The sequence below is a fragment of the Rhizobium sp. Root708 genome, from assembly GCF_001429725.1.
In the GTDB taxonomy this organism is placed as follows: domain Bacteria; phylum Pseudomonadota; class Alphaproteobacteria; order Rhizobiales; family Rhizobiaceae; genus Rhizobium.
In genome coordinates this window covers 1-55,600 of record NZ_LMHV01000003.1, presented here as the reverse complement: position 1 = coordinate 55,600, position 55,600 = coordinate 1, and the positions used below count along the sequence as shown (strand labels likewise).

The 55,600-nt window shown below is 61.7% G+C and carries 58 protein-coding genes (1 of these 58 cut by a window edge); 29 read left to right on the top strand and 29 right to left on the bottom strand.

Going from position 1 to position 55,600, the window contains the following annotated elements; all coding sequences use genetic code 11:
* Positions 1-3,100, bottom strand: partial view of a hybrid sensor histidine kinase/response regulator gene (locus ASE04_RS03440; RefSeq protein WP_056812045.1) — the 5' portion only. 287 nt of this gene lie to the left of the window's left edge; the window shows 3,100 of its 3,387 coding nt (coding positions 1-3,100); its start codon is at positions 3,098-3,100; its stop codon lies beyond the left edge, outside the window.
* A 217-nt stretch (positions 3,101-3,317) separates the two neighbouring features.
* On the opposite strand from ASE04_RS03440, the gene urtA reads away from it, so the two are divergent.
* The 16 genes from urtA (at position 3,318) to ureG (ending at position 16,835) form a co-directional block, all read left to right on the top strand.
* Entirely contained in the window at positions 3,318-4,610 is a 1,293-nt protein-coding gene (gene urtA / locus ASE04_RS03435) for an urea ABC transporter substrate-binding protein (RefSeq protein ID WP_018897094.1), read from the top strand.
* Positions 4,611-4,792: 182 nt separating this feature from the next.
* Entirely contained in the window at positions 4,793-6,412 is a 1,620-nt protein-coding gene (gene urtB, locus ASE04_RS03430; RefSeq protein ID WP_056812042.1) for an urea ABC transporter permease subunit UrtB, read from the top strand.
* Positions 6,409-7,572: an urea ABC transporter permease subunit UrtC gene (gene urtC / locus ASE04_RS03425; protein ID WP_056812039.1), complete on the top strand. Its 1,164-nt coding sequence runs from the start codon at positions 6,409-6,411 to the stop codon at positions 7,570-7,572. Before urtB ends, urtC begins: the two co-directional genes overlap by 4 nt.
* A 5-nt stretch (positions 7,573-7,577) precedes the next feature.
* Positions 7,578-8,333 carry an urea ABC transporter ATP-binding protein UrtD gene (gene urtD, locus ASE04_RS03420; RefSeq protein ID WP_056812036.1) on the top strand — a complete coding sequence of 252 codons (756 nt, stop codon included), beginning with the start codon at positions 7,578-7,580 and terminating at the stop codon, positions 8,331-8,333.
* Between the two features lies 1 nt (position 8,334).
* Positions 8,335-9,030, top strand: a complete 696-nt coding sequence (gene urtE / locus ASE04_RS03415; RefSeq protein WP_056812032.1) for an urea ABC transporter ATP-binding subunit UrtE — start codon at positions 8,335-8,337, stop codon at positions 9,028-9,030.
* Positions 9,031-9,208: 178 nt separating this feature from the next.
* On the top strand, positions 9,209-10,030 hold the full coding sequence (locus ASE04_RS03410; protein WP_056812028.1) for an urease accessory protein UreD: 822 nt from the start codon (positions 9,209-9,211) through the stop codon (positions 10,028-10,030).
* Between the two features lie 20 nt (positions 10,031-10,050).
* The gene (locus ASE04_RS03405; RefSeq protein WP_003561955.1) at positions 10,051-10,353 is read left to right on the top strand and encodes an urease subunit gamma; all 303 of its coding nucleotides are present in this window, start codon (positions 10,051-10,053) and stop codon (positions 10,351-10,353) included.
* A 7-nt stretch (positions 10,354-10,360) separates the two neighbouring features.
* Positions 10,361-10,615 carry a DUF1272 domain-containing protein gene (locus tag ASE04_RS03400; protein ID WP_056812024.1) on the top strand — a complete coding sequence of 85 codons (255 nt, stop codon included), beginning with the start codon at positions 10,361-10,363 and terminating at the stop codon, positions 10,613-10,615.
* Between the two features lie 10 nt (positions 10,616-10,625).
* Positions 10,626-10,931 (top strand): urease subunit beta, encoded by a 306-nt coding sequence (locus tag ASE04_RS03395; protein ID WP_056812021.1) that lies wholly within the window; start codon positions 10,626-10,628, stop codon positions 10,929-10,931.
* A 21-nt stretch (positions 10,932-10,952) separates the two neighbouring features.
* Entirely contained in the window at positions 10,953-11,363 is a 411-nt protein-coding gene (locus tag ASE04_RS03390) for a lysozyme inhibitor LprI family protein (RefSeq protein WP_056812018.1), read from the top strand.
* 16 nt (positions 11,364-11,379) lie between these two features.
* Positions 11,380-12,003, top strand: coding sequence for a hypothetical protein (locus tag ASE04_RS03385; RefSeq protein WP_056812376.1), 624 nt, complete (start codon positions 11,380-11,382; stop codon positions 12,001-12,003).
* Positions 12,004-12,006: 3 nt separating this feature from the next.
* Entirely contained in the window at positions 12,007-13,719 is a 1,713-nt protein-coding gene (gene ureC / locus ASE04_RS03380; protein WP_056812015.1) for an urease subunit alpha, read from the top strand.
* Between the two features lie 340 nt (positions 13,720-14,059).
* Positions 14,060-14,899, top strand: coding sequence for a GGDEF domain-containing protein (locus ASE04_RS03375; protein WP_056812012.1), 840 nt, complete (start codon positions 14,060-14,062; stop codon positions 14,897-14,899).
* An 80-nt stretch (positions 14,900-14,979) separates the two neighbouring features.
* Entirely contained in the window at positions 14,980-15,468 is a 489-nt protein-coding gene (gene ureE / locus ASE04_RS03370) for an urease accessory protein UreE (RefSeq protein WP_056812009.1), read from the top strand.
* A gap of 1 nt (position 15,469) precedes the next feature.
* Positions 15,470-16,141, top strand: coding sequence for an urease accessory protein UreF (locus tag ASE04_RS03365; protein WP_056812006.1), 672 nt, complete (start codon positions 15,470-15,472; stop codon positions 16,139-16,141).
* An 82-nt stretch (positions 16,142-16,223) separates the two neighbouring features.
* Positions 16,224-16,835, top strand: coding sequence for an urease accessory protein UreG (gene ureG, locus ASE04_RS03360; RefSeq protein ID WP_056812004.1), 612 nt, complete (start codon positions 16,224-16,226; stop codon positions 16,833-16,835).
* Positions 16,836-16,843: 8 nt separating this feature from the next.
* On the opposite strand, the gene ASE04_RS03355 is transcribed toward ureG, so the two are convergent.
* The 7 genes from ASE04_RS03355 to ASE04_RS03325 all read right to left on the bottom strand — a co-directional run bounded on the left by ASE04_RS03355 (position 16,844) and on the right by ASE04_RS03325 (position 26,419).
* Positions 16,844-17,527, bottom strand: coding sequence for a Crp/Fnr family transcriptional regulator (locus ASE04_RS03355; RefSeq protein WP_056812001.1), 684 nt, complete (start codon positions 17,525-17,527; stop codon positions 16,844-16,846).
* Positions 17,528-17,664: 137 nt separating this feature from the next.
* Entirely contained in the window at positions 17,665-20,958 is a 3,294-nt protein-coding gene (locus tag ASE04_RS03350) for an efflux RND transporter permease subunit (protein WP_056811998.1), read from the bottom strand.
* 11 nt (positions 20,959-20,969) lie between these two features.
* The gene (locus ASE04_RS03345; protein ID WP_056811994.1) at positions 20,970-22,160 is read right to left on the bottom strand and encodes an efflux RND transporter periplasmic adaptor subunit; all 1,191 of its coding nucleotides are present in this window, start codon (positions 22,158-22,160) and stop codon (positions 20,970-20,972) included.
* Positions 22,161-22,560: 400 nt separating this feature from the next.
* Positions 22,561-23,532 carry an ABC transporter substrate-binding protein gene (locus ASE04_RS03340; RefSeq protein ID WP_056811991.1) on the bottom strand — a complete coding sequence of 324 codons (972 nt, stop codon included), beginning with the start codon at positions 23,530-23,532 and terminating at the stop codon, positions 22,561-22,563.
* Between the two features lie 56 nt (positions 23,533-23,588).
* The gene (locus ASE04_RS03335; RefSeq protein ID WP_056811988.1) at positions 23,589-24,716 is read right to left on the bottom strand and encodes an ABC transporter permease; all 1,128 of its coding nucleotides are present in this window, start codon (positions 24,714-24,716) and stop codon (positions 23,589-23,591) included.
* Positions 24,713-25,597: an ABC transporter permease gene (locus ASE04_RS03330; protein ID WP_056811985.1), complete on the bottom strand. Its 885-nt coding sequence runs from the start codon at positions 25,595-25,597 to the stop codon at positions 24,713-24,715. The genes ASE04_RS03335 and ASE04_RS03330 overlap by 4 nt, the downstream gene beginning before the upstream one ends.
* A gap of 33 nt (positions 25,598-25,630) precedes the next feature.
* On the bottom strand, positions 25,631-26,419 hold the full coding sequence (locus ASE04_RS03325) for an ABC transporter ATP-binding protein (RefSeq protein WP_056811982.1): 789 nt from the start codon (positions 26,417-26,419) through the stop codon (positions 25,631-25,633).
* Positions 26,420-26,514: 95 nt separating this feature from the next.
* Here ASE04_RS03325 and ASE04_RS03320 point away from each other — a divergent pair, with 95 nt between their 5' ends.
* On the top strand, positions 26,515-26,928 hold the full coding sequence (locus tag ASE04_RS03320; protein ID WP_056811979.1) for a cupin domain-containing protein: 414 nt from the start codon (positions 26,515-26,517) through the stop codon (positions 26,926-26,928).
* A gap of 9 nt (positions 26,929-26,937) precedes the next feature.
* Here ASE04_RS03320 and hydA read toward each other — a convergent pair whose 3' ends face one another.
* On the bottom strand, positions 26,938-28,392 hold the full coding sequence (hydA, locus tag ASE04_RS03315; protein ID WP_056811973.1) for a dihydropyrimidinase: 1,455 nt from the start codon (positions 28,390-28,392) through the stop codon (positions 26,938-26,940).
* A 78-nt stretch (positions 28,393-28,470) separates the two neighbouring features.
* Positions 28,471-29,724, bottom strand: coding sequence for a Zn-dependent hydrolase (locus ASE04_RS03310; protein WP_056811971.1), 1,254 nt, complete (start codon positions 29,722-29,724; stop codon positions 28,471-28,473).
* A gap of 302 nt (positions 29,725-30,026) precedes the next feature.
* Here ASE04_RS03310 and ASE04_RS03305 point away from each other — a divergent pair, with 302 nt between their 5' ends.
* Positions 30,027-30,683, top strand: a complete 657-nt coding sequence (locus ASE04_RS03305; RefSeq protein ID WP_056811968.1) for a TetR family transcriptional regulator C-terminal domain-containing protein — start codon at positions 30,027-30,029, stop codon at positions 30,681-30,683.
* Here the strand turns inward: ASE04_RS03305 and ASE04_RS03300 are convergent.
* The 4 genes from ASE04_RS03300 to ASE04_RS03285 form a co-directional block, all read right to left on the bottom strand.
* Positions 30,678-33,251: an HWE histidine kinase domain-containing protein gene (locus tag ASE04_RS03300; protein ID WP_056811960.1), complete on the bottom strand. Its 2,574-nt coding sequence runs from the start codon at positions 33,249-33,251 to the stop codon at positions 30,678-30,680. The two genes, ASE04_RS03305 and ASE04_RS03300, sit on opposite strands and share 6 nt — an antisense overlap.
* Positions 33,248-33,787, bottom strand: coding sequence for a biliverdin-producing heme oxygenase (locus ASE04_RS03295; protein WP_056811957.1), 540 nt, complete (start codon positions 33,785-33,787; stop codon positions 33,248-33,250). The genes ASE04_RS03300 and ASE04_RS03295 overlap by 4 nt, the downstream gene beginning before the upstream one ends.
* A 108-nt stretch (positions 33,788-33,895) precedes the next feature.
* Positions 33,896-34,957: a glycosyltransferase family 4 protein gene (locus ASE04_RS03290; protein WP_056811953.1), complete on the bottom strand. Its 1,062-nt coding sequence runs from the start codon at positions 34,955-34,957 to the stop codon at positions 33,896-33,898.
* A gap of 92 nt (positions 34,958-35,049) precedes the next feature.
* Positions 35,050-35,463, bottom strand: a complete 414-nt coding sequence (locus ASE04_RS03285) for a rhodanese-like domain-containing protein (protein ID WP_056811948.1) — start codon at positions 35,461-35,463, stop codon at positions 35,050-35,052.
* A gap of 62 nt (positions 35,464-35,525) precedes the next feature.
* On the opposite strand from ASE04_RS03285, the gene ftrA reads away from it, so the two are divergent.
* Entirely contained in the window at positions 35,526-36,539 is a 1,014-nt protein-coding gene (gene ftrA / locus ASE04_RS03280; RefSeq protein WP_056811946.1) for a transcriptional regulator FtrA, read from the top strand.
* Between the two features lie 405 nt (positions 36,540-36,944).
* On the opposite strand, the gene preA is transcribed toward ftrA, so the two are convergent.
* The 4 genes from preA to ASE04_RS03260 all read right to left on the bottom strand — a co-directional run bounded on the left by preA (position 36,945) and on the right by ASE04_RS03260 (position 42,047).
* Entirely contained in the window at positions 36,945-38,258 is a 1,314-nt protein-coding gene (preA, locus tag ASE04_RS03275) for an NAD-dependent dihydropyrimidine dehydrogenase subunit PreA (protein WP_056811943.1), read from the bottom strand.
* 15 nt (positions 38,259-38,273) lie between these two features.
* Entirely contained in the window at positions 38,274-39,635 is a 1,362-nt protein-coding gene (locus tag ASE04_RS03270) for an NAD(P)-dependent oxidoreductase (protein WP_056811940.1), read from the bottom strand.
* A gap of 414 nt (positions 39,636-40,049) precedes the next feature.
* Positions 40,050-41,018 carry a PAS domain-containing sensor histidine kinase gene (locus ASE04_RS03265; RefSeq protein ID WP_082597245.1) on the bottom strand — a complete coding sequence of 323 codons (969 nt, stop codon included), beginning with the start codon at positions 41,016-41,018 and terminating at the stop codon, positions 40,050-40,052.
* A 234-nt stretch (positions 41,019-41,252) separates the two neighbouring features.
* On the bottom strand, positions 41,253-42,047 hold the full coding sequence (locus ASE04_RS03260) for a response regulator (RefSeq protein ID WP_056811934.1): 795 nt from the start codon (positions 42,045-42,047) through the stop codon (positions 41,253-41,255).
* 237 nt (positions 42,048-42,284) lie between these two features.
* On the opposite strand from ASE04_RS03260, the gene ASE04_RS03255 reads away from it, so the two are divergent.
* Together ASE04_RS03255 and ASE04_RS03250 are read left to right on the top strand one after the other, a co-directional pair.
* Entirely contained in the window at positions 42,285-42,491 is a 207-nt protein-coding gene (locus ASE04_RS03255; RefSeq protein WP_056811931.1) for a NepR family anti-sigma factor, read from the top strand.
* 9 nt (positions 42,492-42,500) lie between these two features.
* A complete protein-coding gene (locus tag ASE04_RS03250; RefSeq protein ID WP_056811928.1) occupies positions 42,501-43,055 on the top strand; it encodes an RNA polymerase sigma factor in 555 nt (184 codons plus the stop codon).
* Positions 43,056-43,133: 78 nt separating this feature from the next.
* On the opposite strand, the gene ASE04_RS03245 is transcribed toward ASE04_RS03250, so the two are convergent.
* The 7 genes from ASE04_RS03245 to hemP form a co-directional block, all read right to left on the bottom strand.
* Complete coding sequence (locus ASE04_RS03245; protein WP_056811925.1) at positions 43,134-43,535, bottom strand: hypothetical protein; 402 nt, start codon at positions 43,533-43,535, stop codon at positions 43,134-43,136.
* 8 nt (positions 43,536-43,543) lie between these two features.
* Positions 43,544-43,921, bottom strand: coding sequence for a DUF883 family protein (locus ASE04_RS03240; RefSeq protein ID WP_156408703.1), 378 nt, complete (start codon positions 43,919-43,921; stop codon positions 43,544-43,546).
* 121 nt (positions 43,922-44,042) lie between these two features.
* Positions 44,043-44,834, bottom strand: a complete 792-nt coding sequence (locus tag ASE04_RS03235; RefSeq protein WP_056811919.1) for a heme ABC transporter ATP-binding protein — start codon at positions 44,832-44,834, stop codon at positions 44,043-44,045.
* A 9-nt stretch (positions 44,835-44,843) separates the two neighbouring features.
* Positions 44,844-45,935, bottom strand: a complete 1,092-nt coding sequence (locus tag ASE04_RS03230; protein WP_156408699.1) for an iron ABC transporter permease — start codon at positions 45,933-45,935, stop codon at positions 44,844-44,846.
* Positions 45,936-45,955: 20 nt separating this feature from the next.
* Positions 45,956-46,855: a heme/hemin ABC transporter substrate-binding protein gene (locus ASE04_RS03225; RefSeq protein WP_056811914.1), complete on the bottom strand. Its 900-nt coding sequence runs from the start codon at positions 46,853-46,855 to the stop codon at positions 45,956-45,958.
* 14 nt (positions 46,856-46,869) lie between these two features.
* Positions 46,870-47,919, bottom strand: coding sequence for a hemin-degrading factor (locus tag ASE04_RS03220; protein WP_056811910.1), 1,050 nt, complete (start codon positions 47,917-47,919; stop codon positions 46,870-46,872).
* A 9-nt stretch (positions 47,920-47,928) separates the two neighbouring features.
* On the bottom strand, positions 47,929-48,111 hold the full coding sequence (gene hemP / locus ASE04_RS03215; protein ID WP_056811907.1) for a hemin uptake protein HemP: 183 nt from the start codon (positions 48,109-48,111) through the stop codon (positions 47,929-47,931).
* Between the two features lie 143 nt (positions 48,112-48,254).
* Between hemP and ASE04_RS03210 the strand changes: the two genes are divergently transcribed.
* From ASE04_RS03210 to ASE04_RS03190, 5 genes are all read left to right on the top strand, one after another.
* Positions 48,255-48,686: a hypothetical protein gene (locus ASE04_RS03210; RefSeq protein WP_156408702.1), complete on the top strand. Its 432-nt coding sequence runs from the start codon at positions 48,255-48,257 to the stop codon at positions 48,684-48,686.
* Positions 48,687-48,745: 59 nt separating this feature from the next.
* On the top strand, positions 48,746-50,038 hold the full coding sequence (locus ASE04_RS03205) for an energy transducer TonB family protein (protein ID WP_056811900.1): 1,293 nt from the start codon (positions 48,746-48,748) through the stop codon (positions 50,036-50,038).
* A 111-nt stretch (positions 50,039-50,149) separates the two neighbouring features.
* Positions 50,150-50,557 (top strand): DUF2325 domain-containing protein, encoded by a 408-nt coding sequence (locus ASE04_RS03200; protein ID WP_056811897.1) that lies wholly within the window; start codon positions 50,150-50,152, stop codon positions 50,555-50,557.
* Positions 50,554-50,817, top strand: coding sequence for a hypothetical protein (locus tag ASE04_RS03195; RefSeq protein ID WP_056811893.1), 264 nt, complete (start codon positions 50,554-50,556; stop codon positions 50,815-50,817). Before ASE04_RS03200 ends, ASE04_RS03195 begins: the two co-directional genes overlap by 4 nt.
* Before the next feature lie 15 nt (positions 50,818-50,832).
* On the top strand, positions 50,833-51,147 hold the full coding sequence (locus ASE04_RS03190) for an antibiotic biosynthesis monooxygenase family protein (protein WP_056811892.1): 315 nt from the start codon (positions 50,833-50,835) through the stop codon (positions 51,145-51,147).
* A gap of 375 nt (positions 51,148-51,522) precedes the next feature.
* Here ASE04_RS03190 and ASE04_RS03180 read toward each other — a convergent pair whose 3' ends face one another.
* Positions 51,523-51,894 carry a DUF423 domain-containing protein gene (locus tag ASE04_RS03180; protein WP_056811886.1) on the bottom strand — a complete coding sequence of 124 codons (372 nt, stop codon included), beginning with the start codon at positions 51,892-51,894 and terminating at the stop codon, positions 51,523-51,525.
* A 6-nt stretch (positions 51,895-51,900) separates the two neighbouring features.
* Complete coding sequence (locus ASE04_RS03175; RefSeq protein WP_056811884.1) at positions 51,901-52,290, bottom strand: group II truncated hemoglobin; 390 nt, start codon at positions 52,288-52,290, stop codon at positions 51,901-51,903.
* Positions 52,291-52,435: 145 nt separating this feature from the next.
* On the opposite strand from ASE04_RS03175, the gene ASE04_RS03170 reads away from it, so the two are divergent.
* The 3 genes from ASE04_RS03170 to ASE04_RS03160 all read left to right on the top strand — a co-directional run bounded on the left by ASE04_RS03170 (position 52,436) and on the right by ASE04_RS03160 (position 54,386).
* Positions 52,436-52,999, top strand: a complete 564-nt coding sequence (locus tag ASE04_RS03170) for a TetR/AcrR family transcriptional regulator (protein WP_056811881.1) — start codon at positions 52,436-52,438, stop codon at positions 52,997-52,999.
* Positions 53,000-53,029: 30 nt separating this feature from the next.
* Positions 53,030-53,371, top strand: a complete 342-nt coding sequence (locus ASE04_RS03165; RefSeq protein ID WP_056812373.1) for an SMR family transporter — start codon at positions 53,030-53,032, stop codon at positions 53,369-53,371.
* 169 nt (positions 53,372-53,540) lie between these two features.
* The gene (locus tag ASE04_RS03160) at positions 53,541-54,386 is read left to right on the top strand and encodes an aspartyl/asparaginyl beta-hydroxylase domain-containing protein (RefSeq protein WP_082597239.1); all 846 of its coding nucleotides are present in this window, start codon (positions 53,541-53,543) and stop codon (positions 54,384-54,386) included.
* Positions 54,387-54,429: 43 nt separating this feature from the next.
* On the opposite strand, the gene ASE04_RS03155 is transcribed toward ASE04_RS03160, so the two are convergent.
* Both ASE04_RS03155 and ASE04_RS03150 read right to left on the bottom strand, forming a co-directional pair.
* Entirely contained in the window at positions 54,430-54,825 is a 396-nt protein-coding gene (locus ASE04_RS03155; RefSeq protein ID WP_056811879.1) for a DUF1236 domain-containing protein, read from the bottom strand.
* A gap of 218 nt (positions 54,826-55,043) precedes the next feature.
* Positions 55,044-55,268: a hypothetical protein gene (locus tag ASE04_RS03150; RefSeq protein ID WP_056811876.1), complete on the bottom strand. Its 225-nt coding sequence runs from the start codon at positions 55,266-55,268 to the stop codon at positions 55,044-55,046.
* Between the last annotated feature and the right edge of the window lie 332 nt (positions 55,269-55,600).

The window sequence follows — 55,600 nt, the reverse complement described above, 5'->3', positions numbered from 1 at the left end:
CGAGCTTGTCGCGCAGGCGGCGGATGTCGACGGGCTTGCCGATGGCGTCGGTGTGGCTGTCGTCACTGTCGCTGTGGGCGACGGCGTCGCCGATGTTGGCTGAAAGCATGACCATGGGTGCCGTCTGGCCCGCTTCGCGCAGCCGCGAGACCAGTTGCCAGCCGTTCATTCCCGGCATCAGGATGTCGACGAGGAAGAGATCGGGCTGGATGCCTTCGATCAGCGTCAGGCAATCCGTGCCGCTGGCCGCCGTCAGTACGATGAAATCGAGCGGCACGAGGATTTCGCGCATCATCTCGCGGTGGTCCTCATTGTCGTCGACGACGACGATGGTGCGGCGCGGGCCGTCATAGCTGACGATCTTTTTCTCCTGTGGCGGTGCTGCGATCTCGCGCAGCACGGCCGAGAGCATCAGGCGCACCTTGAAGGTCGAGCCCTTGTCCTTCTCGCTGGTCACCGAAATTTCGCCGCCGAGCGTGTTGGTCAGAAGCTGGGTGATGGTGAGGCCAAGGCCGAGGCCGGGCATGGGGCGGATACTGTCGGCCTCGCCGCGCTGGAAGGGTTCGTAGATGCGGCTCAGGTCCTTCTCGGCGATACCGCGGCCGGTGTCCGTCACGGTGAAGGTTGCGACCTGGCTGCGATAGGCGACGTCGAAGGTGACGGTTCCCTCGTCGGTGAACTTTATGGCGTTGGACAATAGGTTGACGAGGATCTGGCGCAGGCGCTTCTCGTCGGTGCGCACGAACTGGGGCAGGGCGGGCGCGCGCTGGTGGTTGAAGGTCAGGCCCTTGGCGAGCGCCTGCGGCCGGAACATGTCGATGATCTGGTCGAGGAAATCCTGGATGTTGATCTCGTTGGAATAGACCTGCAGGCGGCCGGCCTCGATCTTGGAGATATCGAGCAGGCCGTCGATCAGGCCGGAGAGATGTTCGGCCGAGCGGCGGATGACCTTGATCGAGGATTGGCGCGGCGTCGGGATGGTCTCATCGCGCTCGAGGATCTGGGCGTAGCCGAGCACGGCGTTGAGCGGCGTGCGCAGCTCGTGGCTAAGGCCGACGACGTAGCGGCTCTTGGCGCGGTTGGCGGCCTCGGCGGTCTCCTTGGCGGCCTGCAGTGCGGCGTCGGTCTTCTTGTGGGCGGCGATTTCCTTGAGAAGCAGGGTGTTCTGGCGCGAGGATTCTTCCTCGGCGACGACGCGGCTGTCATGCGCCAGCACATAGAACCAGCAGACGACGCCGGCGATGACGGCGAAGACGAAGAAGACGATCAGGATCGTGCCGTTGACGACTTCTGCAGTCTCCGGCGAGGCCGCGGACACTTGATGCGCGATCATCGCCAGGATGGCGCCGACAGCGGTCAGCGCCAGGATGACGGCGATGCCGTAGCGGCCGAGGCGGGTGGTGAGCTTCTGGACGATGGTTTCGGGCAGGACAGCCTTGGCGACATAGCCGACCTGCGCGTTCAGATGCGCATTGGGCTTGCACATGTCGTGGCAGCGGCTGTCGAGCGAACAGCAGAGCGAGCAGATCGGCGCGGCATAGGCGGGACACCAGGCCATGTCTTCCGGCTCGAACGGGTGTTCGCAGACCGAGCAGGTGATGTTGGTCAGGTTCTTCCAGCTCTGGCGCGGCTTGCGGGCAAGGTAGAACTTGCCCTTGGTGGCCCAGGCAATCGTGGGCGAGGCGACGAGGGCGACGATGAGGGTGATGTAGGGTGCCAGCGACGCAGCGATCGTGCCGAAGACGCCGAAATGGGCGATGAGTGCGATGGTCGCCGAAAGCGTCATGGCGCCGAGGCCGACGGGGTTGATGTCGTAGAGATGGGCGCGCTTGAACTCGATGCCGGGAGGGGCGAGGCCGAGCGGCTTGTTGATGAAGAGATCGGCCGAGATCGTGCAGAGCCATGCCATCGCGATGATCGAGAAGATGCCGAGCGTTTCCTCGAGCAGCTTGTAGATGCCGAGCTCCATCAGCAGCAGCGCGATTGCCACGTTGAAGACCAGCCAGATGACGCGGCCGGGGTGGCTGTGGGTGAGGCGGGAGAAGAAGTTCGACCAGGCCAGCGAGCCGGCATAGGCGTTCATGACGTTGATCTTCAACTGCGAGACCATGACGAAGGCGGCCATCAGCAGGAGGGCGGCGTTGTGCCAGGGGATCATGTAGCCGAAGGCAGTGAGGTACATCTGCGCCGGATCGGCGGCGCGGTCGGCGGGGACGCCGGAGGCGAAGGTCAGGACGACGAGGAAGGAGCCGGCCAGCAGCTTCGGTGCGCCGATGATCACCCAGCCGGGACCGGCGAGGAAGACGGCGAGGCGGTGGCGCCACTTGGTCTGCTTTTCCGGAGGCAGGAAGCGCAGGAAGTCGGCCTGTTCGCCGATCTGCGACATCAGCGCCAGGATGACGGCTGACGCCGCGCCGAACTCGACGAGATCGAAGGGGGCGATGGTGCCGGGTGGGCCTGAGGCATGGCGGATGCCCGAGAAGGCGCGCCAGAGGTCGAACTTCTCCCAGTCCATCACCGCGATGAAGAGGAAGGGCAGGATGTTGAGGACGATCCAGAAGGGCTGCGTCAGAAGCTGGAAGCGACTGATCAGCCGGACGCCGTGGGTGACGAGCGGGATGACCATAACGGCGCTGATGATGTAGCCGATCCAGAGCGGTATGCCGAGCGTCAGCTCCAGCGCGCCGGACATGATCGAGGCCTCGATCGCAAACAGCATGAAGGTGAAGCTGGCATAGATCAGCGAGGTGATGGTCGAGCCGATATAGCCGAAGCTCGCGCCGCGGGTCAGAAGGTCGATGTCGACGCCGTGGCGGATGGCGTAGCGGCTGATCGGCAGGCCGATGGCGAGCATGGCGATCGAGGCGACGATGATGGCGTAGAAGGCGTTGGTGGTGCCGTAGGAGAGCGTGATCGCGCCGCCGATCGCCTCCAGCGCCAGGAAGGAAATGGCGCCGATCGCCGTCTGCGAGATGCGCTGCGAGGAGAACTGCCGGGCGCTCTTGGCGGTGAAGCGCAGCGCATAGTCTTCCAGCGTCTGGTTGGCGACCCAGCGATTATATTCGCGCCTGACCGGAATAATGCGTTGCCGCGCTGCCATGCCCGTGATCGGCCCCTTCGTTCCCTTTGTCATCCGTTGGTAACATGGAACAGTGCGGGGCTTAAGAGTGCGGTGCAACGCAAAACTGCACATTTCGCCCCGTCACCTACGTCATTTCGCGTATACGCTTTCGCAGTGCAGCACCGGATAGTCCCTTAAGCAACAGTTAATCGCCGTTTCAGGCCTGTTGTCGGAACAAGAAGAGGGGATCAACCAGATGAATCTGCGATCATATGTTTCCGGTGCCGTGCTCGGCGCCGTCATGTCGGCCACGGCCGCATTCCATGGAGCCGTTGCGGCTGACGACACCATCAAGGTCGGCGTTCTGCATTCGCTGTCCGGCACGATGGCGATCTCCGAAACGACGCTGAAAGACGCCATGCTGATGCTCATCGACGAGCAGAACAAGAAGGGCGGCCTTCTCGGCAAGAAGCTCGAAGCCGTCGTCGTCGATCCGGCTTCCGACTGGCCGCTGTTTGCCGAAAAGGCACGCGAGCTGATCGAAAAGGACAAGGTCGCGGCCGTCTTCGGTTGCTGGACGTCCTCGTCGCGCAAGTCGGTCCTGCCGGTTTTCGAAGAGCTCAACTCCATCCTGTTCTACCCGGTTCAGTATGAAGGCGAAGAGTCCTCGCGCAACATCTTCTACACGGGTGCTGCTCCGAACCAGCAGGCGATCCCGGCTGTCGACTACCTGATGGAAAAGGAAGGCGTTAAGCGCTTCGTTCTCGAAGGCACCGACTACGTTTATCCGCGCACGACCAACAAGATCCTGGAAGCCTACCTGATCTCGAAGGGCATTCCGAAGGAAGACATCATCGTCAACTACACGCCGTTCGGCTTCTCCGACTGGCAGACGGAAGTCTCCAAGATCAAGGAATTCGGCGCCTCCGGCAAGAAGACCGCCGTCGTCTCCACCATCAACGGTGACGCCAACGTTCCGTTCTACAAGGAACTCGGCAACCAGGGCGTCAAGGCAACCGACATTCCTGTTGTCGCCTTCTCGGTCGGCGAAGAAGAGCTTGCCGGTCTCGACACCAAGCCGCTCGTCGGCCACCTCGCTGCCTGGAACTACTTCGAGTCGGTCGAAAGCCCGGCCAACAAGAAGTTCATCAAGGAATGGCATGCCTACACCAAGAACGACAAGCGCGTGACCAACGACCCGATGGAAGCCGCCTATATCGGCTTCAACGCATGGGTTAAGGCGGTCCAGGCTGCCGGCACGACCGACACGGACAAGGTTCTCGACACGATCATCGGCACCACGGTTCCGAACCTCTCGGGCGGCTACGCAACCGTCATGCCGAACCACCACATCACCAAGCCGGTGCTGATCGGTGAAATCCAGGCGAACGGCCAGTTCGAAATCGTCCAGCAGACCCCTGCTGTCGTCGGCGACGAATGGTCGGACTTCCTGCCTGACTCCAAGGACCTGATCTCCGATTGGCGCAAGCCCATGAACTGCGGCAACTTCAACGTTGCCACTGGCAAGTGCGGCGGCAAGGGCTCCTGAGTGCTGACCACCCCGTCACTCTGACGCCTGAAGACTTCCGCCCGGTCTCTCCTGTCCGGGCGGAAGGTCCATCTCCGAAGCGCGGCCTTTAGGCTTCGGACGGCAACGGATTGCTGAATTAAGGCCCTGATTTTTCTTCCCGATTGCGCCGGAAGGCCAACGATAACCGAGGCAGAAAGCCGATGTATCGCGCCATCAAGATTTTGCTTTTGACCTTGTGCCTGGCCCTGCCGGCATTCGCCACGGCGCTGAAGGCGCAGGAAGATATCCACGCGCTTGTCGACGCGCTCGGCGTCGGCGATTTCCCGGAACGCGAGGTCGCCATCAAGGCGCTGGTCGCATCCGGCGATGCCCATGTCAGCCAGATCCTGCAGCAGCTCAGCGACGGCCAGCTTTACGTGAATTCGGAAAGCGGTGGCCCGGTTCTGCTTCAGGGCGGAACGGAGGACGAGCCGACCTTTTCAGATCCGATCAGCGGCGAAGCCGTCGCCGATATCGATGCGGACTACATGTCCAAGGTAAGGATCAACAATTCGCTGCGCGGCGTCATCGCCTCGGCCATGAGCCAGCTGACGCTGCTCTCTCCCGATCGCGGCGCCCGGCTTGCGGCTGCCCAGGGGCTGCTGCGCGATGCCGATCTCGCCAATCTCGAACTTCTGAACTCTGCGCTTGCCGCTGAGAAGGACGGCGAGGTCAAGGAGACGATGGAAGCCGCCCGCGCTGTGATGGTGCTGAAGAGCGATGTCGGCGCCGAAGACAAGAAGGCCGCCATCGACACGATCGCCGCCCGCGGCGGCCGCAACGCGCTGACGATCCTGACGACAGCAATGGCGACCGCGCCTGACGAACTCAAGGGCGAAATCCAGACGCATATCAACACGATCAACCGCAGCCTGGCGCTCTGGGACGTGGTGCAGAACGTCTGGTACGGCCTGTCGCTCGGCTCGGTGCTGCTGCTTGCCGCCATCGGCCTTGCGATCACCTTCGGCGTCATGGGCGTCATCAACATGGCGCATGGCGAGATGGTGATGATCGGCGCCTACACGACCTATGTGGTGCAGCAGTATATCGCTTCGACTTTCCCCGGCCTCGAAGTCTATTCGCTGGCCTTCGCCGTGCCCGCCGCCTTCATCTTCACCGGCTTCGTCGGCCTCGTCATCGAACGCACCGTGATCCGCTATCTCTACGGTCGTCCGCTGGAAACGCTGCTTGCCACCTGGGGCGTCTCGCTCATCCTGCAGCAGGCGGTGCGCTCGATCTTCGGGCCGACCAACCGCGAAGTGCGCAATCCAAGCTGGATGTCGGGCGCGTTCGAACTTGGCGGTCTGTCGATCACCTGGAACCGCCTGTGGATCATCGTCTTCTCGATGGCGGTGTTCGTGACGCTGCTCATGCTGCTCAAGCGTTCCGCCTTCGGCTTGCAGATGCGCGCCGTCACGCAGAACCGGCGCATGGCGTCGTCGATGGGCATCCGCACCGGCTGGGTCGATGCCTTCACCTTCGCGCTCGGCTCCGGCATCGCCGGCATGGCGGGCGTGGCGCTCAGCCAGATCGATAACGTCTCGCCCAATCTCGGCCAGAGCTACATCATCGACAGCTTCATGGTCGTGGTGTTCGGCGGCGTCGGCAATCTGTGGGGCACACTGGTGGGCGCGCTGTCGCTCGGCGTCGTCAACAAGTTCCTCGAGCCTTTCGCCGGCGCCGTGCTCGGCAAGATCCTGGTGCTCGTCCTCATCATTCTCTTCATCCAGAAGCGGCCGCGTGGGCTCTTCGCACTCAAAGGAAGGGCGGTGGAAGCATGATTACGGCCTTCCTTCTCCGGTCTCTCGATCGCAAGATCATCGTTGCGCTCTTCATCCTGCTGGCGCTCGCCGTGCTGGTGCCGGTCCTGAATCTGATGACGCCGGCATCAAGCCCGCTGCACATCCCGACCTACATCATGTCGCTGTTCGGCAAGTATCTCACCTATGCGCTTCTGGCGCTGGCGCTCGATCTCGTCTGGGGTTTCTGCGGCATTCTCTCGCTTGGCCATGGCGCCTTCTTCGCGCTCGGCGGCTATGCGATGGGCATGTATCTGATGCGCCAGATCGGCACCCGCGGCAGCTACGGCGACCCCATCCTGCCCGATTTCATGGTGTTCCTGAACTACAAGGCGCTGCCATGGTTCTGGTACGGGTTCAACCACTTCTGGTTCGCGGCGCTGATGGTGCTCGTCGTCCCCGGGCTGCTCGCCTTCGTGTTCGGCTGGTTCGCCTTCCGCAGCCGCGTCAACGGCGTCTATCTGTCGATCATCACCCAGGCGATGACCTATGCCCTGCTGCTCGCCTTCTTCCGCAACGACATGGGCTTCGGCGGCAACAACGGCCTGACCGATTTCAAGGACATCATCGGCTACAACATCCAGGCCGACGGCACCCGCGCCGCCCTGTTCGCCGCCACCGCGATCTTCCTGGCGCTGTCGCTGCTGATCGCATCCGCCATCGTGCGCTCGAAGTTCGGCAAGGTGCTGGTCGGGGTGCGCGATGCGGAAAGCCGCACACGCTTCCTCGGCTACCGCGTCGAGCACTTCAAGCTCTTCACCTTCGTCGTCTCGGCGATGATGGCGGGGATTGCCGGTGCGCTCTACGTGCCGCAGGTCGGCATCATCAATCCGGGCGAATTCGCGCCGGCCAACTCGATCGAAGTCGTCATCTGGACGGCGGTCGGCGGTCGCTCGACGCTGATCGGGCCGATCATCGGCGCCATCCTCGTCAATGGCGGCAAGACGATCTTCACCGGCCTGTTTCCAGAATTCTGGCTGTTTGCGCTGGGCGGCCTGTTCGTTGCGGTCACTGTGTTTCTGCCGAAGGGCATCGTCGGCACGATCGGGCCGTATCTGAGCAAGCGCAAGTCTGCATCAAGCGATACGCCGTCCGCCAGCCGGGAAGACGGTGTCGATGCGAAAATCCAGGCTGCGGAGTGAGCGCCATGATCCCTGACGTCAAACCCAGCAGCGTTCTCTACCTCAACAACGTCTCCGTCTCCTTCGATGGCTTCAAGGCGCTGAACGCGCTGTCGATCGTCATCGAGCCGGGGGAACTCCGCGCCATCATCGGCCCGAACGGCGCCGGCAAGACGACGATGATGGACATCATCACCGGCAAGACTAGACCGGATGCCGGCGAAGTATTCTTCAATGGGCAGACCGATCTCACCAAGCTCGACGAGGCCGACATCGCCCAGCTCGGCATCGGCCGCAAGTTCCAGAAGCCGACGGTGTTCGAGAGCCATACGGTGTGGGACAACATCGAGCTGGCGCTGAACCGCAAGCGCGGGGTGTTTCCGACGCTGTTCTACCGGCTGTCATCGGAGGATCGGGCGCGTATCGACGAGATTCTCGCGACGGTGCGCCTGACGCATCGACGCGACGATCTGGCGGCCAATCTCAGCCATGGGCAGAAGCAATGGCTGGAGATCGGCATGCTCTTGGCGCAGGAGCCGAAGTTGTTGCTGGTCGACGAGCCGGTGGCCGGGATGACGGATGCGGAGACGGCGGAGACGGCGATCCTGTTGAAGGAGATCGCCAGGACGCGGTCTGTCGTCGTCGTCGAGCACGATATGGGCTTTATTCGCGACCTTGGGGTGAAGGTGACGTGTCTCGCCGAAGGCTCGGTGCTGGCCGAGGGGTCGATTGATTTTGTGAGCTCCGATCCGAAGGTGATCGAAAACTATCTGGGGCGGTAAGATGCTGACAGTCGAAAACGCAAACCTCCACTACGGCGCGGCGCAGGCGTTGCGCGGCATCTCGCTGAAGGCCGAGATGGGCACGATCACCTGCGTGCTCGGCCGCAACGGTGTGGGCAAGAGCTCGCTGCTGCGCGCCGTCACCGGCCAGCACCCGCTGTCATCGGGCACGGTGACGTTCAACGACACCAGGCTCAACGGGCTGGCGCCCTATGCGCGGGCCAAGCAGGGCATCGGCTACGTGCCGCAGGGGCGCGAGATCTTTCCATTGCTGACGGTAAAGGAGAATCTCGAGACCGGTTTTGCCCCGCTATCGCGCCGCGACAAGAATATCCCCGACGACATCTTCAGCCTGTTTCCCGTGCTGCAGACGATGCTCGGGCGGCGCGGTGGCGATCTCTCGGGTGGGCAGCAGCAGCAGCTGGCGATTGGTCGGGCGATGGTGACGCGGCCGAAGATCCTCGTGCTCGACGAGCCGACCGAGGGCATCCAGCCGTCGATCATCAAGGATATCGGCCGGGCGATCCGCTATCTGCGCGACAGTACCGGCATGGCGATCCTGCTGGTCGAGCAGTATCTCGATTTTTGCCGCGAGCTTGCCGATTACGTCTACATCATGGATCGCGGCGAGATCGTGCATGAGGGGCTGGCGGAGACGCTGGATACGCCCGAGGCGCGGCGGCATCTCACTGTCTGATAGCAGTGTCTATCTGTTGGGCAGATGCTGCTTTCCTCGGCAATCCCTAAGGGGCTTTGCTGTCGCGGGTCCGCTCGTTCAGAGCTCTAGGCACGGCATGGGAATTGCTTGCTTTCTGCAAGTTGATGACTTCAATGAAAACGGCCGGGTCAACCGGCGTGCGTTGGAAAGGGACGGAATGACGAACGCGGCGGCCGCCACGAGACCGCAGAGGGCCGAGGGGCGCGGGCATCTGGCAGCGAAGACGCTCGACGGGCGTACGCGCCTGCAGGAGCTCTACCAGGAGGGAGCGGCCAAGATCCGGCTTCCGGATACGTTCGATTCCTCCATGGAAGCCGTCATCATCAATACCGCGGGCGGCCTCACCGGCGGCGACCGGATGAACTGGAGCGTTGCGGCTGGTCCGGGCACCCGCATCGACGTGACCACCCAGGCCTGCGAGAAGATCTACAAGGCATCCGCCGGAACGGCCGAGGTCACCACCAGCATTTCCGTCGGCGCGAACGCGCGGGTGGACTGGCTGCCGCAGGAAACCATTCTCTTCGATCGTTCGTCGCTGTTTCGCCGGCTCGACGTCGATCTCGATGACGATGCCGAATTCCTGGCGGTCGAGGCCATCCTGCTTGGCCGCAAGGCAATGGGAGAGGCGGTGGAAACCGGCCTCTTTCGTGACCGCTGGCGCATCCGCAAGGCAGGCAGGCTATGTCATGCCGAGGACCTGCAACTGCAGGGCAATGTTTCAGCGCTTGCCGGCGCCGATGCCGTACTATCAGGCAACGTCGCGTTTGCGACGTTGCTGTATGTCGGGCCGCGGGCCGAAGCCTACCTTGGCGCAGTACGGCCGTTGCTCGAAGGCCATATGGGCGGCGCCAGCAGCTGGGCCGGCAAGATCGTCGTGCGCCTTTCTGCGCCTGATGGTTTTGCGCTCAGAAAAATTCTCATCCCGATCATTTCGACCTTGCGCAATGGAGCGCCGGTACCGAAAGTCTGGAATCTCTAGATCAAGCAGATGGATGCACGATGAACCTCACACCGAGAGAAAAAGACAAGCTGTTGATTTCGATGGCGGCGATGGTCGCGCGGCGGCGGCTGGAGCGGGGCGTGAAGCTCAACTATCCGGAGGCGATCGCGCTGATTTCCGACTTCGTCGTCGAGGGCGCGCGTGACGGGCGTCCAGTCGCCGAGCTGATGGAGGCCGGCGCCCATGTCATCGGCCGTGACCAGGTGATGGAAGGCATCGCGGAGATGATCCATGACGTGCAGGTCGAGGCGACCTTTCCCGATGGCACCAAGCTGGTGACCGTCCACGAACCGATCCGCTGAGGTCGCGATGCTGGAGCTGCGACCCAATTGCGAATGCTGCGACAAGGACCTGCCGCCTGACAGTTCGGAAGCGATGATCTGCACCTTCGAGTGCACGTTCTGCGCCGATTGTGTCGCCGATGTCCTCGGCGGCGTCTGCCCGAATTGCGGCGGTGAACTCGTGCGTCGCCCGGTGCGTCCGGCTGAAAAGCTTGCCAAATATCCCGCATCGACAAAGCGCGTTCTGAAGGCCGAGGGCTGCGCGCCCATCAAGGCCGCGTGAGGAGAAAATCATGATTCCAGGAGAAATCATTGCCGCAAGCGGCGACATCGAGCTGAACGTCGGCGCGCCGACGATAACGCTCGACGTCTCGAACACCGGCGATCGCCCGGTGCAGGTCGGCAGCCACTATCATTTCGCGGAAACCAACGCCGGTCTGTCGTTCGACCGGGATAAGGCGCAGGGGATGCGGCTCGATATCCCGGCCGGCACGGCCGTCCGCTTCGAGCCCGGCCAGACGCGTTCGGTGACCCTCATTCCGCTTTCCGGCAAGCGCGAGGTCTATGGCTTCCGGCAGCTCGTCATGGGTAAGCTCTAAGAAGGGATCGGGGAGGAAACGATGCGCGCGACCCTATATCTCCTGGCGGCCGGTGTCGGCACGTTCATTGCCTTTGGCTCCAATGCGCAAGATGTGGATTGCAGCAATCCCGTGACGCAGACCGACATGACGGCCTGCGAGCAGGATCGTCAGGAAACCGCCGACAAGGCACTGAACGTACAATACAAGATCACCCGTGCGGCGCTTGCAGCGGTCGACGAGGATCTCGACGACGATATGCGCGGTGCCGAAGAGGCGCTGGTGAAGGCGCAGCGCGCCTGGGTGAATTTTCGCGATGCGGAGTGCGAAGCGGCTGGCTTCCAGGCGCGCGGCGGCACGATGGAACCGATGCTGGTTGCCGGCTGCATCGCCGAGCTGACGGACGAGCGCACCAAGCAGCTCAAGGACCTCGCAGAGACGATGGGCAACTGACATGGCTGACAGGATCATGATCGTCGGCAACGGAGAGATCGGCGCGAATGCGGCGGCGGCTGTGGCAGAGGCTACCTTCGTAATCCGCTTCAACGAATGCCGGTCCTATGAGGCGAGCCCGGGCCGCACCGATGTCGTCGCGGTCTGCAATACCGGACGGCCGGGCAAGGCAATGGTCGCCTCGCAGGCGTGGCGCGAGCATCCCGGAGTGCGCGAGGCCGCGGCGATCTGGAGCGTGCGCGATCCCCGGAAGTTTGCCGAGCTGAAGGCGCCGCTCGCCGTGTCGCATCCCGAACTCGACGATTTCTGCGACGACTACACGAGTCAATTCAACGTGTTCTGTGCCGACGCTGGCAAGACGCATGTGGTCGTTGACCAAGCGATTCATGACGCAGTGGACGCGGCACTCGCGGTCTACCAGCCAGCGCCTTACGTCGTGCCGAGCAGCGGCATGATCGTGATTGCCGAGGTGATGAACAGATTTCCCGAGGCGACCATCGATCTTGCGGGCTTCGGCCACGCGGGGTGGGAATGGCATCCCTTCGCTGCCGAGCGGCAACTTGTCGATTTTTATGTCGCCAACGGCCGCGTGACCCGGCTGCCGGCGACCGCATCCCTTTCTTCCTCCCAAGGAGCCTGACATATGCCCTACAAGATTTCCCGCGCCGCCTATGCCGGCATGTTCGGCCCGACCACCGGCGACAAGGTGCGGCTTGCCGATACGGAGCTCTTCATCGAGATCGAGAAGGACTTCACCACCTACGGGGAAGAAGTGAAGTTCGGCGGCGGCAAGGTGATCCGCGACGGCATGGGGCAGAGCCAGGTAACGCGGGCAAACGGTGCGGTCGATACCGTCATCACCAATGCGGTGGTGATCGATCACTCCGGCATCTACAAGGCGGATATCGGCCTGAAGAGCGGGCGCATCGCGGCGATCGGCAAGGCAGGTAATCCGGACACCCAGCCGGGCGTCAACATCATCGTCGGTCCGGGCACCGAGGCCATCGCGGGCGAGGGCAAGATCGTCACGGCGGGCGGCATGGACAGCCACATCCACTTCATCTGCCCGCAGCAGATCGAGGAAGCGCTGATGAGCGGGATGACCTGCATGCTCGGCGGCGGCACCGGACCGGCGCATGGCACGCTGGCGACGACCTGCACGCCCGGTCCCTGGCACATCGCCCGGATGATCGAGGCGGCGGATGCCTTCCCGATGAACCTTGCCTTCGCGGGCAAGGGCAACGCCTCTCTGCCGGGCGCGCTCGAGGAAATGGTTCTCGCCGGTGCCACGTCGCTGAAGCTGCATGAGGACTGGGGCACGACACCGGGCGCGATCGACTGCTGCCTTACCGTCGCCGACCAGTACGACGTGCAGGTGATGATCCATACCGACACGTTGAACGAGAGCGGCTTCGTGGAAGACACGATCGGCGCCATCAAGGGCCGCACGATCCATGCTTTCCACACGGAAGGCGCCGGCGGCGGTCACGCGCCTGATATCATCAAGATCTGCGGCCAGTCGAACGTCATCCCGTCGTCGACCAACCCGACTCGTCCCTACACGGTCAACACCATCGCCGAGCATCTCGACATGCTGATGGTCTGCCACCACCTGTCGCCGTCGATCCCCGAGGACATTGCGTTTGCCGAGAGCCGCATCCGCAAGGAGACGATCGCGGCGGAAGATATCCTGCACGACATCGGCGCCTTCTCGATCATTTCCTCCGACAGCCAGGCGATGGGCCGCGTCGGCGAGGTCGCGATCCGGACGTGGCAGACGGCCGACAAGATGAAGCGCCAACGTGGTCGACTGAAGGAAGAGACGGGCGATAACGACAACTTCCGTGTTCGCCGCTACATCGCCAAGTACACGATCAATCCGGCGATCGCTCACGGCCTGTCGCACGAGATCGGCTCGCTCGAGGTCGGCAAGCGCGCCGACCTGGTGATCTGGAACCCGGCCTTCTTTGGGGTGAAGCCTGACATGGTTCTGCTTGGCGGTTCGATTGCGGCGGCGCCGATGGGTGACCCGAACGCATCCATTCCGACACCGCAGCCGGTACACTACCGCCCGATGTTCGCTTCCTACGGCAAGAGCCTGACGAACAGCTCCGTGACCTTCGTCAGCCAGGCCTCGCTCGATGCCGGCCTGAAGGGCAAGCTTGGCGTCGCAAAGGACCTCCTTGCCGTCAGGAACACGCGAGGCGGTATCTCCAAGGCGTCGATGGTCCACAACAGCCTGACACCCCATATCGAGGTCGATCCGGAGACCTACGAGGTGCGCGCCGATGGCGAGTTGCTGACGTGCGAGCCGGCGACGGTGCTGCCGATGACGCAGCGCTATTTCCTGTTCTGAACGTGATCGAAGGCCGGTGCGCTTGCACCGGTCTTCCCGCGTGAAATGTTAAGCAGGATTTCCACCGTTTCCTTTCTTGGCGGGCGAGTGCGTCACAATGAAGCGCGGTGCCCGCAACGATACACGTCAATTCGCCCCCGACGGAAATCGGAATGAAAATCAATGTGTTGGGTTTTTCAGTTTTTTCTTTGATTCCGCCCTGAAATCGTAGCGTTTTTGGCCATTCTTCCCGGCCGTTTCAATTCACCGAATTCATTCGAATCTTAACAATTCACTTAAGAACCCGGCAGGAATTGGCCTCTAAGCAATGTGCTTGGGTTGGGCAAAAAGGTCGATTCGGATGAAAATATCTCTCCAGGCAGAGCTTGGCGATTTTCAGAATCGCGGCACGATTTACACGTTCGCTCTCAAGATGAGCTTTCTCGCGGTGACGCTGTCGTCTGTCGTCGTCGTTCTTGTTCTACCGGTTTTCGGCTGGCTGGATCTGTTGCCGATTCCGCTCGCGCACGCCCTGATCTACGGCGTCGTATTTTCGTGGCTGATCGGCGGTTTCGTCTCGGGTAGTCTCGCGCTTCTTGCCGGACACGCCATGCATAAGCTCAGCGTCTCGCGCGCTGAATTTGAACGGCTGAGCCGGACGGATATGCTGTCGGGGCTACTCAATCGACGGGCGTTCACGGAGGCGCTCAGCTGTGTGCACGAGGGGGCCTGTCTGGCGATCTTCGATGTCGATCGGTTCAAGGCGATCAACGATCGCTTCGGTCATGCGTGCGGCGATGCCGTGATCGTGGCGGTATCCGCCACGCTCGCCGCTTCGTTCGGCGGCAGCTCGGTCGCGGCCCGTCTCGGCGGCGAGGAGTTCGGCGTTATCGTGGCCGGTAGCCCGCGGGACGAGCGCATTGCCCAGATTCGGCTGGTCTGCGCCGAACTTGCGGAACATCCGGTGTCCGCCGAGGGCTGCTCGATCGACATCACCGTCTCTGCCGGCATTGCGGAATTCGCGCCCGGCCGCAGCAAGGAAGCCATCTATTCTTCCGCGGACAAGGCGCTCTATCTCGCCAAGGCTCTTGGGCGCAACCGCGTGGTTCATGAGGAGGACGGGCTGCAGAGCCGTCTTCGACATTTGGCCGAAGGCGCGGCCGCCGAACTCGACTATCCGGCGGCAAAGAGCGCAGGATAGTCAGGCGCTTCCGCACTTTGTCGCTTGCATCGCAAGGGGCTATTTTGCATGGTCACAGTCTCAATGAAAACGGACATGTCATGCAGCACGTTACCTCCTATCTTCCCGCCGGCACGCCTTCCTCGAACCCGACGGGCAAGGTGGTTCTGCCACATGATCTGAGGCATCTGCGCCGGAAGCTTTTGCATCTCGACAATGGCGACATGGTCATGCTCGACCTCAAGGAGCCGGTGCTTTTTGCCAGCGGCGACATGCTGGTTCTCGAGGACGGCGAATTGATCGAGATCGTCGCTGCCGACGAGAAGCTCTTCGAGATCAAGCCGAAGGACCGCCTGCATCTGATCGAGCTCGCCTGGCATCTCGGCAACCGCCATCTCGGTGCGCAGATCGAGGACGATCGTATCCTGATCCTTCGCGACCACGTTATCCGTTCGATGCTTGAAGGGCTCGGGGCGACGGTCACCGAAGTGACGGAACCGTTCCAACCCGTCCGTGGCGCCTATCATTCTCATGGCAGCCATTCGCATGGCCACGATCACGGCCATGGCCATAACCATTCCCACGACTGAGATGACCGAAGATACCGACCTGCAGGCCCTGCTGCGTCTGATGGCATGGCTTTCGCCAGCCTTTCCCGTTGGCTCCTTCGCCTATTCCGGCGGAATGGAGCGCGCGGTAGAGGATGGCCTGGTTCGCGACGTTGCCTCGCTGAGGGATTGGGTTTCGACGCTGATTGCGCGGGGAACTGTCTGGAACGACGTCGTGCTGCTGGCCGCCGCCCATCGCGTCCATGACGATACCGAAGCACTTGGGTCCGTTTGCGAACTGGGAGAGGCGCTTGCCGGCTCTCGGGAACGCCATCAGGAGACCTTGTTGCTCGGAGAGGCGTTCCTGACGTCCGCGCGTGCCTGGCCGGATCCCGTCTTCGATCGCTTGCCGCGCGGCGTCGTCTATCCCGTTGCTGTCGGCGTTGTCGCCGGTGCCCATGCTGTCCCGCTCGAACGGGTCATAGCCGCCTTCGTGCATGCCTATCTTTCCCAGGCCGTGTCGGCGGGGATACGCCTCGGCGTCACCGGGCAAAAGGATGGCGTGGCGATACTTGCCGGGCTTGAGGTTGATATCGCCGCCCTTGCCAAGCGCGGGGCCGTCGCTTCGCTCGACGATCTGGGCTCAGCGAGCATTCAGGCCGATATCATGTCGCTTCGCCACGAGACGCAGCAGACGCGGCTCTTCCGGTCGTGACATCGGCCTTGGCCATACGTCATTTGCAGGTGGTGGCTCCGCTGACGCCACGCTATCATCGATCCCGATTGGAGTTTTCAGCATGAAATCAGGAAATGGACCTTTGCGGGTCGGTATCGGCGGTCCAGTCGGCTCCGGCAAGACGGCGCTGACCGAGAAGCTTTGCAAGGCGATGCGCGACGACTACTCGGTCGCGGTCGTCACCAACGACATCTACACGACCGAGGATGCGGAAGCGCTGATGCGGATGCAGGCGCTTCCATCCGAACGGATCGTTGGCGTGGAGACGGGCGGCTGCCCGCATACGGCCATCCGAGAGGATGCGACGATCAACCTGCAGGCCATTGCGGGCCTCAACGAGCGCATCCCCGATCTCGACGTGGTCTTCATCGAGTCAGGCGGTGATAATCTCGCGGCGACCTTCTCTCCGGATCTTGCCGATATCACCATCTATGTGATCTCCGTCTGCCAGGGCGAGGAGATCCCGCGCAAGGGTGGTCCCGGGATCACCAAGTCGGACCTGCTTGTCATCAACAAGAAGGACCTTGCTCCGCACGTCGGCGCCGACCTCGAGGTGATGGACCGCGATGCGACGCGCATGCGGCAGGATCGCCCGTTCGTCTTCTCCGACATGAAGCGGGGCGATGGCGTTGGTTCGATCGTCAGTTTCCTGAAAGAGCACGGCGGCCTTTGAGCGCCGCGCTAGATCTGCTGCAGCCTTTCCATGTTGCTGATCGCGATCGAGCGGCCGCTGACGGTAACGCCGGCGGTCTTCAGCGCTGAGAAGGCGCGCGAGAGCGCCTCGGGTGCCAGCCCCAGCTTTCGAGCCAGCAGGCTCTTCTGGAACGGGAGCCGCAACGACGCCGTGCCGCCATTCGGCGTGCAGTGTGTCAGGAGATAGCTTGCGACGCGCTGCGGTGCCGTCTGCATCCGGTCACTGGCAAGGCAGTCCATTGTCGACAGCAGGTGCTGCGACAGGCTGCGCACTATGGCGATGCCGATGCGCGGCTGATCTTCCAGCAGCTCGCGAACTTTATCCAGGTCGAACCGCGCGAGGATCGCGGGTTCCATCACCTGGGCACTGTAATTGTAGTCACAGCCGTCCAGAATGAGGCATTCGCCGAAACTATCGCCGGGCTCGCAGATGCGGATATCGGCTTCCCGACCTTCGCTTCCGGGCCGGTAAAGGCGGATATAGCCGCTCAGCACGCTGTAGAAGTAATCCGCCGTGTCACCGTCATGGAAGAGGATGTCCTGAGGGTAGCAACGGACGGCAGTCGCGCACGCAAGCAGTGCCTCCCGTTCGTTCCGGTTCAGGCTCGACACGATCAGGGCTTTGCCAAGCGTCGCTTTTTGCGCGTTGCTCAGTTTCAAGGCCGTAGTCATCTCTTTCTCCGTTGATGGTCATACAGGCGAACTCCGCCTGCTACCTCAGACTATCCGAAGAAGCGGGTTCACAACTTGATACGGATCAATTTCTCGAAGGAAGAAAAAAGCCGGGGCGCGAGGCCCCGGCTTGATTGTCATTCCGCTGCGAAGGGCGGCAATCGGACGACGTTGCCGCCCGACTTGCCGGGCTTTTCAGGCTTCTCGATCGCATTGACGCGTTCGCCGAGTGCGTTGACAGCCTCGGTCAGCTCCTCACGAGACAACGGCAATTCTTCCTCGTCCTTCTTGCCGACGAGGCGGCCGAACATCCAGCCGAGCAGGCGGGAGAGATCGTCCATGATCAGGAAGAAGGACGGGACGACGACAAGCGACAGCACCGTCGAGACGATGATGCCGCCGATCACGGCGATCGCCATCGGTGCACGGAACGACCCGCCTTCGCCGACGCCGAGAGCGGACGGCAGCATGCCTGCCGACATTGCGATCGACGTCATGATGATCGGGCGGGCCCGCTTGCGGCCCGCTTCCACCATGGCTTCCACACGCTCCATGCCGCGATGGCGCATCTCGATCGCGAAGTCGACGAGCAGGATGGCGTTCTTGGTGACGATACCCATCAACATCAGGATACCGATCATGACAGGCATCGAGAGCGGGTTCTGCGTGACGAGCAGGCCCAGCGCGACGCCACCAATGGCGAGCGGCAGCGAGAACAGGATCGTGAACGGCTGGATCACATCCTTGAAGAGGAGGATCAGCACGGTCAGAACCAGCATCAGGCCCATCAACATGGCGTTGACGAAGCTCTGCTGCATTTCGCTTTGCACCTTGGTGTCACCGCTTTCAGCAAGCTTGACCGTCGGCGGAATGTTCGCCTCCTTGACGATCTCACGGAAACGGGCCGATGCGGTATCGAGCGCGACGCCTTGCGGCAGGTCGGAGCCGATGGCGACGACACGGTTGCGGTTGTTGCGCTTGATCGAGCTGACGCCTTCCGAATAGTCGATGTCGGCCACCGTCGAGAGCGGAACGGTTCCGCCGCTTGCGGTCTGGATCTTCAGCGCGCGCAGCGCTGCGAGATCGCGCCGCATGTCGACAGATGCCTGCACCCGGATCGGGATCTGGCGATCATCGAGGTTGATCTTCGCGAGCGCCGCATCGACGTCGCCAATCGTGGCAACGCGGATGGTTTCGGAGATCTGCTGTGGCGTGATGCCGAGACGCGCGGCCTGGTCCTTGCGCGGACGAACCTGCAGCTCGGGTCGGGGCAGGGCGCCGTCCGCGCTGACGTTTGCCAGCAACGGATCAGCACGCAGCTTGGATTCCAGGACGCCGACCGCTTCGTTCAGGTCCTTGTCTTTCTTCGACAGGAAGTTGAAGGAGAGGTCGCGTTCGCCGCGATCGTTGAGCTTGAGAATGCGCACGTCGGGGATGTGGCGAAGCTTGGCGAAGACTTCCTTTTCGATATCCCACTGCGGACGAACTCGCCCGTGCACGGCGACCTTCGGCAGATGCGGGCCGATAACAGGTATAGAGCCGAGCGCGTCGTTGACGAGCCGCTTGACCAATGACTGGTCGAGCTTCTGCAGCGCCAGCGTTACAGTCGCGCGTCGGAGTTCGAGATCGCCCTTCGGCGAAGCGCCGCCGAGGACGAAGACGCTTTCAACGCCGTTGATATCCTTGACGTTCTTGTAGACTTCGTCGGTCGTGGCGTCGGTGTCGTCGAGGGTCGCATTCGGCGGCAGCTCGACGGAGAGGACGATGCGCGATGCGTCTTCCGGCGGCAGGAAGCTGCCGGGAACCTGGGCCAGCAGCGCCACCGACGCAATCAGAAAGCCGATCGCCGCGATGAGTGTTGCGTAGCGGGTCCACCAGCGGCTGGTGGTTGCGCGCACGAGCCTCGTGTAGCCGCGGAAGAAGAGGCTATCATTGTCATGATGATCCTCTATTCCGTCTTCGGCGCGCATCAGGTAGGCGGCCATCATCGGTGTGATGAGGCGCGCGACCATCAGCGAGAAGAAGACAGAGAAGGCGACGGTCAGGCCGAACTGGATGAAGTACTGGCCGGGAATCCCCGGCATAAACGACACCGGCACGAAGACAGCGATGATCGTGAAGGTCGTGGCGATGACGGCAAGGCCGATTTCGTCGGCGGCCTCGATCGCGGCGCGGTAGGGCGACTTGCCCATCTTGATGTGGCGGGCGATGTTCTCGATCTCGACGATCGCGTCATCGACAAGGATACCGGTTGCCAACGTCAAGGCGAGGAAGCTCACGAGGTTTAGCGAGAACCCCATCAGATCCATGATCCAGAACGTCGGAATTGCCGACAGTGGCAGCGCAACGGCCGAGATCAGCGTCGCGCGCCAGTTCCGCAGGAACAGCAGCACGACAATGATCGCAAGCAGGGCGCCTTCGATCAGCGTATGCATGGCCGCTTCATAGTTGCCGTAGGTGAAATAGACCGAGTCGTCGATGAGTTCGATCTTCACGTTGGGGTTTTCAGCCCGGACCTTTTCCAGGCTTTTGGCAACCGTTTCGGCGACGCTGACCTCGCTGGCGCCCTTCGAGCGGAACACGCCGAAGGTGACGACAGGCGAATCATTGAAGCGCGAGAAGGACTTCGGCTCCTCGTAGGTATCCTTGATAGCACCGAGATCGGATACCTTCACGAACCGGCCGTTCGGCAAGGCGATGGTCGTGTTGGCGAGTTCGGCGACATTGCGGGCGTCGCCGAGCACGCGGATTGCCTGCTCGTTGCCGGCAACCTGGCCGCGGCCCGACCCAAGGTCGACGTTCGTGCCGCGCAGCTGCTGGTTCACGCTTGCCGCGGTTATTCCGTAGGCGTTCAACTTGTCTGGATTGAGTTCGATGCGCACTTCGCGCTCGGCGCCGCCGTAGCGGTCGACGCGGCCGATGCCGGTCTGCCCCTGAAGCGCGCGCTTCACGGTGTCGTCGACGAACCAGGACAGCTCTTCGAGCGTCATGTCGGGCGAGGAGACGGCAAAGGTCTGGATCGCCTGGCCTTCGACGTCGATCTTGGAGACGATCGGTTCTTCGACGTTGGCCGGCAGGTCGCCGCGGATGCGGTCGATCGCGTCCTTGGTGTCCTGCACCGCCTGTTCGGTCGGCACCTCCATGCGGAACATGACGACCGTCTGAGACTGACCGTCGGTTACCGTGGACTGGATCTCGTCGATGCCGTTGATACTCGCAACGGCGTCTTCGATCTCCTTCGTCACCTGCATTTCAAGTTCGGAAGGCGACGCGCCGCTCTGGGTGACGATGATCGAAACCAGGGGGACATCGATGTTCGGAAAGCGCGTGATCGGCAGCTTGTAAAAGGCCTGGATGCCCACGAAAAGTAGCAGGGCGAAGGCCAGAAGCGGCGCGATCGGATTTCGGATAGACCAGGCTGAAAAGTTCATCGGGTCATCTCTCAGTTGGAAACGGGCGGCTGTTCGCGCACCGGCGTGATGTGGTCTCCATCGCGGACATAGGCGCCCGCCTTGGCAACGACCTCATCGCCGGCCTTCAGCCCCTTGGTGATCTCGACGTAGGCGCCGTCCTGGATGCCGGTGTCGACCTTGACGAACTTGACGACGTTGTCTTCAACCTGGCGGGCCGAGGATCCTTCGCTGCTCGTCAGCACGGCAGACAGTGGCAGGGCGACATTCTCGGCCGTGCGGACCACGATCTCCGCGCTGCCGTACATGCCGGAGCGGGCCTTGCTGCTGTCGTCGATCAGGATATGGACGAGGCCGAGGCGCGTCAACGGATCGACCGTCGGGGAAACCAGCCGGACGGACCCGTCGAGCTTTTCACGGCTGCCGGAGAGAGAAAGCGTTGCCTTCTGGCCCTGCTCGATCTTGACGATATCGCCTTCGCTGACTTCGGCAACGAGCTCGATCTTGTCGTCGTGAATGATGGTGAAGAGCGGATCGCCGGTGCCCGACGCGATCGCGCCGATCTTGGCGTTCTTGGCCGAAACCGTGCCATCAACAGGCGTCTTCACGTCCGTGCGGGCGAGCTTGAGGTTTGCGTCGGCAATCTGGCTTTCGGTTACCTTGACGTCGGCGATCGCCACCTGGATGGCCTGCTCGGCGGAAGAAACGCGGGCGTTGGCGGAAGCGGCGGCCGCATCGGCCTGTTCGACCGTTGCCGTCGAGACGGTACCCTTCTTGCCCATTTCCTGCGCGCGGACCTGCTGCTGGCGAGCCTGCTCGGCATTCGCCTGCGCCTCGATGAGCTGCGCGCGCAGCTGCGCCAGGCTGGCCTCATTCTTGGCCTTGGTCGCCTGTAGCTGGCTTTTTTCCAGCACAAGCGCGTCGTCGTTAAGGGTAGCGAGAGCGGTTCCGGAGCGCACACGATCGCCGACATCGGCGTTCAGCGCACGAATGGAGAGGCCTTCGACCTGCGGCTGGACATAGATTTCCTCAACCGGCTTTACGGTGCCTGTCGCAACGACACGGTCGACGAGAGAACGGACCGATGCCTTGGTGACGACGATCGCCGGCGCATTCTGCTGCGGTTTCGAGACGGCCGCCTCCTGGGCAAATGCCGTCGATGCCGCGAATGCAGCGATGACCAGGGTGGAGGCGCGTAGAATATCAAGCGGCGTGTGTGCCATGCGTCTTCGTCCAATTTTGCCAAGGCCGGCCAAAATCGCGCGTTGTCTAAGCTCGCGAATGGCCCGTACCGTATTTGCAGTCCCAGAGGTATTTCCCGCCTCTTTTGCCGACTCTTACTTCAGAGATCCCTCATTCGGCAAAATTGGACAAGTACGTGGTATCGTTTTGTCCGACGCGCAAGTCCAGCGGAAAATAATTCCTTCTTAAAGCACAATAATTGCCGAGTTGCGTCGGATCAATCACCGTGCGGTTATGCAAGCATTCCGATCGTTGATTACGATCCCGTCATTCCTATGACGAACGACATCGACAGCATGCGACAGCTGCGTGCTGATTATTTGCAGAAAAGCAGAAGCGCGCGGTCGAAACCGCGCGCTTCTGCATCTCATGCTCCCACTACTACTTGGAAGCAGCGTCGGTGATGTCGTGTGTCCAGGCGCCTGCCGGCTCCTTGGTAATGATCTTCTGATCGAGCAGCGCCTTGGCTGTGCGGTCGTAGAGCGTCGTGTCGAGCTTGCCTGAGCCGTCGCCGATCAGCTTGGCGACTTCGCCCATCATGCGCTTCTGGTGGTTTTCGTCCTGTCCACCAGCGTCGACTACGATTCCGGCAGCATCGTCCGAATTTTCGACTGCATATTTCCAGCCCTTCATCGACGCCTTGACGAACTTGGCCATCTTCTCCTTGAAGGCCGGGTCCTTGAGCTTGTCTTCGGAGGCGTAGAGGCCGTCTTCGAGCAAGTCGTTGCCCATGGCGGTATAGTTGAAGACAGTCAGTTCTTCGGGCTTGAAGCCGGCATCGATTGCCTGCCAGTATTCATTGTAGGTCATGACGGAGATGCAGTCGGCCTGCTTCTGCAGCAGCGGCTGCACGTCGAAGCTCTGCTTCAGTACGGTCACGCCGTCGGCACCACCTTCCGTCTTCAGTCCGAGCTTGTTCATCCAGGCGAAGAATGGGTACTCGTTGCCGAAGAACCAGACGCCGAGCGTGTGGCCCTTGAAATCGGCTTCGGTCTTGATCGGTCCATCCTTGCGGCAAATCAGTTCCATGCCTGATTTCTGGAAAGGCTGGGCGATGTTGACGAGCGGAACGCCCTTTTCGCGGGCAACCAGCGCGCCGCCCATCCAGTCGACGATGACGTCGGCGCCGCCGCCGGCGATCACCTGTTCCGGCGCAATGTCAGGACCACCCGGCTTGATGGTGACGTCGAGGCCTTCCTCGTCGTAATAGCCCTTTTCCTTGGCGACGTAATAACCGGCGAACTGCGACTGCGTCACCCACTTGAGCTGCAGCGTCACCTTTTCGGCAGCCATGGCATGGGCCGCCGCGAGCGACATCGCGCTCGCCATCATCGCAACAATCAGTTTTTTCATTTTCTTGTTCCCTCTGAAGTTATGCCCCAATCCCATTCGCGGGAATAAAGCGACGCCTAGCCACCACGGATAGACGGATGCCAGAAAGTCACCGCCCGTTCTGCAAGGGCGACGACGCCGTAGAAGATCGAACCGACAAGCGCCGCAACGGCTATTTCGGCCCAGACCATGTCGACATTCATGCGCCCGATCTCCGTGGAGATGCGGAAGCCCATGCCGACGATCGGCGTACCAAAGAACTCCGCGACGATGGCACCGATCAGCGCCAGCGTCGAGTTGATCTTCAATGCATTGAAAATGAAGGGCATCGCCGCCGGAAGCCGGAGCTTCAGCAGCGTCTGCCAATAGTTGGAGGCGTAGGTCTGCATCAGGTCGCGCTCCATCGGACCGGATGCGGCGAGGCCGGCGACAGTGTTCACCAGCATCGGGAAGAAGGTCATGATAGTGACGACGGCCGCCTTCGACTGCCAATCGAAGCCGAACCACATGACCATGATCGGCGCCACGCCAATGATCGGCAGCGCCGACACCATGTTGCCGATCGGCAGCAGACCGCGACGCAGGAAGGCAACGCGATCGGCGAGGATGGCGACGGCAAAGCCAGCGCCGCAGCCGATGATGTAACCGGCAAAGACCGCCTTGAAGATCGTCTGGCGCACGTCGTCAGCCAGGATCGGCAGCGACGCGGCGATCCTGACGCCGATGGCGCTCGGCGGCGGCAGCAGAACGAAGGGAATGCCGGCGCCGCGCGTCAGCGCTTCCCAGATGATCAGGATCCAGGCACCGAAGATTGCCGGGATCAGCAGCCGCAGGCCGGAACGGAGGACGCTCGACGCCGGCGTCATGGCCGAAAGCTCGGTGACGCAGCGCCAGGCAAGCAGCCAGCAGGCGGCCACCAGCAGGAAGAAGGACCTGGTTGCCAGACCTTCGTTTCCGGTGACATCCGCGAGCAGCACCCACGCCGCCCAGTGCGCGCCGACAAGCAGAACGGCGGCGACATAGGGCTTTGGCAATGGCGAGAAGGAAATGAAGGCGAGGGCGACGATCAGCGCGATCGTCAGACCCGCCGTCAACGGTGATACGGGGTCCGGTGCCCCCTCGGCCATGATCGGCAGGGTGATGATGGCAATCGCCGTCAACACGAGGGCAAGAACGCCCTGCCAGGTGAAGGACATCTGCTTCATGCCGGCCTCCCGCCCATCGAGCGATCGACGATCTTGGCGACGATGCCGACGATGGCAACCAGGCCCGCCGCCAGCACCGAGCCTGCGATGAGGGCCGCCCAGATGTCGATTGTCTGGCTGTAGTAGGAGCCGGCGAGCAGCTTCGAGCCGATGCCGGCAACGGCGCCGGTCGGGAGTTCGCCGACGATGGCGCCGACAAGACTTGCCGCGATCGCAACCTTCATCGATGTGAAGAGGAACGGCACGGAGGCCGGAACACGGAGTTTCCAGAAGGTTTGCACAGGCGTTGCGTTATAGGTTCGCATCAGATCGAGGAACATGACCTCGGGCGAGCGCAGACCCTTCACCATGCCGACCGTGACCGGGAAGAAGGAGAGGTAGGTCGAGATCAGCGCTTTCGGGATCAGGCCGGTGATGTTGATGGCGCCGAGCACGACGATCACCATCGGCGCGATCGCAAGGATCGGGATGGTCTGCGAGGCGATGACCCATGGCATCAGGCTGCGGTCGAGCGCCTTGATGTGGACGATCCCGACGGCGATCACGATGCCGAGCAGCGTGCCGAAGCCGAAACCGAGCAGCGTCGAGGAAAGCGTGACCCAGCTGTGGTAGACGAGGCTGCGGTTGCTCGAAAGCTTCCGCAGGAAGGTGTTTTCGACGACGTTCTGAACCACCTGATGCGGGGCCGGCAGCAACGGCTTCGGCTGCGAGAGCGTCTTTTCGACGAATTCGATGGTTCCAGGTGTCTGGTTCGCCCGCTGATCCATGTCTCGCTGGAAAGAGGCATTCATCAGGACGGCCGCGACGTACCAGACCACGACCAGAACCACGAGGATTGTCAGGACGGGGATGAACCTGTCCTTGAGTGTGTCCGGTTTCATGGGCGCCCCCGCTCATCGGCTCTGACGCTCAGCTTAATGCTCATAGCTGTGCCCCGCTCTCAGGCCGTCGCGAACGCGATGGGCGATTTCGAGGAATTCGGGCGTCTCGCGAATATCGAGCGGGCGTTCGCGCGGAAGCGTTGAATCGATGATATCGGTGACGCGACCGGGGCGGGGGGACATCACCACGATCTTGGTGGAGAGATAGACCGCCTCGGGGATCGAGTGGGTGACGAAGCAGATCGTTTTGTTGGTGCGCGCCCAGAGCTTCAGAAGCTCTTCGTTCAGGTGGTCGCGGACGATTTCGTCGAGCGCGCCGAAGGGCTCGTCCATCAGAAGCAGGTCGGCATCGAAGGCGAGCGCGCGGGCGATCGAGGCGCGCTGCTGCATGCCGCCGGACAGCTGCCAGGGGAACTTCTTCTCGAAGCCGGAAAGATTCACGAGGTCGAGCGCGTCGCCGATGCGTTTCTTCTGGTCGGCCGAGGTATAGCCCATGATCTCGAGCGGCAGGGCGATGTTCTTCTCGATCGTACGCCAGGGATAAAGAGCCGGTGCCTGGAAGACGTAGCCGTAGGCGCGCGCCTTGCGCGCCTCTTCCGGTGTCATGCCATTGACGGTTATCTCGCCCGATGTTTTCCTTTCGAGATCGGCGATCACGCGCAGGAAGGTCGTCTTGCCGCAGCCTGATGGGCCGATGAACGAGACGAAGTCACCCTTGCGAACGTCGAGGTTGACGTTCGTCAGCGCCTGTACGGGAGCATCGTCTGCCTGGTAGGTCAGACAGAGATCCTTGGCGGATACAACGGAGGCAGCTTGCGTCAATGCTTGCGTATCCTGTTTTGCCCGCTCTTGCGCGGTTTGCGTGATAGTATGAGTAGCTGTTTTCATTGTTCCGGCAAGGTCCATGGAGGATGACGATGGACGCGACATCAAAGGCCACCTGTCACATTGTTCGCCCCAGTCATGCCTATGACGGCAAGCAGGGGCTGAGTTACTTCGAAGGCATCGCGGCCGAGACGGTCGGCGCCAAGGGCATCTGCATGCATTTGCTGACGATTCCGCCCGGCGTTCGCGCCAAGGCGCATCTGCACGAAGCGCATGAAACGGCGATCTACATGCTCTCCGGCGAGGCTCACACCTGGTATGGCGACGAGTTGCAGCATCATGTCGTCGTGCATGCCGGCGAGCTGTTCTACATCCCCGCCGGTGTGCCGCATCTGCCTGCCAATCTCAGCAGTAGGCCTTGCACCGCGATCATCGCCCGCACCGATCCGAACGAGCAGGAAAGCGTCGTCTTGCTTCCGGAGCTTGAACGGCTGGTACAGGAATGATGCCAAGGATCAGACCCCCGTCGCCGGGATGCCAGAGCGTTCGACCTTGCGCGGCGCCACCAGCTCCTTCCAGATCGACAGCGCCTTGTTGACCGCCTGGAACGGCTCGCGCTTGACGAACTGGCCGTGTCCTTCCTTCGTCTTGACGGTGCTTTCCTCGATCGCGACTTCGCCGCGCGTCAGCGTGTAGCGCGGCAGGCCGGTGACCTGCTTGCCTTCGAAGACGTTGTAGTCGATCGACGATTGCTGGGTCTTGGCCGCGATCGTCTTCGAGCGCTTCGGATCCCAGACGACGATGTCGGCGTCGGCGCCGACGAGGATGGCGCCCTTCTTCGGGTAGACGTTGAGGATCTTGGCGATGTTGGTCGAGGTGACGGCAACGAACTCGTTCATCGTCAGGCGGCCGGTGTTGACGCCATGGGTCCACAGCATCGGCATCCTGTCCTCAAGGCCGCCGGTGCCGTTGGGGATCTTGGAGAAGTCGCCAACGCCGGAGCGCTTCTGGTCGGTGGTAAAGGCGCAGTGGTCCGTTGCGACGACCGAGAGCGAGCCGGACTGCAGGCCGGCCCAGAGGCTGTCCTGATGCTGCTTGCTGCGGAACGGCGGGGACATGACTCGGCGGGCGGCATGGTCCCAGTCCTTGTCGAAATACTCGCTTTCATCGAGCGTCAGGTGCTGGATCAGCGGTTCGCCGTAGACGCGCATGCCCTTCTGGCGGGCGCGGCGGATCGCTTCGTGCGCCTGTTCGCAGGAGGTATGCACGACATAGAGCGGCACGCCGGCCATGTCGGCGAGCATGATGGCGCGGTTGGTTGCCTCACCTTCGACTTCGGGCGGGCGGGAATAGGCGTGCGCCTCGGGGCCGTTGTTGCCGTCTGCGAGCAGCTTTGCGGTCATCGAGGCGACGACGTCGCCGTTTTCGGCATGGACCAGCGGCAAGGCGCCGAGTTCCGCGCAGCGCTGGAAGGAGGCGAACATCTCGTCATCGTTCACCATCAGCGCGCCCTTGTAGGCCATGAAGTGCTTGAAGGTGTTGATGCCCCTGTCCTTGACCACCGTCTCCATCTCGTTGAAGACGCGCTCATTCCAGCCGGTGATCGCCATGTGGAACGAGTAGTCGGCGTTGGCGCGGCTCGTCTTGTTGTCCCACATCTGCAGCGCTTCGAGCAGCGACTGCTCCGGCCCCGGCAGGCAGAAATCGACGACCATGGTGGTGCCGCCGGCAAGGCCTGCGCGCGTGCCGCTTTCGAAGTCGTCTGTGGAATAGGTGCCCATGAACGGCATTTCGAGATGAACGTGCGGGTCGATGCCACCAGGCATGACGTAGCAGCCGGTCGCATCAAGCGTCTCCGTGCCGGAAAGGTTCGGGCCGATCTCGACGATCTTGCCGCCCTCGATCTTCACGTCCGCCTTGTAGGTCAGGTCCGCGGTGACGATGGTTCCGCCCTTGATGACTTTGCTCATGATCAGTTCCCTTGCATTGATTGCGCGCGGCTCTTCGTCCGCTGGTAAAAGAAAAGGCGGGGATGACCCCGCCCTTGATTATGCAACGATTTCAGCGGTCTCGACGACGGCGTGGAAGAGGACGTCAGCGCCCGCCGTTGCCCACTCCTTGGAGATGTCCTCCGCCTCGTTGTGCGAGAGGCCCCCGACGCAGGGGCACATGACCATCGTTGTCGGGGCGACCTTTGCCGTCCAGCAGGCGTCGTGGCCGGCGCCCGAGATCAGGTTCATGTGGCTGTAGCCGAGCCGTTCGGCAGCGTTGCGCACGCGGGACACAAGCGTCGGGTCGAAGGTGACGGGCGCGAAGTGGCCGATCGCCTCGACCGCGCAGCCGACGCCGAGCGCTTCGCAGATGGCAGGCGCTTCCGCCTCGATCCGTGCGCGCATGCCGTCGAGCTTTGCCTGATCCGGCGAGCGGATATCGACGGTGAAGACGACCTTGCCCGGCAGAACGTTGCGGGAGTTCGGCGTGAAGAACACCTGGCCGACGCCGCCGACGGCGCCCGGCTGGTTCTCCATCGCCACGGTCTGCACCATCTCGATGATGCGCGACATCGCAAGCCCGGCATTGACGCGCATGTTCATCGGCGTCGAGCCGGTGTGCGCCTCCCGGCCGGTCAGGGTGAATTCCAGCCACCAGAGGCCCTGACAGTGCGTGACCACGCCGATCTGCTTGTTCTCGACCTCGAGGATCGGGCCCTGTTCGATGTGATACTCGAAATAGGCGTGCATTTTGCGGGCGCCGACCTCTTCGTCGCCGACCCAGCCGATGCGCTTCAGTTCGTCGCCGAAGGTCTTGCCCTCGGGATCCTTACGGTCATAGGCATAGTCAAGCGTATGGACACCGGCGAAGACGCCGGAGGCGAGCATGGCGGGCGCAAAGCGAGCGCCTTCCTCGTTGGTCCAGTTGGTGACGACAACCGGGTGCTTGGTCTTGATGCCGAGGTCGTTCATGGTGCGGACGACCTCGAGCCCGGCAAGCACGCCGAGCACGCCGTCATACTTGCCGCCGGTCGGCTGCGTGTCGAGGTGCGAACCCACATAGACGGGCAGGGCGTCCGGATCGGTGCCGGGGCGGGTCGCGAACATCGTGCCCATCGTGTCGACGCCGAGCGTCATGCCTGCGTTTTCGCACCATGTCTTGAAGAGGCTGCGCCCTTCGGCATCCGAATCCGTCAACGTCTGGCGGTTGTTGCCGCCAGCAATGCCCGTGCCGATCTTTGCCATGTCCATGAGGCTGTCCCAAAGACGGTCCCCGTTCACGCGCATGTTCTCGCCTGGTGCTGCCACCATGTCCAAAATCCTCACCTGTTTTTTGCGGCCATGCAATTCGCATGTCCGCCTGTTCCCGTGGCCAGTATCCGAGCGCTTTTGTTTGTTTTATTAGCGCCGGAAAATCGCCAGTTGCCTTTGTTTAGCATCTGATTGATAATTTGACCGATTGGTAAACATTACAACTTCCGGCGCTGGGCTCAAGACGAAAATCAGGAAAAATACAGACAAAATTACCGGCGTCTGCTCAATTTCGCGGCACGATGCCGTGCCTGTCAAATCTTGAGTGAAACAGTTGAATTTTAAGGGAAATCAAGATCGATATGGCAATCCCGAGAGCAGCCAGGACCCAGCGGCGCACGCGCATTCAGGAAGCCAAGGAAGAGCAGATCCTTGAAGCCGCGCTCGATGTGTTTTCGGTCAGCGGCTTTCGCGGTTCCACCATCGACCAGATCGCCGAAGTCGCCGGCATGTCAAAGCCGAACCTGCTCTATTATTTCCGCACCAAGGAAGCGATGCACCGGGCGTTGATCGACCGCGTTCTGTTTACCTGGCTGGAGCCGCTGAAGGCCTTCGACGCCGAGGGCAACCCGGAGAGCGAGATCCGCAGCTATATCCGCCGCAAGCTTGAAATGGCGCGCGATTTTCCGCGTGAAAGCAGGCTTTTCGCCAACGAGATGCTGCAGGGCGCACCGCATGTCGAAGACGAACTCAAGGGACCGCTGAAGCAACTCGTAGACGAGAAGGCCGAGGTTATTCGTACCTGGACGAAGGCCGGGAAGATCGCCAAGTGCGATCCCTATCACCTGATTTTCTCGATCTGGTCGACAACGCAGCACTACGCCGACTTCGACGTCCAGGTGAGAGCTGTGCTTGGCCAGGAACATGCCGGCGCGGGACGCTTCGAGGACGCGGCCCGCTTCCTCGAGCAGCTGTTCATCGACGGGCTGAAGGTCAAGCCGGTACCCGACGCCTCATGATCTGGCGACCGGCATGATCCGGCTGAGAAGTGCGGCAACACTTTCGATCGTGTAGGGCTTCTGAAGCAGCTCCACGTCCGCGGCGCTGCCGGCCTGGATCATGGCTTCGCCGTAGCCTGTCGCGAAAATCAGCGGCGTCGATTTTTCCCTCAACTTTGCGGCCACGGGCTCGCTTGTCTCTTCGCCAAGATGGACGTCGAGCACGGCGAGGTCGAAATGCTTGGCGTCGATGAGTTCGAGGGCGTGCGCGACGGTCGGCGCCAGCACCACCTCGGCGGCACCGAGCTGCAGCAGGATGTCCTCGCCGTCCATGGCGATAATCAGATTGTCCTCGACCAGCAGGATCGTCAGATCGGCAAGCGGTTTCTGGACCACATGCGCGAGCATCTCCTGCGCGGGATCGTCGTTGCGGCTTGGCAGAACCGAGACCGGCCCGGTGGCGAAGGTCACGAATTTCGCCGGAATGCTGAAATGCGCGCGCAGCCCGGCAGGGTCATAGATCACGTCGGCCTTGCCGCCGAGATCGTAGGGGATCGAACGCCGGATGATGGTGGTGCCGAAGCCTTGGCGCTTAGGCTCATGGACCGTTGGCCCGTCGCTCTCCTTCCAGTCGATCAGCAGGTTGCCTGCCTCGTCCTTTCGCCAGGAGGCTTCGACGGTGCCGCTGTCGCAGAGGCTGCCATATTTCGCGCTGTTCGTCACAAGCTCGTGGAAGACAAGGGCTGTCGTGGAGAAGGCCTGCGGCGCGAGAAGCGCGTCCTCGCCACGCATGACGATGCGAGCGGCATTCTTGCCGAGATAGGCGGCAGCCTCGGCCTGCAACAGAGCGCGCAGCGGCGCCGGCGCCCAGTGATCGCGGGTGATCTGGTCGTGAGCGCGCGCTAGCGCCTGTATGCGGCCTTCCAGGTGGTCGACGAAATCGGACACATGGTCGGTCGTACCGCGCGACTGGCGGATCAGGCCACTGATAAGGCCGAGAATGTTGCGGACACGGTGGTTCAGTTCGGCGATCAGGACTTCCTGACGCTCGTTGGCCTGCTGGCGAACAATATTGGCTTCATCGGTCAGTCTGAGCACGACCTCGATCAGCGTCACGCGAATGGTTTCGGCAACACTGCGCTCGGCGGCGGCAAATGGCAGGGAGCGGCCACGCACCAGCTCGGACCAGATCTCGAAGCTCTTTCGCGGCGTCAGCCGTGGCCCGTTCGGGCCGTATTCCATCGGCTTGTGCGGGTCGCCCGCCCACCGGACAGTGCGGACGATCTCCTGCCGGAAGAGAACCACGTAGTCCCGCGGCGATCGGGAGATCGGGATGGCGAGGAAGCCGGCGACGATGCCACCCGGATCGACCTCCGGCCAGAAGCTTTCGATATGGTCGGTTGCGAAGACGCGACCGGACGCATTGCGATTGAGCCGCCGCACCAGCTCCGCAAACTGAACCTGTGACGGCGTGACCCCGGTTAGGGCCGAGCGGCCATTGATCCAGACGCCGATGCCATCGGCGGGAATCGCCTCCGCGAGCGCATCGATCAGCCAGGTCGGATCGTCGAGCAGGCTCGCATTGTCGGCGACGGAGGTGAGCAGCTTGTCCGCAATGCGCCGGGCTTTCGTCTCGAAATCCAGCGCCAGACGACGTTCGCGGCTTTCCAGGCGCGAGGCGAACATTTGGCCGAACAGTTCCGCCGTCGTGCGCCGCTCAAAGGAGGGCAGGCGCGCGGAGTAGTGGTGGCAGGCAAACAGCCCCCACAGCTTGCCGTCGACCACGATCGATATCGAAAGGGAGGCACCGACCCCCATGTTCTTCAGATACTCGATGTGAATGGGCGAAACGGAGCGCAGGATCGACATGGAGAGATCGAGCGGCCGGCCGTGCTCGTCGAGCTCGGGAAGCACCGGCACATTCGGCGCGGCGATATCGACGATGATGCGAAAGAGGTTGCGGGTATAGAGCGCGCGCGCCTGAACCGGAATATCCGAGGCCGGATAGTGAAGGCCGAGAAATGAGCCGATGCCGGCGCGTGCCGCTTCGGCCACGACTTCGCCGGCTCCGCTTTCATCGAAGCGGTAGACCATGACGCGGTCAAAGCCGGTCAAGGCACGTGCCTGCCGGGCGCCTTCACGGAAGAAGGCCTCAAGGGTTTCGGCCTGGTCGAGGCGGGCCATCATGCTGCGGATCGACATTGTCGAGCCGCCCTGTGTGCCCTCCTGCGAAGGTTCGCCCTCGATGACGACCTGGCCATCGCTGAGGTGAATGGCGATATCGAAGGGCGGGCCGTTGTCCGAGAGCGTCACGCCAAAGAGACGTTCCACGACGTCAGGGCCACGCATGATCGTCAGTCGATTGCGCAGGGCGTGCATCGTCGGGGAATGAATGACTTTCGAGATCGGCTGGCCAAGCACCTCGTTATGGGAGAGGCCGATGAACTGCTCTAGGTTGGCGGATGCGCGCACGACCAACCAATCGGTGGAGGCGACGATCAGAAAGCCGAACGGCTGGATGGCGCCCAATCTGTGAATGGGCTCGCGGTCGCAGTTGGTCAGGTCGACCTTTTCCCCAGGCTCGTTCACGAGACGACGAGCTCCAGTTCAACCTCCGCCGCCCGGCGGAAGAGGGCAAAGACATCGCGTGCTGCGGAAATTGTGCTCTCGGGGTCAGCGATGCCTGCCGCATCGAGGCGGTCCATGAAGACCTTGATGCTGCCGCGCGGGCCGTTCGGCGTCAGGTATCGGGAGGGCAGGCCCGCCGCAACGGATTTGGCGAGCATCGCGCCCCCGAGCTTCGAACCTTCCAGCACGTAGGCGGCGCCCCAAAGCTCCGCCTCCTGCTGGACCGTGAAACCTTCCAGCAGCGGAGGTGGTTTAACGCCGAGGTCGGCGAGGTCGGCCATCAGGAGTTCGCGGCGGCGTCGCTCCGGCCAATCGGGAAGGAGCTCGATGATCCCGGCGTGCTCCAGCGCCAGCTCCACGACCGGAACAATCCGGGCATGTGCGGACAAAAACAAACTGTACTGCGGCTGATCTGACAGGTCGAAGCGGCCAAAGATTGTGTCTACTTCAGCGTGGCAATCGCTGGTCTGTGCGCGAAGCGCGCTCCTGAGTGACATACTGTCGAATTTCCAATGTCTGGTGGTCTAAACCTTTGGCGATATTGGACATATGCTGCACGGTGCCGGTAAATCCAGCCATCGCGCGAAATTTCTTCCGCCTCGGGGCTAGTCATCCCGGTCAAACAGGACGCCAACCGAAGCGCGCGCCTTGGCGTGGCGAGCCCGATAAGCTTGCCGGATTGCGGTTCGCCGGGGTTCACGAGCGGGCTCCGGCGACAGCGCCGACAACCAGGCCAAGGCCGTCGGCACGAACTCGCCGCTGGCGGGGATCAGCAGGTCATATTCGTCGATCTGTCTTCGGATACAGCCGCGATCAAAGGAAATGACGGCATTCCCGGCTGCCTTTGCCTCGAAGATCACCAGGGGTTGGGCTTCGTTGGTATAGGTCGTCGGGAAGATAAAGACGTCGATCTCCCGATAGAATGAAGCCTTCGCTTCCCCATAAAGCGGCCCACGGTAGTCGAGCACGCCGCCGAGCTCGGCAACGGCTGCATCGATGGCGGCGCGCTCGGCGGGATCGACCGGACCTGCGAGCAGTGCCTTGATCTCCGCGCCCTCCGCCCGTGCCTGCCTTGCAAGCGTGATGAAGGTGTCGAGCCCCTTTTCGCGCGTGAGGTTGCTCAGCATTCCGATCACGAGATGGGTATGGTCGACAGGTCCGTCGTTGGCTTCCATGGGCGCAACGAAGGCGGCATTGGAGACGATGTTGCCTTGGGCGCGGTGTTCGTAGGTTTCGGTGAAGCGGTCCCGCATGATGTCGCACAGGAAGATGTGCCACAGCCGGCGACCGCCGACCATCAGGATGCATCGCATCAGCAGTTTGGGGCGATCGATGTAGCTGAAACTATGGTGATGCAGATGGGTACGGTAGCCGAGGAGCCGCGCTGCAAGCACGATGAAGGATACATAGATCATGCCAAGGCCGCCGTCGCAGCCGAGGTAGCAGATCCGGCCGTCCTGCCTGCGATCGCGAAACAGTTGCAGGCACGCGCCGAGCGTGCGGACCAGCCGGATCGGATGTTTGAGCAGTTTGCTTGACGGCGGGGCGACGTTGCGAACGGTGACGTCGTTCGCCTCGGAAAGAAGCGCGATCATGTCGCTGGTCGCGAACGAAAAGCCGTTGAGCGGCGGCGGCAACTGACCGATCGCAACAATATGACGTGTCATGCGGGAGGCTACCTTTTTGCGCCTCCCGACTATCGCATCGGCGGAAGAAAATTCAATCTCCCGCCCATGTGCTTTCTTTCGAGCCGGCGCTTTCAGGCTGCCTCGGTCTTCGAGCCGCCGTCGAAGGCAAAGCCCTCGTCGGCCCAACCGGTCATCCCGCCGATCATCACCTTCACCTGAAGGCCGAGCCGGGCAAGGCGGAGGGCGGCCTTGTCGGTGCCGTTGCAGTGCGGACCGGCGCAGTAGACGACGAAGAGCGTCTCGGCGGGCCATTCCGACATGCGGTGAGCGGTCATTTTTCCATGGGGGAGGCTGATTGCACCTGGAATGTGAGAGGCGGCGTAGTGTGCGGGCGAACGCACGTCGAGCAGCACGAAATCGCGGTGTCCCGCGGACAGCGATGCGTGGACATCCCAGCAGTCGGTTTCGAAGGCGAGCTTTCGGGCGTAGTAGGCGGCGGTGGCTTCCGGCGAGGCGGCAGGGGTTTCGGCGACGGCGCTAGGCATGGCACTTCCTTTCAGGAGTTGGAATTGCCTCAGACCATGCAAGATGATACCTCCTGTTGAAATTGGCCATAACGACGATTGGCGTAAATATCGTGCCAAACACAGCTCAAACATCCGGTCCGCTGGTTGTCGTGCTCGCCTATGATGGGCTGTGCACCTTCGAATTCGGCATTGCCTACGAGGTTTTCGGGCTTCCGCGTCCGGAGATGGGCACCGCCTGGTATCGTTTTGCGGTCTGCGGCATCGAGCAGGGACCCTTACGGGCGGCCGGCGGGCTGACGGTCAGCGTCGATCGCGGCCTCGATGCTCTCGATGAAGCCGACCTGATCGTCGTTCCTGGCTGGCGCGGCATCGATGCGCCGGTGCCGGATGATCTCATATCCGCGTTGCGCGCCGCCCATGAGCGTGGCGCGCGGTTGATGTCGCTGTGTTCGGGGGTGGCGGTTCTTGCTGCGTCCGGTCTCCTGGCCGGTCGTCGCGCCACGACGCACTGGCGTTACGTGTCCGCCATCGCTGCCCTCTATCCCGAGATCACGCTGGATGCGAGCGTCCTCTATATGGACGAGGGCAGCATTATGACGGCGGCCGGGAGCGCTGCCGGTATCGATCTCTGTCTGCATGTCGTTCGTGGCGATTTCGGCGCCGAGGCAGCAAACAGCGTTGCGCGCCGCCTCGTCGTGCCGCCCCATCGCGAAGGAGGGCAGGCGCAGTTCATCAGCGCGCCGGTGCCGCAGGAGCGCGAGGGCGTTCGGCTAGGACCGTTGATCGAGTGGATGCGAGCACGGCTCGACGAGGAGCAGCCGATCAGTCTTCTGGCGGCCAAGGCAGGAATGAGCCAGCGGACGTTCCAGAGGCGCTTCGAGACGACGACGGGATCGAGCGTTGGCGAATGGTTGCTGAAGGAGCGATTGCGTCATGCGCGCGAGTTGCTGGAGAGACGCGGCGACGCGTCGCTCGACGATATCGCCATCGCCTGTGGCTTCGGCACACCGGCGACGATGCGCCACCACTTCCGCAAGCGGCTCGGGACCAGCCCGGGCGCCTATCGTCGCTCGTTTTCAGGTGGGACCGGCTAGGACGGAGACAAACGCACGGTTTTGCGTGCGTTTGCCGGATGCGATCTATTCGCGGTCCCTAAAAGTAGTGGTGGCGCTGGATGCCATCAAGGCTACCTGAAAATCAGGCAGCAGTTTTTGAAAGCGCCTCCGCGAACCGCACGGGCACGGATCGTCGCGGCCGAGTTTTTCGATCAGCTCGACGTCGCCGTGGACGAACTGGCGGCCGGTTTTAACCCGGGTTTCCGATGGATAGGATTTACGCCGCTTGGACGTGACCTCAAAAGCTGAGATCGGTGAGGTGTTTGCGAGCCATGGCTGCCTCCTCTTGAAGGAGAGCTGCGACAGTGCAGCGAGCCATGGATAGCATAAAGCCCTCCACAGACAACGCCGCGGAAGACAATCTTCCGCGGCGTTGCAAGGTGGTTACTCCGCAGCCTGGCGGGCCATCGGGTTGTTCGGATGCGTCGTCCAGTTGGCGTAGTTCGGGTCAACCGGGCGGCCGGTGCGCTGGTCGAGTTCGCCTACGGGCAGCTGCTCCATCGTGATGCAGTTCTCAACAGGACAGACGTTGACGCAGAGATTGCAGCCGACGCATTCGTCTTCCATCACTTCGAAATGGCGGACGCCATTGACGAACTGGGTGATCGCCTGGTGCGAGGTGTCCTCGCAGGCGATGTGACAGCGGCCGCACTTGATGCAGGCGTCCTGGTCGATCTTCGCCTTGGCGATGTAGTTGAGGTTGAGATACTGCCAGTCCGAGACATTCGGCACGGCGCGGCCGGTGATGTCGTCCAGATTGCGATGGCCCTTGGCATCCATCCAGTCGGAGAGACCCGATATCATTTCCTGCACGATCTTGAAGCCGTAGGTCATCGCTGCGGTGCAGACCTGGACGTTGCCGGCGCCGAGCACCAGGAATTCGGCGGCGTCGCGCCAGGTGGTGATGCCACCGATGCCTGAGATCGGCAGGCCATAGGTTTCCGGATCGCGGGCGATCTCGGCGACCATGTTGAGCGCGATCGGCTTGACCGCCGGGCCGCAATAGCCGCCATGGCTACCCTTGCCGTCGATGGACGGTTCGGGCGAGAAGGTGTCGAGATTGACCGATGTGATCGAGTTGATCGTGTTGATCAGCGAGACCGCGTCGGTGCCGCCTGCCTTTGCCGCGCGGGCCGGCTTGCGGACGTCGGTGATATTGGGCGTCAGCTTGGTGATGACAGGCATGCGCGTGTATTGCTTGCACCAGCGCACCACCATCTCGATATATTCGGGCACCTGTCCGACGGCGGCACCCATGCCGCGCTCGGACATGCCGTGCGGACAGCCGAAGTTGAGCTCGATGCCGTCGGCGCCGGTTTCCTCGACGAGCGGCAGGATCGCCTTCCAGGCATTCTCCTCGCAGGGAACCATGATCGAGGCGATCAGGGCCCGGTCAGGCCAGTTCATCTTCACCTGCTTCATTTCGCGCAGGTTGGTATAGAGGTCGCGGTCGGTGATGAGCTCGATATTGTTCAGACCGAGCAGGCGGCGGTCGGCGCCCCAGATCGCGCCGTAGCGCGGGCCGTTGACGTTGACGACGGGTGGGCCTTCCTCGCCGAGCGTCTTCCAGACGACGCCGCCCCAGCCTGCCTTGAAGGCACGCTCGACGTTGTAGGCCTTGTCGGTCGGCGGCGCCGAGGCCAGCCAGAACGGGTTCGGAGACTTGATGCCGACGAAATTATTGCGGAGATCAGCCATTGTTCATTCTCCCCTTCAAGCGACGGCAGCGGCCGGCTGCGCACCGGCAGCAAGCATACGGTTGATGGATTCAGCGGCATCGCGACCCTGAGCGACCGCCGAGACGGTCAGGTCGTTCCCGCCGAAGACGCAGTCGCCGCCGGCCCAGATGCCGTCGAGCGAGGTCTTGCCATCGCCATCGATGGCGATGCGGCCGGACTCCATGCGCAACGCACCGAGGCCCGAGGCATCGAAGGTTTGGCCAATCGCCTTGAAGATCTGATCGGCGGCAATGACGCCGGTCTCGCCCGTCGTCGACAGGCGGCCGTCGACCAGCCTGGTGTACTCCACCTCGATCGCGGCGACCTTGCCGTCCTGCGCCAGAATGGACTTCGGCGCCAGCCAATGGCGGATGATGACGCCCTTGGAGGTGGCGAGATCCTGTTCGAATTCCGAGGCGTTCATGTGCTCCTTGCCGCGGCGATAACAGATCGTCACCTCCTCGGCGCCAAGCAGCTTTGCCTGTACCGCGGCGTCGATGGCGGTCATGCCGCCGCCGAGAACGACGACGCGGCGACCGATGGCAATCTCGCCCTTGTCCGTTGTCTGGCGCAGGCCGGCAATGAAGTCGACGGCATCATCGACGCCAGCCAGGTTTTCACCTTCGACACGCAGCGCGTTGACACCTGCGAGGCCGATGCCGAGGAAGATGGCGTCATATTGCGACTGCAGATCGGCGAGCGAGAAATCGCGGCCGAGCCGCTGGTCGTGACGAACCTCGATACCGCCGATCGCCAGCACGTAGTCGACTTCCTTCTGGGCGAAGTCATCGACAGCCTTGTACGTGGCGATACCGTATTCGTTGAGGCCGCCGGACTTTGCCTTGCCATCATAGATGACGACGTCGTGGCCCTTCACGGCGAGGCGGTGAGCCGCGGCAAGGCCAGCTGGACCGGCCCCGACCACGGCGATCCTCTTTCCCGATGAGGCGGCGCGGCTGTAGAACTGTCTGTCCGCCTGCATGGCCGTATCAGTGGCGTAGCGCTGAAGGCGACCGATTTCGACAGGGCGTTCCTCTGCCGTGTTGCGCACGCAGGCCTGCTCGCACAACTCTTCGGTGGGACAGACGCGCGCGCACATGCCGCCAAGAATATTCTGGTCGAAGATCGTCTTTGCCGATCCGATCGGATTTCCTGTCGATATCTGCCTGATGAAAAGCGGGATATCGATGGAGGTGGGACAGGCCGTCATGCACGGCGCGTCGTAGCAGAAATAACAGCGGTCAGCTGCGACCAGCGCCTCGTGCTTGTCGAGGCGCGGATGAAGATCGGAGAAGTTCGACTCGTACTCCGCGGGCGAAAGCCGGCCAGCACGAATCCCAGTTCCCAGTCGTTCCATTGAAGTTCCCTCATTATTGGTAAACGGCTAGTGAGGGAAAGCGTAACTCAGCTTCAAAAATTTATCAAACGGTAAAATTTTGGGAAATTCGCCCTTATCATCAGGGGTTTTGAAGGCCACTTTTCCAACCCGGTTAAGGCGCCGGGCGGCATCTGGCGTTCGCTCTCTCGCTGGGAAAAATCAAGAAAATTGACAAAAAGCAAAAATGCGGGGAACCAATCCCACGCCGGCTCGTTTACGCGATATCCGAACGGTGATCGCATCGACCCAAAAATGCGCGCCCCCAACCCATCGTTCGGTCATACACTCACGGTCCCCTCCCGGTGAGTGAAGACAGCCGGTGCGCCGCCCTCGCACTGGCTGTTCTTCGTTTTGGGGTACACCTTTCACGTCGAGGTGCCGTTCTTCCCGGAATTAGCGGATGGAGGCCGGTTGTGCCCGCCGAAGGATTTCAAACTCGGCATCTGGGATCAGCAGATCATATTCGATGCGCGTCGGCGTCAGCCGCAGCCCAGCGCGGCCATTGACCGAAGAGGGAACGACGCGCTCGAGCACGGTCCGTCCGAAGGTGTTCTCACTGAGATCATGGGTGGCGGTTTCGTGCGGCAGCATTTCGATCCATGACATGAGGATCGCCTTGCGGTCGCCGATCGTCGTCTCGCGGCAGTCGATCGTCACGGATGTCGAACCGTTGGCGATGGCGCCTGAGGTTGCGGAGTTGACGATCAGCTCGTGAAGAGCGAGGCCGACATGAACCGCCGCGTTCGGCGTCAGATGCACATTCAGGCCGCTGACGGGGATCTGCCGGACAGCTTCCGGCCAGTAAGGCGCGAATTGCTTCTGTGCGAGTTCGAAGAGGAACGCGCCGCGCCAACTCGAATCCGTGATCAAATCCTGCGAATTCGACAGGGATTGCAGGCGGCCACGGAATTTCACGAGGAAACCGTCCAGCGATATGGTGTTTCGCGCGGTCTGCGTCGCAATTCCCTGGATGATCGCCAGGAGGTTCTTCGACCGGTGCGACAGCTCGCGCAGCAGTGACTTCAGTACCTTCTCGCGGTGCCGCGCTTCGGTGATTTCGGTCACAATGGAGAGGATGCCGGCCTGGTTGCCGACATTGGCGCGCTCGATCTTGATCTCGTAGGTACGCATTTCGCCTTCGATGGCGATATCCGCTTCCGTCGTCGTGGAGGTGCCGCTTTCGAGGACCAGCCGCTTGATCTGTTCCAGCCGCTGCCCATGCGCCGTGCCGAAAAGATCGGCATCGCTGCCGCCGTCGGACTGAAGGCTGAAATGCGGCGGAAGATTTTCGGTGTAGACGATCGCCAGGTCCGGGTCTTGATAGATAAGCGCAATGCCGGCGCTGGCGAGCGCCCGACTCATGAGCAGTTCTTTACTTTCCAGTTCGAAAGAAGCGCCGGCCAATGGTCCAGTCCTGTTCACCCGGCCGCCTTTCCCTCGGTTTTTTGCGCTAGAGAAGAGGGCCGAAAATGCACGACTCACGCCGCCCACTTCTCTTTAGACGCAAGCACTGCACAAAATCTTAAAGCGGAGAACGTTTCAGATTAACTGCAACGCTCTCCGTTTGTCTTTGTTCCGCATTCGCCGGCTTTTACGTCAGGCGGCTGCTTTGGTGGTCTCGTTGAAGAAGAGAGCCTGGCTGATCAGCGCCTTCACCATGTCTGGATTAAACGGCTTGGTGACGAGGAAGGTCGGCTCCGGCCGCTCGCCGGTCAGGAGGCGCTCAGGGAAGGCGGTGATGAAGATGACCGGTACGCTCGAGGTCTTCAGGATGTCGTTGACGGCATCGATTCCGGAGCTGCCATCCGCGAGCTGGATGTCGGCAAGCACCATGCTGGGTTTGGTGCGGTTATAAAGTGCCACGGCTTCGGCGTGCGTGCGTGCGATGCCGGTAACGCGATGGCCGAGGCTTTCCACCATCTGTTCGATGTCCATCGCGATCAGCGGTTCGTCCTCGATTATCATGATGTCGGTCGCAACCTGACGAGAAATCTCGCGCGACGCGCTGTCGAGAAGACCTGCGATGTCGTCCTCGCTGGTCGCGAGAATCTGCGCGATTTCGCCGACGCGGAAGTTCTCGACGGAAGCCAGGATAAATGCCTGACGGGCGCGCGGCGAGACCTTGCCGAGGTTGAGTGTTGCGCGCTGTTCCCAGGCGTAGGGCGAGGATGGTTCCGGAATCTGAACCGTCGAGGAACCAAACATCGTCGTGAACAGTTTGTAGAGTGCGACACGATCATCTGCCGTATCCGGGAAAATGGATATATCGGCGATGATCGCCTCAAGAACAGCGGCGACGTATGCGTCACCAGAAGTCTGAGTGCCGGTCAGCGCGCGAGAATAGCGGCGCAAATACGGAAGGTGCGGCGCAATTCGGGTAGAAAGTGTCATAGAAAGCTCCCATCTGCAGGGCCGCTATACGGCTCCAGTGAAAAAGGAACGCGTTGTGCAACAAAAAAGTTCCTCACCTTTTGGAACTTTTTTTCCGCAAGCGCATTTTGTCCGCGATGATCGGAGGGCAATCGACGTTTCGTTGAGTGTTTTGAGGTTCGCTCGACAAGACGGATTACCGATAGGCGTCAGTTATGGGAATGATGCCAGAGAAAAGAGACGGGAAGTGGTTAAGTGATGACACCCAGACAGAAAGAAGACATGGACGGCCATCGGTCGGAGATGCGCGCGGGGGACCTTCTGGATCCGAATAGCCAGATAGGGGTCCGACTGCGCTCGCTCTACGCCGCCGCCCAGGAAGAGGCAATTCCGGATCGTTTCCTGGATTTGCTGGAAAAGCTCGATCAGGCCGAGCTGATGGCTTCGGCCAAAGCTGTTAAGTAAGGTGAGCCGATGGATAATCAGCAGCCGAGCTTCAAGCGAGAGCTTCTTTCAGCGCTTCCCAGCCTCCGCGCTTTCGCCATTTCCCTGATCGGTCGGCATGACCGGGCGGACGACCTTGTCCAAGACACCATCATGAAGGCCTGGGCCAAACAGGACCATTTCGAGATGGGCACGAATATGAAGGCGTGGCTTTTCACGATCCTTCGAAACGAGCTTTACAGCCAGATGCGCAAGAGCGGTCGGGAAATCCAGGACAGCGATGGCCTGTTCACCGAATCGATGGCGACGCATCCCTCGCAGTACGGCGCTCTTGATCTTCAGGACTTCAAGAAAGCCTTGGAGCAGCTTCCACCGGACCAGCGCGAAGCGATTATTCTGGTTGGCGCTTCCGGCTTCTCCTACGAGGAAGCGGCGGAGATTTGCGGATGCGCGGTCGGAACGATCAAGAGCCGCGTCAACCGCGCGCGCCAGCGTCTGCAGGAATTGCTGAAGATCACCGGAGAGGCCGATTTCGGTCCGGATGCAACGTCATCGCCGCTGACCTCGAAGGCGTTTGCATTCTGACAGACCAATAAAGGGAGGAAAAAGCCGGCTGCCTTCGGGCGCCGGCTTTTTTATTGTCCGAACTTACGCACGACTTTATCAGTCGCGGCTCTTCGATCCCATCAGGCTCGATGCAACGACGGCCGCGATGATGCCGGCCGTCATAAGTGGCTGGGCACGGAGCAGGCCGATGCCCGAGGCGGCAAGCGATTCCAGCGCGTCGCGCCGTTCCTTGGCGCGTCGAGCTTCCTGCGCGTTGAGCACAGTCATCACGATCAAAACGATGATCGCAAGAAGCAGCGCGCAGGCGGCGAGGAAAAGCGATGCACCGATCGGGCCATAAATCCCGGCGAGCCAGATTGCGCCAGCGACCACCGCCAGGGCGTAAGCCGTCAGCACGAAGATCAGTGCAAGGGCAATGAAAATACCGTTGCGCTTGGTTCGCGCAACGGTACGACTGACACTCGTGCCAACAAGAAGGCTGAGGATCGGGAAAAGCATCTAGCCTCCTAACGGCGAGCAAGAAGCGCGAGGACGAGCCCGAAGGCTGCCGCCGCGCCGATGGTGGCGACCGGATGTTTGCGCACCGTGTCTCTGACCTCGTTGGCGCCGCGCAGGTATCCGTCCTGAAGATCACGAAGCAGGTCTTCACTGCGCCCGATCAGTTCATCATATCCGGCCGCGGCCTGGTCGCGAATCTTATCGCCTTGGCGGCGCGAGTTTTTGCCGAGTACCTGCGTCAGGGCCGCAATTTCATCGCGCAAGGATTCGATTTGCTCTTCGACCGTGGCTTCGATCGAATGAAGCGCACCGCTTCCGTTGCGTCGGTTGCGTGCGGAGGAAAGAAAAGAATGCGCCACGAGTTTTCTCCGTTTGCTGCGGCGCATAGCGCGCCGTCGGTTCAACACAGGATCATCACGGAAGTTCGCATGAAGAAAGATGCCCGACAATGACCCAAATCAAAGGCTTAACGCCATTGTCGCGCAAAAGTTCCGATACGTTGCGGCCTTACGCCTGTAGCGCGCTGTGGGCAAGCACGAAGGGGGTCCCGTCGGTCGGAACCTGATTGATCCGGAGCGGGCAGCCGAAGACATCGTGCATCATCGCGTCGGTCAGAACTTCCGCCGGCGTGCCGACTGCTGCCAATTCTCCGGATTTCATCAGCAGGATCTGATCGGCGAAAAGCGCCGTCAGATTGAGGTCATGCATGACGGCGATCACGCCGCCACCATTGTCGCAGAAGGCGCGCGCAAGACGCATGATCGTGAGCTGATGGCTGATGTCGAGGGAGGAGACGGGTTCGTCGAGAAGAAGCCAGGATGGCTTGCCGTCGACGATGGGTTCGGAGATCTGGCAGAGAACTCGCGCCAGCTGGACGCGTTGTTGTTCGCCGCCTGAGAGCTGTTGATAGAAGCGCCCTTCGTAACCCTCGAGATCGACCGCAGCCAGCGCCTTGGCGGTCGTTCGTTCCGCCTTTTCCGGATTTTTGTTCAGTCCCGAAGTGAGGCCGATGCGGACGATCTCGCGCACCGTGAACGGAAATGAAATGGCGCTTGCCTGCGGGAGAACCCCTCGCGCGGTCGCCAGCTGCCAGGGCGCCAGCGATTTGACTTCGCTTTCATTGATGCGGACGCTGCCGTCATAGGGAAGCTCGCCGGATACCGCCTTCATCGTCGTCGTCTTGCCGGAGCCGTTCGGGCCGGCGATGGCCGTCAGTTTGCCGGCGCTGGCGACGAAGGCGACGTTGCGCACGATGGTTTTGCCCGACAGGCGGATCGAAACGCCGGATACTTCAATCATTGCAGGTACTCAAAGTGCGAGGCGGGCGCGCTGGCGCAGCAGAATCCACAGGAAGAACGGTCCGCCCACGGCGGCCGTGATGATGCCGATCGGCAGCTCCGCCGGTGCCACCAGTGTCCGTGCCAGGACGTCGGCAAAGATCAGCAGCGAGCCGCCGAGCAGGGCGGAGGCGGGCAGCAGGAAGCGATGATCCGGGCCGATGACCATGCGCAGCACATGCGGAACAACGATGCCGACGAAGCCGATGCCGCCGCTGACCGCGACGGACGCGCCTGTTGATGCGGCGACGGCAACGATTGCGATATTCTTCAGCCGCTGTACCGGGACGCCCATGTGAAAGGCGGCGGCTTCACCAAGCGTAATCGCATTCAGGCCACGCGCCATGAACGGCATGATGGCGAACGACAGAAGAATGATCGGGCCGGCGGCGGCGATTTTCGCCCAGGTCGCGCCGGCAAGCGACCCCATTCCCCAGAAGGTCAAATCGCGAAGCTGCTGGTCGTTCGCCATGTAAATCAGTACGCCCGTCAAAGCGCCCGCAAGCGAGCCGAGCGCGATGCCGGCGAGCAGCATTGTCGCGACGGATGTCTGGCCGTTGCTGGTCGCGATGCGATAGAGCAGCATGGTCGTGACCAGGCCTCCGGCAAATGCGGCGATCGGCAGGGCGTAAATGCCGAGCAGCGTGAAAAGCGGCGCCGCGATCGAGCCACCAAGAACGATCATCACGACGGCGCCGAAGCCGGCGCCTGAGGACACGCCGACGAGGCCGGGATCGGCGAGCGGATTGCGAAACAGGCCCTGCATGATCGCGCCGGATACGGCAAGCGAACCGCCGACGAGGAAGCCCAGGATCGCGCGCGGCATGCGAATGTCGAAAATGATGATCCTGTCACGGGCATTCAGCGCATCGCCCGAGCCCGTGACATTGATCACCACGTCTAGAAAGGACGCGTCGGATGCGCCTGTCGTCACCGAAAACAGCAACGACAGGATCGCGCCGACGAAGAGCAGGACGATCATGAGCAAGGCGAGCGGTGCCCGGTTGCCGGCCCGATGCGATTCTCGCAGCATCGCCAGCGACCATGTGTTCGGTCTTGTCATAAGGTCCTGCAGAGCCACGCTCAGCCTCCGTAGATTGCCGTGTTCAGTTCGCGAACGGTGGTTGCCGTGCGCGGACCGAAACCAAGCAGATGCAGGCCATCCATGCGGATGATGGCCTTGTTCTGCGCTGCCGGCGTCAGGGCGAGTGCCGGCTGCTTCATGAGTTCCGCGTCCTTGGTCGATGCGCCATCGCCGCGGTTCATCATCAGAATGACATCGGGCTTCGCCGCGATGATCGCCTCGTCCGTCAGCGGCTTGTAGCCCGGAAAGGCCGCGACCGCGTTGGTGGCGCCGGCAAGCTTGATAATGCCGTCAGCGGCGGTGCCGCTGCCTGATGCCATTACCTTGCCGCCCTGCAGGCTGAGGATGAACAGGATGCGCTTGCGCTCGCCTTCCGGGCGCTTCGACGCATCGGCGATCGCCGCGTCGAGATCGGCGCTGACCTTTGCCTCGAGTGCCTTGGCCTTGTCGTCGACACCGAGCAGCGCGCCGACGCGATCGATCTTCGCCAGGATGCCGTCGCGGGTATAGGCGTTCGGCACGGTTTCGAACGGAACGCTGGCGCTCTTCAGAACGGTCAGGGCCTCGGGCGGGCCGGCACCCTCGATCGCAATGATGGCGGACGGGTTCATGGCGAGGATGCCTTCGGGCGAAAGCGCGCGCATGTAGCCGACATCAGGGAGCTTCGTTGCCGCTTCCGGATAGGTGCTTGTCGTGTCGCGGGCGATCAGACGGCCTTCTTCACCGAGCGCGTAGATGATCTCGGTGACATCGCCGCCGACCGAAACCAGGCGCGAGCTGTCTACCTTGTCGTCGGCCATTACCGGCGCGGCGGCGGCGACCATCAGCAGCGATGCCGCGATCGGCAGGGCCCGCAGGCTGCGGGCGATCGCCGTCATCTTGACTGGATGCTTGTTCATTCCCGGCTCTCCGCTCAGGCTGCGACGCTGGCTGCGACCGGCAGCGTTTCGACGATTTCGCGCCATTCGCTGCGTTCGCCGGAGCCTTCCTTACGCTTGCCGAAGAACTGGATGATCATCTCGCCTTCGGCGTTGTAGGCTTCCAGCGACGTCACATGGCCATCCTTGGTCGGCTTGCGCACGGCCCAGGTCTCGGCGATGTGATCCTGTCGCAGATGCAGATGGAAAGTCGGGTCAAGCACGTTGATCCACGGGCCCATCGGCTGGACGTTGAAAATCGGGCCGGAATGGATCTGGACGATGCCGTCGTTGGCAACGAAGCACATGATCGGCAGGCCGGCCTTGACCGTAGCCTGCATCATTTCGGCGGTCGCGCTGTTGTCGAGCTTCCAGGCGTAGTCGTCACCCACCGTGCGCAGAGCCGTCTGGCGGCCGATCTTCAGCTTGCGCAGCATGCCGAAGAACTCATGCGTGTCGGTCATCTTGCTCCAGTGGTCGCGCAGTTCGTCGCGGCTGACGTCGCCGCTCGCTTCCGGCTCGGGAACCGTTTCGTCCGCGATGAAGTCCTGCGACTGATCCTCGAGCTTCAGGTCGTTGACCATCGCGCGATACGCGTCGACGTCGGAGACCGGGCGAAGGTGAACCTTGTGCACGGCATTTCCGGCCTTGTCGAAATACTGGAGGCTCAAGCGCTCCTGATCGCCGTCCTTCTTGGTGACGGCAAAGCCATGCACCCAGCGGCTCGGGAAAATGCGCAGGTCGATGTTTTCGCCAAGGACGATCGAGGCGTGCTTGCCGAAGTTGATGTTCTCGTAGACGCCGATCTTTTCATGGACGGCGCTTTCGTTGCGCGACAGCGCCATGACCTCGCCGAGCGCGGCAATACGCTCAAGAAACTTCTCGACGCTGCCGTCGATGCGCGTTGCCGTCAGCCCAACCTCGGCGGCCACGAGGGCAGCTTCCGAAATCTTCAGCTGCGCCGCAATGTCGCGCTCGCGCATCTTCGGGTTTTCAGCACGGAATGCGCGGATGTCGGCTGGCGACGGTTTGGTGTTCTCGGTCATGGTTTACCCCTACTTGTTCAGAATAAGCTTGCCCTGGCGGGTGATTTTCATGCGGTAGACAGCGCCTTCGTGGCTAATCATGATCTCGCTGGCACCCTGGAAAATCTCGCCGCTTTCCAACACCCGCACTTCGGCTGGGGCTTGGCCCGCTACGGGCGCATGCTCGAACGTTTCCGGCTTCTGGATCATCATTTCTGTCGGTTTGTTCCGCGTTATTCAGGGGCTTAGCGCCCTAAATGGCTACATTTATCTTGACTTTCATAGTCATCATTTTTTAAAGACGCAATAGCGGACTTGCGAAGTCAAGTTTTAGGAATTTGTGGAGAAGCGACGTGTTGATATCGAGGTTTGCGGCGGTTTTGGCGGGCGGTCTTCTTGCGGTTTCGAGCTTTGCGCAGGCCTATGCGCAGGACGCCTCCGCGGCGGCGAGCCTCGATGTGGAGCTGAACGCGCTGGCACCGTCGCAGAAGGGCTGCATGATGACTTTCGTGGCGCTGAACAAGCTGCCGGCGCCGATCAACAAGGTCTCGTTCGAACTCGCCTTCTTCAACGACAAGAACGCCGTTGATCGCATCACCGTTCTTGATTTCCGCGATCTGCCGCAGGGCAAGAAGCGCGTTCGCCAGTTCGATATGCCGAACATCAAGTGCGAGAGCGTCACCCGTTTGCTGATCAACGATACGCCGGTCTGCGACGGTCCGGCGGCGGGCGAGTGCATGAAGGGCCTCGTCACGCGTTCTCAGGTTTCCGTTCCCTTCGAAGGTTGATTATCCAGCCGGGATGATCCCGGCCGGCTTCAGTTTCAGTGGCCGAGGCAGGTGCGCATATGGTGGTTTCAGCAAGAGCGAAGTCGAGACCTAATCTCGCTGATCCGGCCGCAGACGGCGGTTTGAACGACAACAACCCGGGTATGCATCCGGGTCACGAAATGCCGGAGCTGAAGAACGCGCAGCGCCAGCCGGCCGGTGAAGCCGTTCTGCACTATACCCGCCTGACCCACATTGAATCCTTTCCGCAGGACCCTCGTACCGCGAGCAACGGCGAAGCCAAGGCGCCATCGCTCGACGAAAGCGTCGAACTGCCGGCATCGCGTTCGGTTGGTCGCAAGCGTGGCGTCGTCATTGCCTGCCTTAGCTCGTGCTTTTTCCATTTCGCCGTGATTGCTGCCTTGCTGGTGGGCTTCGTCGTGACGCCCCAAGCGCCTGTCGAGGAAGCCGGCGAGGTCGTCAGCGTCATCATCCTTGGCGATTCCGAAGCCGATCAGGCAGCGGCCGGGGAAGAAGCGGAAGAGCCTCAACCCGAAGAGGTCGTCGCCGAAAGCGTTCAGCCGCAAACGGTCCAAGCTGCGGAAACGCAGCCGACGGAAACCGTTCAGCCCGAGGCCGTTGCGCCGACGCAGGAAGTGACGCGCGTCTCGCCGGAGAATATCGTGGCGGCTGAGCCTGAAATTCTGACCTCGCAGTCGCCAGCGGAGACCTCGGTGGTGCAGCCGATGGCGACCGAGGTTCCGGCTGAAACACCGCCCGAGACGCCGCCGGTCGCGCAGGCGACGCCGGCGGAGGTTTCGCCGGTAGAGCCGACAGAGACGGCCGAGGTCGCTCCGGAGCCGGAACAGGTTCCGACGCCGGAAGCAAAGCCCGTTGCGCAAAAGCCGGTTCAGAAACCGAAGCCGGTCGAGAAGAAGCTGCCTCCGAAGAAAGAGAAAGTGACCGCCGGCTCGGGTGGCGAAAACAAGCAGGACAGCAAGCGTGGAACCGTCGACGGCAATGAGGCGGCCCAGTCCGACCAGAATTCGCGCAGCGCCGGCAGCAGCGGTGGTTCCGGCAGTGCCGCAGTCGCCAACTATCCGGGCAAGGTACAGTCGCGTATCCGCCGCTCCGTCAAGGTTCCTTCCGAATACAAGCGGATGACGGCGTCGATGAACGTGCGCGTTCGGCTGACGATTGCTTCCAGCGGCGCGCTGAGCGGGCTTTCGGTTGCCCGAAGCTCCGGAATTCCCGAGCTGGATCAGGCGGTTGTCGACGGTGTTCGCCGCGCCTCGCCGTTCCCGCCATTGCCTGCCGAATGGGGAAAACCCAGCTGGTCCTTCACGCAGGAAGTTCAGGTCACGGGCCGATGAAGAAATATGATAAAAATAATCAACTTTATACTTTACTCTAAAAATCAAGTTTAATAAGGTCCGTTCGCACACGCAGGAATCGTGTGGGATCAACGAGCGAACGGGTGGTAAATGGCTCGCAAGGCAAAGAAGGGTTCGAACCGGGATATCCGCGTTTCCGCGGTGTTCGAAGCGGCGCAGGAGAGCGCCGGACGGTCCAAACTCGATGGACGTAGCTTCCTCTATGTCGGCGGCCGGGATTGCCAGGTTGCGCATCTTCGTCAGATCGCAAGCACGTTCGGTGCGGAACTGATCCATCACGATGGCGGACTGCGTGAAGCGGTATCGCGTATCGATACGGTCCTGCCTTCCGTCGACTGCGTCTTCTGCCCGATCGACTGTATTAGCCACGATGCCTGCCTTCGCGTGAAAACCGGCTGCAAGAAGTTCGGCAAGGTCTTCATCCCGTTGAGAAACGGCAGCAAGTCCAGCCTCGAGCGTGCGCTGCAAACGATGAACGAACGAGATTCTGCCCGATGACCGATAAGCGCCCGGAAGGGTTTATGATGATCGGCTTGCACAAGCTTGCCGCACAGAATGGCGATGGCCTCGTGCCTGAGCTCTACGACCTGATGGTTCGACAGGCCGAAATGCGTGAACACTATGCCAACGTGACGGAGTTTCCTGTCTGGGATGCCCGCATGCCCGGACAGCTGCCCGAGAAGCCGCTTGGCCTCGAGGCTGCGAACGGCAATAATGTGGTTGCCTTCGCGCCGATGAGCGCGACCAGCAAACGCTAAGCTCAGGGGGTGCCGATGTATATCGCCATGAACCGTTTCAAGGTTGCCGTCGGCCAGGAAGCAGAGTTCGAGACCGTCTGGCGCAACCGCGATTCCAGCCTCTCTGAAATGCCGGGCTTCGTGGAATTCCGGCTGCTGCGGGGCAAGACGAATGCGGAGGAGGGATATACCCTGTTCTCCTCCCACACGATCTGGCGCAGCGAAGAGGACTTCCGGAACTGGACGACGTCTGAAAACTTCCGCGCCGCTCACCGCAATGCCGGGGATCGCAAGGCAATGTATCTTGGGCCGCCGGTTTTCGAAGGCTTCAGCGTCGTTGAGGGCCTCTGATCCGGGTCTCCCGAACTGACGCCGACCGCGTCGAGGTGCTGCCGGTCCTTTCGTCGGATATCGGCGAGACGCCGGCATTCTACCGCGATCAGCTCGGGTCGCAGAGACTGCCCACTATGTCGCGGATTATCTCATCCTTCGACGCCTGAAGCATCGACTTGCACTTCTGGCGTGCCGATGATCGTTTCCTTTCGCAAGAAGAAGCTCGTCTACCTACGCCGTGGGGGATTGGCGCTCTCGCCGCGGAATTCCGCGACAGGGATGTTCCGCGTCTCTCCCCTTTTGAAGCGCGCGCCTGGAACATGGAAGAGTTCCATGTTCAGGAGCCCTACGGCAATCTTCTCCGGTTCGGCCGGATACCGCTGACCTGAGAGCTTATGCCCGCTTGCGGATAAATGCCCCAACCGCGACTGCAAGCCAGCCAAACATCATTGCAAAGCCGCCGGTGGGCGCCGCCATCGGGAAAAGGCCCGATCCGGCGTATCGCGCCATCGTCAGGTCGCCCGCGAAAAGCAGGGTGCCGATCGCGAGTAGCAGGCCGGCGACCCATGCCGTTCTCAACTTGTCGATGCCGATTGCCAGCGCCAGAAGGGCAGGGGCATGGGCAAGGCACATCGCCGAGGCCGACGAGACCAGATGGGCATCGCCACCTCCGTGGGCAGCGGCGGCGGCAAGCGCCACGCCGGCAAAGCCGAACAGACCAGCAAAAATATAGAGAAGCGGCGCGACGCGCTCGTTCATGGTCATGGCCGGCTATTCCTTGTTTTGCATGTGGTAGGCAAGCCGCTCGATCGGCGGCCAGATGATTTCGCGCAGTTTCGGATTCTCGATGGTCTCGTCCAGCGCGCGGCGGAAGCACAAAAGCCACTCGTCCCGCTCCAGAGGCCCGATTTCAGCGACGAAATGCCTGCTGCGGAGCCGCGGGTGCCCGCGCTTGTCGGTATAGAGCGGCGGCCCGCCCAGATAGCCGGTGATGTACTCGTAGAACTTCTCTTCGCTTCCCTCGAGTGTGGGCGGATGCACCGCGCGGACATGAGCGGCCTCCGGCAAGGTGTCCATCAACTCGTAAAATCGGCGCGACAAGGCACGGACGGTCTCGTCGCCGCCGATCGCCTGATAAAGCGTAATGACTTCTTCGCTCACTGCATCTTTCCAATCAACTCAATGCTTCATGCACTGCCACGCCGGTAATCGCAACCGCAGCCGACTGTCGCAGGGGACGTGCTTCGGCTGAAGTCTGATTTACATACTTCTTGACAAAACCGTCTGGACGGTATCTTTATACTGCATGTCACTCGCTCATCATCGCCGCAAACAACCCGCCCTCGTGCGCCAGCAGTTGCTGGACGTTGCCGCTCGGCTGACGCTGGAGCAGGGTATGGGGGCCGTCACGCTCGACGGCGTTTCCAGCGCCTCGGGCGTTAGCAAGGGTGGGCTTCTGCATCACTTCCCGACCAAAAATGCCTTGCTGGATGCGCTGTTCGACAATCTCCTCGAGCGTTTCGATGCCGATATCGACGAGCGGATGCGCGAAGACCCCGTCCCGCACGGGCGTTTTTCGCGCGCCTACTTACGCGCCGTCGTCGAAATCAAGGACAATCCGGGGGAGGCGGCGCACTGGGCGCAAGTCACCATCGCGATCCTCGCGGAGCCGCGGTTGCGAGCCCGGTGGCGGGATTGGGTGCAGGATCGGGCCGACGAATATGTCGGCACGGATTCCTCGATCGACGCCCAGCTCGTCCGTTTCGCCGCCGATGGGCTGTGGCTCGCCGACATGGTCGACAGTCATGGTGCCGGTACCGTCGATCGACAGGCCCTCGTCGCTCGCCTGATCGAACTGACCAGCAAGTAAGACAAATCCTCGCGTGAAAGACTGATGCTGATGGCTCCGATCGCCGTTTACTCATTGCTGTTCGTTGCGATCGTGCTCGAGGTCATCGGGACGACGGCGCTGCAGCTGTCGCAGCAATTCAGCCGTATCGGACCGAGTGTGGTGATGGTCGTCTGCTATGCCGCGGCGTTCTACTGCCTGTCGCTGACGCTGAAGGTGATCCCGGTCGGGATCGCCTACGCCATCTGGAGCGCGCTCGGGATCGTGCTGATCTCGCTGGTCGGGCTCGTCTACTTCAAACAGCGTCTTGATCTGCCCGCCATGCTCGGGCTTGGATTGATCATTGCCGGTGTTCTGGTGGTCAACCTTTTCTCCAAATCGGTCTCCCATTGATTTCAGCTCGATTGCGCTTTATGTCGCACTCCGCCCCGCGAACGGCGGGATGCAGGCCTGTAAAGCGACATTTGGGCTCACCGGGTTGGTGGCGGTCTTGCGAAACAGGTCTCCATGTCCATATCCTGAGTGACTTTTGACACTTTCGCATTCGCGTATTGGAAAACCCATGACAGACGGCACAGCTGACGCCACTCTTTCCCAAGCATCTCATTCCAAAACAGACGGCCAATCCTTCGCCACCAGCGGTATCGCGCCGATGGATCGTCCGGGCGCCGTTACACGGTTCTTCATGGGCATTGTCGCGTGGGCGGAGAAGCTGAATTTCAAATATGCCAAGCTCGGCAACCCGCCGGTCTACGACAACGCGACCTTTCCCTGGGCCGCCGAGGTCGAGAAGGCCTGGCCTGATATCCGCGGCGAACTCGATCGCGTCCTTGTGCGCCAGAGCGAGTTGCCGACCTTCCAGGACATTTCGACCGACGTGAAGACGATCTCGACCGACTCCGGCTGGAAGACGTTCTTCCTGCTCGGTTTTGGCGTCAAAGCCGAACAGAACATTGCGGCTTGCCCGAAGACCTGGGAAGCGGTGCAGAAGATCCCCGGTCTGAAGACCGCGATGTTCTCGATCTTCGAGCCGGGCAAGCATCTGCCGGCGCATCGCGGTCCCTATAATGGCGTGTTGCGTCTGCATGTCGGGATGATCGTGCCGGAACCGGCCGACAAGCTTGCAATTCGCGTCAAGGACCAGATTTGCCATTGGCAGGAAGGCAAGGCGCTGATTTTCGACGACGCCTATGAGCACGAGGCCTGGAACCACACGGACAAGACCCGCGTCGTTCTCTTTGTCGATTTCGTCAAGCCGCTGAAATTCCCGGCGCGCTTCGTCAACTGGGCGCTGATGAACCTTGCCGTGTTCACACCCTTCATCCGCGAGGGGCTGGATAACCACAAGGAGTGGGAAAAGAAGTTCTATGCCCAGGCGGAAGCGCTGAGAAATCGCCCGCAGGCGTAGAGACATAGAGAAAAGCCCCGCGGCTGCGGGGCTAAGTTTCTCTTTATTCAATAACCTGAACGACACGATGCGTCGACGGCTCAACGATCACACGGCGGTCGTTGACCACAGTGTAGGCGTAATGGGGATTGTCGGGGACCGGCGTCACCACCACGTCCGCGGGGATAGGCTTGCCGACCACGATCGGCTGCTGGATCACGACGGGCGTTGTCGGCGCTGGCTGTGCTTCCACGTAGGTCACGACTTCGCGCGGCGGCGGATCGAGGGCGGCACCCACTACTGCGCCGGCAACACCACCGACTGCTGCGCCCACCGGCCCGCCTACGACGGCACCGGTTACCGCGCCGCCGGCCGCGCCGGTCAATGTTCCATCGGCCCACGCATTCGTGGCCAGGGAAGACAGCGCGATCGCGCCGCTGACAAGTAGAGCCTTGTACATTTCAATTCTCCTTAGCTCGAGTTTGCGGGGACTTAACGAGCGCGGTTGCTCGTTGTTCCTCCGCGGGCCGGCTTCGGAAACACGCTTGGCTGGGCGATGTCATATGCCGTGATCGGGGCCGCTTTGGCCAATCCGGCGAAAGATAGGGGCGATCGCGATGCGGTCTTGCGCCTTGTTTCGGCAGGCGCAAGAGGCTGCATCATCGCGGCGTCTTGCGATCAGTTGCTGTTTGCCGCGATCAGTCGGCGGTCCGGCCGCTTGGCCAGGTACATGACGTAATTCTCGGCTGCATCTGCAAGGTGAAGGGCGAATTCCTCTTCACGCCATCCCGCCGCTACCGCGCGACGGACAACATCGGTTATGGCGCTTTCGCAGGCCTTTACGCATTCGCGCGAGCGGGCTGCATCTTCGGCGCTGTATCTGGGAGAGCGAATGTTCGTCATGGCTGGACCTTGCCATAACCATGTGTGTTTTCAAGGAGATGCTAATGAATTGGTTAGCTGGTAAGGTTAAGGCTGCAGGGGTGGAGGGATGCGACCGCCGAGGTTGCGTCCAAATGAAACGGCGGTCGCTCCTATGCCCTATTTCAGTACTTCCAGCTGTTCTAATATAGGTCAGATTCCTTAACGACACGCTAACACCTCGGCGGAGTCCGGTCGTCCGCAATGCTGCCTGATCAGCTTGCCTTTGGCGGAGCGACGGTTGGTTTTCCGTCCGGTGTGTATCCGCCGCCGATGGCGATGTTGAGGGAGACGTAGTCCTTGGCCATCTGCTG

Coding starts and splice junctions, on each gene's coding strand:
- urtA (WP_018897094.1), top strand. CDS start 3,318: ATGAATCTGCGATCATATGTTTCCGGTGCCGTGCTCGGCGCCGTCATG.
- urtB (WP_056812042.1), top strand. CDS start 4,793: ATGTATCGCGCCATCAAGATTTTGCTTTTGACCTTGTGCCTGGCCCTG.
- urtC (WP_056812039.1), top strand. CDS start 6,409: ATGATTACGGCCTTCCTTCTCCGGTCTCTCGATCGCAAGATCATCGTT.
- urtD (WP_056812036.1), top strand. CDS start 7,578: ATGATCCCTGACGTCAAACCCAGCAGCGTTCTCTACCTCAACAACGTC.
- urtE (WP_056812032.1), top strand. CDS start 8,335: ATGCTGACAGTCGAAAACGCAAACCTCCACTACGGCGCGGCGCAGGCG.
- ASE04_RS03410 (WP_056812028.1), top strand. CDS start 9,209: ATGACGAACGCGGCGGCCGCCACGAGACCGCAGAGGGCCGAGGGGCGC.
- ASE04_RS03405 (WP_003561955.1), top strand. CDS start 10,051: ATGAACCTCACACCGAGAGAAAAAGACAAGCTGTTGATTTCGATGGCG.
- ASE04_RS03400 (WP_056812024.1), top strand. CDS start 10,361: ATGCTGGAGCTGCGACCCAATTGCGAATGCTGCGACAAGGACCTGCCG.
- ASE04_RS03395 (WP_056812021.1), top strand. CDS start 10,626: ATGATTCCAGGAGAAATCATTGCCGCAAGCGGCGACATCGAGCTGAAC.
- ASE04_RS03390 (WP_056812018.1), top strand. CDS start 10,953: ATGCGCGCGACCCTATATCTCCTGGCGGCCGGTGTCGGCACGTTCATT.
- ASE04_RS03385 (WP_056812376.1), top strand. CDS start 11,380: ATGATCGTCGGCAACGGAGAGATCGGCGCGAATGCGGCGGCGGCTGTG.
- ureC (WP_056812015.1), top strand. CDS start 12,007: ATGCCCTACAAGATTTCCCGCGCCGCCTATGCCGGCATGTTCGGCCCG.
- ASE04_RS03375 (WP_056812012.1), top strand. CDS start 14,060: ATGAAAATATCTCTCCAGGCAGAGCTTGGCGATTTTCAGAATCGCGGC.
- ureE (WP_056812009.1), top strand. CDS start 14,980: ATGCAGCACGTTACCTCCTATCTTCCCGCCGGCACGCCTTCCTCGAAC.
- ASE04_RS03365 (WP_056812006.1), top strand. CDS start 15,470: ATGACCGAAGATACCGACCTGCAGGCCCTGCTGCGTCTGATGGCATGG.
- ureG (WP_056812004.1), top strand. CDS start 16,224: ATGAAATCAGGAAATGGACCTTTGCGGGTCGGTATCGGCGGTCCAGTC.
- ASE04_RS03355 (WP_056812001.1), bottom strand. CDS start 17,527: ATGACTACGGCCTTGAAACTGAGCAACGCGCAAAAAGCGACGCTTGGC.
- ASE04_RS03350 (WP_056811998.1), bottom strand. CDS start 20,958: ATGAACTTTTCAGCCTGGTCTATCCGAAATCCGATCGCGCCGCTTCTG.
- ASE04_RS03345 (WP_056811994.1), bottom strand. CDS start 22,160: ATGGCACACACGCCGCTTGATATTCTACGCGCCTCCACCCTGGTCATC.
- ASE04_RS03340 (WP_056811991.1), bottom strand. CDS start 23,532: ATGAAAAAACTGATTGTTGCGATGATGGCGAGCGCGATGTCGCTCGCG.
- ASE04_RS03335 (WP_056811988.1), bottom strand. CDS start 24,716: ATGAAGCAGATGTCCTTCACCTGGCAGGGCGTTCTTGCCCTCGTGTTG.
- ASE04_RS03330 (WP_056811985.1), bottom strand. CDS start 25,597: ATGAAACCGGACACACTCAAGGACAGGTTCATCCCCGTCCTGACAATC.
- ASE04_RS03320 (WP_056811979.1), top strand. CDS start 26,515: ATGGACGCGACATCAAAGGCCACCTGTCACATTGTTCGCCCCAGTCAT.
- hydA (WP_056811973.1), bottom strand. CDS start 28,392: ATGAGCAAAGTCATCAAGGGCGGAACCATCGTCACCGCGGACCTGACC.
- ASE04_RS03310 (WP_056811971.1), bottom strand. CDS start 29,724: ATGGTGGCAGCACCAGGCGAGAACATGCGCGTGAACGGGGACCGTCTT.
- ASE04_RS03305 (WP_056811968.1), top strand. CDS start 30,027: ATGGCAATCCCGAGAGCAGCCAGGACCCAGCGGCGCACGCGCATTCAG.
- ASE04_RS03295 (WP_056811957.1), bottom strand. CDS start 33,787: ATGTCACTCAGGAGCGCGCTTCGCGCACAGACCAGCGATTGCCACGCT.
- ASE04_RS03290 (WP_056811953.1), bottom strand. CDS start 34,957: ATGACACGTCATATTGTTGCGATCGGTCAGTTGCCGCCGCCGCTCAAC.
- ASE04_RS03285 (WP_056811948.1), bottom strand. CDS start 35,463: ATGCCTAGCGCCGTCGCCGAAACCCCTGCCGCCTCGCCGGAAGCCACC.
- preA (WP_056811943.1), bottom strand. CDS start 38,258: ATGGCTGATCTCCGCAATAATTTCGTCGGCATCAAGTCTCCGAACCCG.
- ASE04_RS03270 (WP_056811940.1), bottom strand. CDS start 39,635: ATGGAACGACTGGGAACTGGGATTCGTGCTGGCCGGCTTTCGCCCGCG.
- ASE04_RS03265 (WP_082597245.1), bottom strand. CDS start 41,018: ATGAGTCGGGCGCTCGCCAGCGCCGGCATTGCGCTTATCTATCAAGAC.
- ASE04_RS03260 (WP_056811934.1), bottom strand. CDS start 42,047: ATGACACTTTCTACCCGAATTGCGCCGCACCTTCCGTATTTGCGCCGC.
- ASE04_RS03255 (WP_056811931.1), top strand. CDS start 42,285: ATGACACCCAGACAGAAAGAAGACATGGACGGCCATCGGTCGGAGATG.
- ASE04_RS03250 (WP_056811928.1), top strand. CDS start 42,501: ATGGATAATCAGCAGCCGAGCTTCAAGCGAGAGCTTCTTTCAGCGCTT.
- ASE04_RS03245 (WP_056811925.1), bottom strand. CDS start 43,535: ATGCTTTTCCCGATCCTCAGCCTTCTTGTTGGCACGAGTGTCAGTCGT.
- ASE04_RS03240 (WP_156408703.1), bottom strand. CDS start 43,921: ATGCGCCGCAGCAAACGGAGAAAACTCGTGGCGCATTCTTTTCTTTCC.
- ASE04_RS03235 (WP_056811919.1), bottom strand. CDS start 44,834: ATGATTGAAGTATCCGGCGTTTCGATCCGCCTGTCGGGCAAAACCATC.
- ASE04_RS03230 (WP_156408699.1), bottom strand. CDS start 45,935: ATGACAAGACCGAACACATGGTCGCTGGCGATGCTGCGAGAATCGCAT.
- ASE04_RS03225 (WP_056811914.1), bottom strand. CDS start 46,855: ATGAACAAGCATCCAGTCAAGATGACGGCGATCGCCCGCAGCCTGCGG.
- ASE04_RS03220 (WP_056811910.1), bottom strand. CDS start 47,919: ATGACCGAGAACACCAAACCGTCGCCAGCCGACATCCGCGCATTCCGT.
- hemP (WP_056811907.1), bottom strand. CDS start 48,111: ATGATGATCCAGAAGCCGGAAACGTTCGAGCATGCGCCCGTAGCGGGC.
- ASE04_RS03205 (WP_056811900.1), top strand. CDS start 48,746: ATGGTGGTTTCAGCAAGAGCGAAGTCGAGACCTAATCTCGCTGATCCG.
- ASE04_RS03200 (WP_056811897.1), top strand. CDS start 50,150: ATGGCTCGCAAGGCAAAGAAGGGTTCGAACCGGGATATCCGCGTTTCC.
- ASE04_RS03195 (WP_056811893.1), top strand. CDS start 50,554: ATGACCGATAAGCGCCCGGAAGGGTTTATGATGATCGGCTTGCACAAG.
- ASE04_RS03190 (WP_056811892.1), top strand. CDS start 50,833: ATGTATATCGCCATGAACCGTTTCAAGGTTGCCGTCGGCCAGGAAGCA.
- ASE04_RS03180 (WP_056811886.1), bottom strand. CDS start 51,894: ATGACCATGAACGAGCGCGTCGCGCCGCTTCTCTATATTTTTGCTGGT.
- ASE04_RS03170 (WP_056811881.1), top strand. CDS start 52,436: ATGTCACTCGCTCATCATCGCCGCAAACAACCCGCCCTCGTGCGCCAG.
- ASE04_RS03165 (WP_056812373.1), top strand. CDS start 53,030: ATGGCTCCGATCGCCGTTTACTCATTGCTGTTCGTTGCGATCGTGCTC.
- ASE04_RS03160 (WP_082597239.1), top strand. CDS start 53,541: ATGACAGACGGCACAGCTGACGCCACTCTTTCCCAAGCATCTCATTCC.
- ASE04_RS03155 (WP_056811879.1), bottom strand. CDS start 54,825: ATGTACAAGGCTCTACTTGTCAGCGGCGCGATCGCGCTGTCTTCCCTG.
- ASE04_RS03150 (WP_056811876.1), bottom strand. CDS start 55,268: ATGACGAACATTCGCTCTCCCAGATACAGCGCCGAAGATGCAGCCCGC.